This is a genomic window from Ekhidna sp. ABH4_415 (assembly GCF_056161305.1).
The window spans coordinates 1-57,671 of record NZ_JBSWYW010000009.1; the positions used below are offsets into that span (position 1 = coordinate 1).

Annotated in this window: 26 protein-coding genes (1 of these 26 running past the window's edge); 14 read left to right on the forward strand and 12 right to left on the reverse strand. The window is 41.7% G+C overall.

The annotated features are described in order from the left end of the window. Positions 1-14: 14 nt before the first annotated feature. Positions 15-9,752 (forward strand): T9SS type A sorting domain-containing protein, encoded by a 9,738-nt coding sequence (locus ACXAH9_RS15405; RefSeq protein WP_474895749.1) that lies wholly within the window; start codon positions 15-17, stop codon positions 9,750-9,752. A gap of 225 nt (positions 9,753-9,977) precedes the next feature. Here ACXAH9_RS15405 and ACXAH9_RS15410 read toward each other — a convergent pair whose 3' ends face one another. The 3 genes from ACXAH9_RS15410 to leuS form a co-directional block, all read right to left on the reverse strand. Beyond that, positions 9,978-15,815 carry a BspA family leucine-rich repeat surface protein gene (locus ACXAH9_RS15410; RefSeq protein ID WP_474895750.1) on the reverse strand — a complete coding sequence of 1,946 codons (5,838 nt, stop codon included), beginning with the start codon at positions 15,813-15,815 and terminating at the stop codon, positions 9,978-9,980. Positions 15,816-15,838: 23 nt separating this feature from the next. Beyond that, positions 15,839-18,025, reverse strand: a complete 2,187-nt coding sequence (locus tag ACXAH9_RS15415; protein ID WP_474895751.1) for a hypothetical protein — start codon at positions 18,023-18,025, stop codon at positions 15,839-15,841. Positions 18,026-18,281: 256 nt separating this feature from the next. After that, a complete protein-coding gene (gene leuS / locus ACXAH9_RS15420; RefSeq protein WP_474895752.1) occupies positions 18,282-21,047 on the reverse strand; it encodes a leucine--tRNA ligase in 2,766 nt (921 codons plus the stop codon). Between the two features lie 221 nt (positions 21,048-21,268). Between leuS and ACXAH9_RS15425 the strand changes: the two genes are divergently transcribed. Continuing rightward, positions 21,269-22,027: a hypothetical protein gene (locus tag ACXAH9_RS15425; protein ID WP_474895753.1), complete on the forward strand. Its 759-nt coding sequence runs from the start codon at positions 21,269-21,271 to the stop codon at positions 22,025-22,027. Between the two features lie 74 nt (positions 22,028-22,101). On the opposite strand, the gene ACXAH9_RS15430 is transcribed toward ACXAH9_RS15425, so the two are convergent. Next, a complete protein-coding gene (locus ACXAH9_RS15430; protein ID WP_474895754.1) occupies positions 22,102-24,630 on the reverse strand; it encodes a DUF7151 family protein in 2,529 nt (842 codons plus the stop codon). A 226-nt stretch (positions 24,631-24,856) separates the two neighbouring features. On the opposite strand from ACXAH9_RS15430, the gene ACXAH9_RS15435 reads away from it, so the two are divergent. Beyond that, positions 24,857-27,307, forward strand: coding sequence for an ABC transporter permease (locus ACXAH9_RS15435; RefSeq protein WP_474895755.1), 2,451 nt, complete (start codon positions 24,857-24,859; stop codon positions 27,305-27,307). Here ACXAH9_RS15435 and ACXAH9_RS15440 read toward each other — a convergent pair whose 3' ends face one another. Together ACXAH9_RS15440 and ACXAH9_RS15445 are read right to left on the reverse strand one after the other, a co-directional pair. Further along, positions 27,308-27,760 carry a peroxiredoxin gene (locus tag ACXAH9_RS15440; protein ID WP_474895756.1) on the reverse strand — a complete coding sequence of 151 codons (453 nt, stop codon included), beginning with the start codon at positions 27,758-27,760 and terminating at the stop codon, positions 27,308-27,310. Beyond that, entirely contained in the window at positions 27,750-29,945 is a 2,196-nt protein-coding gene (locus ACXAH9_RS15445) for an efflux RND transporter permease subunit (protein ID WP_474895757.1), read from the reverse strand. Before ACXAH9_RS15445 ends, ACXAH9_RS15440 begins: the two co-directional genes overlap by 11 nt. A 106-nt stretch (positions 29,946-30,051) precedes the next feature. Between ACXAH9_RS15445 and ACXAH9_RS15450 the strand changes: the two genes are divergently transcribed. The 5 genes from ACXAH9_RS15450 to ACXAH9_RS15470 all read left to right on the forward strand — a co-directional run bounded on the left by ACXAH9_RS15450 (position 30,052) and on the right by ACXAH9_RS15470 (position 37,351). Further along, positions 30,052-30,846 (forward strand): thymidylate synthase, encoded by a 795-nt coding sequence (locus ACXAH9_RS15450; protein WP_474895758.1) that lies wholly within the window; start codon positions 30,052-30,054, stop codon positions 30,844-30,846. 41 nt (positions 30,847-30,887) lie between these two features. Further along, positions 30,888-31,565 carry an L-serine ammonia-lyase, iron-sulfur-dependent subunit beta gene (sdaAB, locus tag ACXAH9_RS15455; protein WP_474895759.1) on the forward strand — a complete coding sequence of 226 codons (678 nt, stop codon included), beginning with the start codon at positions 30,888-30,890 and terminating at the stop codon, positions 31,563-31,565. Between the two features lies 1 nt (position 31,566). Next, positions 31,567-33,000: a TolC family protein gene (locus tag ACXAH9_RS15460; RefSeq protein ID WP_474895760.1), complete on the forward strand. Its 1,434-nt coding sequence runs from the start codon at positions 31,567-31,569 to the stop codon at positions 32,998-33,000. A 32-nt stretch (positions 33,001-33,032) separates the two neighbouring features. Further along, entirely contained in the window at positions 33,033-34,388 is a 1,356-nt protein-coding gene (locus ACXAH9_RS15465) for an efflux RND transporter periplasmic adaptor subunit (RefSeq protein WP_474895761.1), read from the forward strand. Between the two features lie 137 nt (positions 34,389-34,525). Continuing rightward, positions 34,526-37,351 carry a M16 family metallopeptidase gene (locus ACXAH9_RS15470; RefSeq protein ID WP_474895762.1) on the forward strand — a complete coding sequence of 942 codons (2,826 nt, stop codon included), beginning with the start codon at positions 34,526-34,528 and terminating at the stop codon, positions 37,349-37,351. Positions 37,352-37,391: 40 nt separating this feature from the next. Here the strand turns inward: ACXAH9_RS15470 and ACXAH9_RS15475 are convergent, their stop codons facing one another. Then, positions 37,392-38,072, reverse strand: coding sequence for a hypothetical protein (locus tag ACXAH9_RS15475; RefSeq protein WP_474895763.1), 681 nt, complete (start codon positions 38,070-38,072; stop codon positions 37,392-37,394). 11 nt (positions 38,073-38,083) lie between these two features. Continuing rightward, positions 38,084-38,644, reverse strand: a complete 561-nt coding sequence (locus ACXAH9_RS15480; RefSeq protein ID WP_474895764.1) for a hypothetical protein — start codon at positions 38,642-38,644, stop codon at positions 38,084-38,086. 102 nt (positions 38,645-38,746) lie between these two features. Here ACXAH9_RS15480 and ACXAH9_RS15485 point away from each other — a divergent pair, with 102 nt between their 5' ends. Beyond that, positions 38,747-40,669: an OmpA family protein gene (locus tag ACXAH9_RS15485; RefSeq protein WP_474895765.1), complete on the forward strand. Its 1,923-nt coding sequence runs from the start codon at positions 38,747-38,749 to the stop codon at positions 40,667-40,669. Here the strand turns inward: ACXAH9_RS15485 and ACXAH9_RS15490 are convergent. Further along, a complete protein-coding gene (locus ACXAH9_RS15490; protein WP_474895766.1) occupies positions 40,666-41,028 on the reverse strand; it encodes a DUF5615 family PIN-like protein in 363 nt (120 codons plus the stop codon). The genes ACXAH9_RS15485 and ACXAH9_RS15490 overlap by 4 nt on opposite strands. Before the next feature lie 119 nt (positions 41,029-41,147). Between ACXAH9_RS15490 and ACXAH9_RS15495 the strand changes: the two genes are divergently transcribed. Continuing rightward, complete coding sequence (locus ACXAH9_RS15495) at positions 41,148-42,689, forward strand: Ig-like domain-containing domain (protein ID WP_474895767.1); 1,542 nt, start codon at positions 41,148-41,150, stop codon at positions 42,687-42,689. 47 nt (positions 42,690-42,736) lie between these two features. Here the strand turns inward: ACXAH9_RS15495 and ACXAH9_RS15500 are convergent, their stop codons facing one another. Genes ACXAH9_RS15500 through accC form a run of 3 tightly spaced genes read right to left on the reverse strand, consistent with a single transcriptional unit; the run spans position 42,737 to position 46,087 of the window. Beyond that, complete coding sequence (locus tag ACXAH9_RS15500) at positions 42,737-43,306, reverse strand: Maf family nucleotide pyrophosphatase (protein WP_474895768.1); 570 nt, start codon at positions 43,304-43,306, stop codon at positions 42,737-42,739. Continuing rightward, a complete protein-coding gene (locus ACXAH9_RS15505) occupies positions 43,290-44,594 on the reverse strand; it encodes a DUF1015 domain-containing protein (RefSeq protein ID WP_474895769.1) in 1,305 nt (434 codons plus the stop codon). Before ACXAH9_RS15505 ends, ACXAH9_RS15500 begins: the two co-directional genes overlap by 17 nt. Next, positions 44,594-46,087, reverse strand: a complete 1,494-nt coding sequence (gene accC, locus ACXAH9_RS15510; RefSeq protein WP_474895854.1) for an acetyl-CoA carboxylase biotin carboxylase subunit — start codon at positions 46,085-46,087, stop codon at positions 44,594-44,596. Before accC ends, ACXAH9_RS15505 begins: the two co-directional genes overlap by 1 nt. 94 nt (positions 46,088-46,181) lie before the next feature. Here accC and ACXAH9_RS15515 point away from each other — a divergent pair, with 94 nt between their 5' ends. The 4 genes from ACXAH9_RS15515 to ACXAH9_RS15530 all read left to right on the forward strand — a co-directional run. Continuing rightward, entirely contained in the window at positions 46,182-47,444 is a 1,263-nt protein-coding gene (locus ACXAH9_RS15515; RefSeq protein WP_474895770.1) for an aminotransferase class I/II-fold pyridoxal phosphate-dependent enzyme, read from the forward strand. Between the two features lie 91 nt (positions 47,445-47,535). Beyond that, the gene (locus ACXAH9_RS15520) at positions 47,536-47,712 is read left to right on the forward strand and encodes a histone H1 (protein ID WP_349562265.1); all 177 of its coding nucleotides are present in this window, start codon (positions 47,536-47,538) and stop codon (positions 47,710-47,712) included. A 404-nt stretch (positions 47,713-48,116) separates the two neighbouring features. Further along, positions 48,117-57,395, forward strand: a complete 9,279-nt coding sequence (locus tag ACXAH9_RS15525) for a DUF6443 domain-containing protein (protein WP_474895771.1) — start codon at positions 48,117-48,119, stop codon at positions 57,393-57,395. After that, positions 57,395-57,671: the 5' end (the start) of a hypothetical protein gene (locus ACXAH9_RS15530; RefSeq protein WP_474895772.1), read on the forward strand. Its footprint extends 374 nt past the window's final position; 277 of the gene's 651 nt are visible here — the first part of the coding sequence; it begins with the start codon at positions 57,395-57,397; its stop codon lies beyond the right edge, outside the window. The genes ACXAH9_RS15525 and ACXAH9_RS15530 overlap by 1 nt, the downstream gene beginning before the upstream one ends.

Genomic DNA, 57,671 nt, shown 5'->3' on the forward strand with positions numbered 1-57,671 from the left:
CCTATGATGAGCCGATGAACCCTGGGACCAATCCTACGATTACCTTTGGCAATAGCGGAAACTTCACCACAGCAGGTGATGGTGCCTGGTCAGGAGGAAATACGATCTGGACAGAAACCTTCAATCATAGTGGAGCCTCAGAACAATTCTTTACAGAGACTGCAGTAGTCACTTCTTCCAGTGGTGCAACGGACGTAGTAGGAAACGCCGATATTGGAGGTGGCTCCCCTTCCTTTGTGTTGGATACCCAATCACCTTCAGCAACGGTAACAGTAGATAGTGATCCGATCTTTCTAGGTGATTTGGCTCAAGTAGTTACCGTAACGTATGATGAGGCAATGAATCCGGGAACCAACCCGACCATTACTTTTAGTACAAGCGCCAATTTTACGACGGCAGGTGATGGTGGCTGGTCAGGAGGCAATACGATCTGGACAGAAACGTTTAATCATGATGGCACAGTAGAAGAAATTGGCGCAGAGACGGCCGTAGTGTCTTCTTCGAGCGGAGCTACCGACGTGGTGGGCAATGCAGATATTGGAGACACTTCACCTTCATTTGTGATTGACACTCAAATACCAACTTTCTCAGAAGCACGATCATTTGATACCAATCAAGATGGTTCTATTGATGAGATAGTATTAGTTTTTTCTGAAGATATTGATGAATCATCGGTGAATCCAGCTCATTTTATGATTGATGGATCAGCTGCCTCTTTCACGGTTGATATAACTCTACCGGCGAATAATGGGCAGGACATGAATCTTACAGACAACCTAGTCACATTGGTTCTTACCACTCCGATTGTCGGAACTACGGCAAAAACAGTTTCATATACAGCAGGAACTTTAGCAGATGAAGCTGGAAACCTTGCGGCTAGCAATGCATTCACTCCTGTTGATCTAGCTGGGCCCGCAATTCTTACCGCGGTAACTGGCGATGGAGGAACAGCAGATGCAATAAGTGGAGAGATTGATTTTATAACTGTAACGTTCTCTGAAAATATTAATGGGGGTACGCTTGATGCTAATGGAGGTGACTTTGTTATAACAGATGGTGCCTATACGTACACCGTTCCTGCTGGTCAGGTTATTTTTAATTCTCCGAATGGAGCTACGATTAACTTGAATGAAAGGGGAAGCCCTGACACAGGAGTTACACCTGATATTCAATTATTAGCTGGAGCGATAGCTGATGCAGAGCCAATAACGATAGCTGTTGCCCAAGATTTTACAGGAACTACTGATGGAGCAGCACCCGTGGTTTATGACTTTGAATTGCAAGGGGCAAATGCTTATGTGCAATTGGTATTCTCTGAAGAAGTCTACGCCAGTTCTAATCCTGGTATAGACAACATCACTCTTGGTTTATTCACTGTGATTGACGGGAATGTTGTTACAACTGATATTTCTGTATCAAGCTTAACTGATTTTTCTGGTGATCCCATCACGACTTCTGAGGATACCATTCAATTTTCATTACTTATTGATCCTGCTTTTGGAGATTATGATAATCCAGGTGATTTCGTTAATGTTAGTACTCAGAACGGGACACTAGAAGACCTGGTAGGCCTTGCACATACAACAGTGACCACTGGAAACCTTGTGTTGAATGATGTGACTACTGTGCCGATAGTCTCATCTGCGCAATGGGTAACGACTCAGGCATCACCTCTCCAAGGTTACATAGAATTGACCTTTTTAGATGGATTGTATAGAGATAATGACACGGATAGAAGTCCTCAAATGGCCAATTCCAATAATGGTCGTATCAATACAGGTGAATATACAAATGGGGATTCAGATTGTACATCAGATGAACTGTGTGTGGACTATACAGAAAATGGTTCACCAGTAGTAATTGGAGATGATAATAATACTGATATCGAGTGGCATGATGGTTCCGGGAATCGTTTATCTAATAATGATAATTATGCTGGTGCCATTTACAGGGTTCAGTTTAATGATATTTCTGAAGAATTCAGAGGAGTGGAGACCTATACATTTTCTCCAAGAAATGAGAACCAAATTAAAGGAAGAAGCAATGGTGCTAAAATGCCGGGAACCTACTCATTTGAATTTCCTTTACCTGACTTATATGCGAATGCCTTTAATAATGCAACTGCTACTGCTTATGATACGGATGGAGATGGTAATATTGATGAGGTTGAAGTGGTAATGCCTGATGGGATCGAAGATGCAACAGTAACACTTTCAGACTTTCAATTCAATTCCATCGTTCCTAGCGGATTTGATACTGGTAGTACTCCGAATGATGATACATTCCGATTGCTTTTTGATAGCTACACAGGAACTGCAGTTGTAGGTAATTTGGTCTATTCAGCAGGAACTCTAGAAGATGATGCTGAGGTGCTCGCTCCGTATTTGCCAAGTGGTAATTTATTCAATGGAGGATCAATAACTCCAGGTGATGCCGCAGGCCCAGTCATACTATCTGCGGAAACACAAGATACTGACTTGAATGGTAAGATTGACGAGCTATTAATTACCTATTCAGAGCCATTTAATGATATAGCTATAGCTGCCGGAAGCTTTACATTAGGGTCATCTTACACTACTGACGGATCGATCACTTTTGATGGAAATGCACAAACCATCAATTTAGGAGTTACTGAAATTGCAGGAGCAGGAGTTTATGATACCGATGTGACCTTCGACGTAAGTGTGATTGCAGATATTTTAGAAGATCAAACAGCTGGAGCTGCAAATAATATTGCACAAACATTTACGAATACTAGTGATGGGGCTGCTCCATATTCTACTGTTGATGTACTCAGCACGGCAGTTACAGATCCTCAGATTGATGGGGATATTGATGATATAAACGCAACAGTGTTAGTTTCAGTAGGAGGCAATACCGTAGGAGCAACAAATAACGGAGATGGTACCTGGACACTTGCGGCAGGATCATTGCCTTCAGACCTAACCACAGGAACGTATGACGTGGTGCTTACAACCATTGATGCAAATGCAAATATTGGTACGGATGATACAAATAATGAATTGACAATTACAGGTGGTGTGGTTATTACTCCTGCAGGGTTGGAATCAATGTGTGTGGGAGCTGACTTCCAATTAGTGACAGACCCTATCATCATCGCGGAAGCTCCAGCTACACCTGGCGGGTTTGGTTCTGCTGGAGATATCATTCTAAGCTTGCCTGTTGGCTTTGAGTTCGACATATCCGAAGTTCCTGCTTTAACCGGCAGCACGATTACAACTGACCTTGACAATACTGTCAACGTTACTTACGTAGGTACAACATCGCTTCGTATCGACATACCAACCTATAACTCCTCTAGTTCACAGGATGAAATTCGGATATCCAATCTTTGGGTGCGTGCGACAGGTTCTGCTGTCAGTCCTCCAGAAGATCTATACCGATCCGGCGGTGATTTATCCATTTCAGTAGGCAGCAATGTATATGGTACATTTGAGAGCAATCCGACTGAAGCTACTTTTACTAGCGTTCAGGAAACAGTAGGAAGCACTTTTGTGACTGAATGGGTAGCAAGCTATATTCCTACGGTAGTTATTCCGCACGGAGCTATTACCGTTGTTGGAAATGGATCTTTTGTAGACGATGAAACGGTTACTTTTTCTGGAGGTGCAACCGCACAAGTTTTGCCTGGATCCTCTACAGGAACACAGGTGACCATATATAATTTTAGCGATGTGGTTGCATCCGGAGAAACCATGACTGGAGCAGACGGTGATTTTGCGACTGTGTCTACTCCATTTGCAGGATCTGGATATTTAGCGCCTTTTGGATTTGTAGCTTCTCCAAATGGAATTGAAGCGCAGTGGTGGAATGCAACAACAGATACTTATATAACGAATGCTTCGTCAGTTACAAATACAGATTTAGGTATAACCGGACCCGGACTATATTCTATTGATGTCTACGACTACAATGGCACCTGTTTAAATGCACCGATGCGTCTCAAAGTTTTAGTTTACGAAGACATTGGACCAAGCCCTTTTGATGAAAACTCTTTTGTTGACAGAACGTTCGTTTCGGATAATGATCCTGTGACATTATATCTCTCTCAACCAGGTGGAACTACAGCTACGGTTACTGGAGCAGGAATAGCAGTTACAAATCCTTCAGCCACTGAGCTTGAGGTGATATTCGATCCATCAATTGTAGCTGCAGGAGGGACTACCCATGTAATTACATATTCAATATCGAATGATGTAACAGGTGATTCTTTTGATTTAACCACCAATTTTACTGTAAATGATCCATCACAAACTTATTTGGAACTTAATTTACCAACTGATGTACTTGGAGTTGATGATTTGCCAATTACGTTAACACTTGATGAGTCAAACTGGGAAGTTGGTCAGACATTGAACTTTAATCAATTTCTATATCAAGGTAATACTGCTAACTTTTTTCACTATGAAAATACCTACGTAAATAGTGGAAGACCTCCATACGTTGAAATCTTTGATCCGAGAAGTACACACTTCGACAACCCATTTGATTCGTGGAATAATTTTAAAAACACTGCGTTATATGGAAATAGTAGCGGAGGTCACGTTGAAATTCCTGATGGATCGGGAGTGGGCTTTGTTGCAAGAAGATATCTGAGTAATCCAGTCTTAGAAACCAGGCAGACATTGTTGGTTTATGGAGCTCCGCTTGTCTCAATTACGAACATAGATGCTGCCTATTGTTATAATGATGCTGGATTTAATTTAAACAGGGAGGTCACCTATGCAAGTGGTTTTGATGGGCCTATTGATGATCCGGCATTCAATTCGTCATTTACTCCAATCATAGAGAATGAAGCTGGAACTACTGACAATGGGTATTACATCTATGAGAAAAGCGCCACACCTACTCTTTCTGTTACCGCTGGTTCCTTGCTAAGCAATACCTATCAAACTTTCGTACCTGCTCTTAATGTCAGTGGAATCTATATGATCGATGTTTATGATGATGGCGCTGACGGGATCAACTTTATTGATGCACAGAATAGATACTTCAGACTCAGAGATGCTGGGGGCAATATTGTTGCTCAAATAGGAAATGTTCCTTTCAGAGAGAAAACCTTCTTTTTTGATGCATCAGATTACACTTTACCAATTACCGTAGAAGTTTACACGGATAATAATGGTGCTGAGCTGTCTTTTGATATCTATGAATACACCTTGTATGCAGATTTTTCCGAAGGGGGAGGAAATGAACAAAATGATTTTGACCCTTCAGATGTAAATCAAAATGGAACCGCCACTGATGTTGAAGGAGAAGACGGCACCTATAGAATCCTTTACGAAACAGAACCCCTTACCCCAGCCGATATTGTAGGGTACTCGGTTCATGAGGTAGTGATTTATCCGCCTGCTACAAATCCTGATTTGTTTACCAACCATGATGCGAATTGGAATGGAGCAGTATGGTATGACAATACCGATATGAACAATAGCATGTCCACGATCATGATGGAGTTTTGTAATGTCGCTGACATGAGCTTTATTGTTGGAGATGATATTGCAGGGGATTATAATTATAATTGGTATTGGGCAGATCAGACAAGTCTTTTACAAGGAAACCAGGGATTTATTCCTGTAGCTACTGCTTTTGATGATCCCAATACTGGAGGTACGCAGGTGCCTACTCCCGGAACTGTGACTACCTTCTGGTTTGAACGTATTGAAAATGGGTGTGTTTCCCCACTGCGAAAAATCGAAGTTTTTATTTATGATGATACAGATGTTCCTGTTCCAGTAACTAATGGGAATAATGAGGACGTATCCGGTGATGGAAGTAGATATGTTTATGAGTTTTGTTCTGACGCTGGCTATAGTCCTATTTTATTAAATACATTGGATGCCTCTCTTTCAAATCCAAATGCTTCCCCAGGTCATGATAATGCTTATTTTAATATTTATGATGCCAGTAATGTATTGATAAACACTATTTCATCAAGTACACTAAATGCTGCTGATTTTGGAGGGCTAGCTGCGAATAACATAACCAAGACTATATTTATTTCCCAAGTATGGAATGATGCTTCTGCCATTGGAGGGATTAATTGGCAGGGAAATACCTTTAGTGGCTGTGAAAGTGAACTAGTTCAGTTTGATATTACCGTACTCTCAGTTCCTCCAGCGCCAAACAATAGTGACATTGCTGCTCTGTCAGCACCTGAAATACATATTTGCGAAGGAGAATCTTTTGATAACCTTCAGTTGTCCAATGCAGGTATTGATGAATACGTGCTATATGAAGTGGGAATTGGCGAAGTGCTAAGAATAACAAATGGAGACGTTCTTAATATTGATGATCTTGAAAGTTCTGCATCAACTTTTGATAGAGACATTGTAGATGTATACGACTTTCAATTGACAAGAATAGCTCAAATAGGTGATGAGACTACTTTTCCTGGTTGTGAAAGTAATCCTGTTAATTTCACCATAGAGGTCCATGCTATTGAAACAGAAGTTCTCACAATTACTCCTAGCATTACTATAGTTGATCAAAACGCAGGAGATGATGTGCTTTATAATATTTGTATCTCTGGGCATGATCCTTTGGCTACATTAGATGTATCTTCAAGTTACACTCCTGATGCCTCGAAGGAATATATTTGGTATCAAACTGACTTAAATGGCGATAATGAAACCTTTTTGTTTACAACCGCAGGAGATGCAGCCAGTGGACCTACATTCGATGATTTGGGCATGGGTTTATCCGATGTTTCCGACGGCAGTGTAAGATATTTTGAAGTTACTCAGCGTACAGATATTGATGATGCAATTGATGGATATGTGGGATGTGAAGGTCCCCCAATATTTATTCAAGTTGAGTTTTCAGATCTTGATGAGCTGACCGTGACTATGCCGAGCTCAACTGTAGGTCCTACTACATTTACTAATGAGTATTGTTATGATGATTCGCGTGGAGATTTCCAAATGGTGTTAAATGAAGACGGAACACCAGTGTTGAGTGGTGATATAACGCACTATGAGGTAAGGTTGACAGGAACTACAACGGTGATTGATCTTGATCCTGGGGCTCCTGTCGTTCCAGCAACCGGTACCGGATTCCCGACAGTGGATTTGGATTCTTGGTTTATAGCTGGAGGAGGAGATACGGATTTCCTAGGAGGGCCATCGGTCGTTTTGGATGTTTATTTTGAGTATGATGCTCCGGGGGTTAATTGTATTGGTACTCATATAGAAACATTAACCTTATACCCAGATCCTGATATTTCATTTACATTAAATGGAATAGATGCTGATAATCAAGAATTTTGCTACGATGAGACAGGAATTGAATTGCAAGGAACATTATCTGATGGAACATTGCTACTTTCCGGAGCATTTACGGTTGATGGAGCAGCGGCATCTACCACGCAAGGAAAAGCTGTTATAGATGCAGATACTTATCAGGGAACCGGTCCTGGCGATGAATATAATCCTCAGCAAAGTTATTTGATAGAGTATACTTATACATCAACTGCAGGTTGTGAATATTCTGTAACTAAAAATATGATTATAAACCCTCTTCCTGAAGTGGTAGGCGAAACGATTAACTCAGTGACGGCTTGTGCTGATGAGACAGTGGTGCTGGAGGTTCCATTGGCAGGAGGACTCAATGTGGCGGATTATACGTTTGACTGGTATATCAATGCTGCTTTTGAAGGTACCATCGTAGGTGATAATCAGCTAAGTTCAAATAACATCGCAGGTACTTCGAATGTGAGAGTGGATATTACTCACAATACACGGGGATGTTTTAAGTCAATTTCCACGTCAATCACCGTTGGGGTAGCACCAGTACCGGCCATTTCATGGGTGGGTACAACAGCTAATTGTCCAACTGGCACTGATTTTAGAATTACCGAGGATAACGCCACCCTACCGGATGGTGATGTGAACTACGTTGAGTTTTTTGTAAATGGTGTTTCACAATTTGTTGAAACAAATCCAACCTTCCCACTCAACTACAACTATAATACAGGTTCACCTGGCTATAGCTTTACTGGGGCTGGTAACTACCCATTAAGACTAATTATGAGAACAACTGCCGGATGTGAAGTTGATCTTACAACGCGAAGCATTGATATCATTGATCATATACCGAGTATTACTACATATACTGAAGATTTTGAATCGGGTGCTGGTGGATGGACGATTGAGACGCTTTCACTGGATGGAAAAGAAAATACGTTGACTACATCATGGGAAATCGGAACCAATGTTCCTGATTCAACAGGAGGCACTACTTTTGACGGATCCAATGCAGTTTATACGAATGGTTACCAATCATCGGAAGTTTCATTTGTTTATTCACCATCCTTTGATTTATCAGCGTTTTCGGCTCCAACCATTAGCTTCATGCGATATGAAGACTTTGAAACATTCAGGGATGGCGTTGTTTTTCAGATGTCTGTGGATGATGGCCGAACATGGGTCAATGTTGGTGGTTTTAATGATTCTCAGCCAGCAGGACTGAAGTCCACGCCAAACTGGTATAACAGAGAAGCAATTACAAGTGCACCGGGTACCTCATCCCCAGGACCATTATCGAATGCAAATAACGCGCAGGGAATAGGCTGGGCATTGGATAGTGACTGGAAAGAGGCTATTGCACCTTTAGCCATACCGGCAGGTCAGGAACAATATGTGAGGTTCCGCTTTGCTTTGGCTGCCCAGGCTACACCAAAAACGAAAAATGGTTTTGCTTTTGACCTGGTTCAAATTTACGAACGAGAGCAGGTGGTGCTAATCGAGCAATTCTCCTCTACACTGAGTCAGGCTAGTTATGATATCAATGGAGTAATCGATAATGCAGCCATATTCAATGGTAATGATGTATTAAGAATCAACTATTTCACTGATTTTGCGAATAGTGGGGCAGATAAAGACGTTCTTAACCAACGAAATACTTCGGCACCTGGAGCAAGAAGCTCATACTACGGTATTGAAGATATCCCAAGTATGTCAATTTCCGGTGATGCACAATACATCGGGAATGCCGCGCAGCTGGCAGGCAGTATAGCTGCCCAGTTGACCAATGCCAAATTGGTTAACCCGGGGTTTGATATTAACATCAATGCTTCGATTGATGCTGATAATGTATTGACGGTTGGAGCGGACTTCACGGCTATATCAGAATTGACTAACCCTAATACCAAACTTGGGTTGTTCCTGGCGATTCTGGAACCGGAAATCACAGTCGACAACACCATGGGGCCCATTGGACTGTATCAGGTGAATGATGTCATTACCAATGTAATGCGTAAAATGCTGCCTAGTCCGGCAGGTCAGTTCGAACAAGGAGCCGTAGCAGTGAATGATGTTCTGAGTATTCAAAACATGACCTGGCCAATATCCAATATGTATGTGATGGATACGCTGACCATTGTTGCTTATGTTCAGAATTTAAGAACAAAGCAAGTGTTGCAATCTACCGTGCTGGGTTTATCTAATCCGAATACACAGCTTGCTCTTGGTTTGGATGAATTGACTGATTTCTCTGTGTATCCTAACCCGGCCGATAAGGAAGTAACGGTAGATTTTGCAGACATACTGAGAGAGAAAACGGAATGGGTGATCTTTGATCAGGCGGGTAGAGAGGTGCTGAAAGGTGAGCTGGAAAAAGGAACCAAAACCATGACGGTTCAAACAAGTGAGATGCCTTCGGGCTTGTACTTCATCCATCTGTTTGCGGAAGATCGCAAGAGACAATCCAAGCGAATTATGGTGATTCACTAGGAGAGTACATTAATTAAAAAGAAAGCCCCTGATGACTATTCATCAGGGGCTTTTTACTTTTATGTCTATGCCGGATTTATTCCGGCATCTTCCAGTTATTCCACACCTTTTTAGATCCTTCGCTTCACTCAGAATGATATTAAAGACTTAGTATATCACGTTATCATCGGTGCTGTTCTAAGAGTTTCCAATGTTTGTCGATTAGCTATATTTAATTCTCAGCATTTAGTGTTTTATCACCAGCTTCTGCTCACTTGCAGTACCAAGGGCTGTTTGAATTCTAAGGAGGTAGACACCATCTATGATATTTGAAGTATCAATCGTGATGGAATTTGAGTTTCCATTTTCGAATACTGCAACCTCATTTCCTTTCAGATCGAAGATACTGATTGTGGCATTGTGCACATCTCCAGCAAGCTCAATAAAATCACTGGCTGGGTTAGGGTAGAGGATGTATTCAAATGATGCCTCCGTGTTGAGTACGATTTCTGATGATTCTTCCTCTCCAGTTTGAGCCATAACAGGTGGGGGCGGGCAATTCAGCGCGTCTCCAATGATGGTCCAATTGTAAGTGTTGATTAGAACATTACGGCCTGTGTCGTTACAATATTCGAGTCCACCTGCACCTAGTTCAATGTTCGCTGGAATTTGAGATTCACCAACATTTAAGGTAGACCAGCCTATCAGCAAAGCATCATAATTAGCTTGAGATATTCCTGAATTGTCGAACATGTGATCCATTGGTTGATGCGTTATCAATGGGGTCACAATGATCCGGGCACTACTAATATCCCAATCAGATAGATTTTGATCGAATGCGGTTGCACCGGCAAACATTTCAGAGAAATCCTCTATGGCACCTGTGTTCCATCCACCAATATTTTGATTAAAGGAAGTAGCATTTCTAAACATTCTATAAGTGTTTTTGACATTATCAACGTTCCAAGTACTGATGTCTTGATTGAATGATATTGCGCCTTCAAACAAGCTTGAAATGAAGGTTACATTACTTACATCCCATGCACTGATATCTTGATCAAAGAGGATTGCATCTTTGAACAAGCCGGACATAGAGGTGACATTGCTTACATTCCATGTGCTGATATCCTGATTAAAGGAAGTCGCTCCGCTAAAAAGTTGTGACATGGCGATAACATTGCTAACATCCCAATTGCTAAGGTTTCCATTAAATGAAGTAGCATTAAAGAACATTCTCGACAGGTCGGATAGGTTAGCAAAATTCGGAATGTCATTTGCTACCATCGTCAAATTTGAACAACCATTAAATGCATTGTTCATAGAGATCCATGGTTGGCTTCCCCATTGATCAATACTTAGGATTTTATCCTTATCTCCAGTTCCATTAAAGTAAATCCGTGGAAAATCGCCCCAAATTGTAAGCTGATAAGTACCACCTACAGGAAAGTCAATTACGCCATCTCCATCAAAGACCTGCGAACTTCCACTATTGGACGAATTCCCTACTTCCTCCCAATCTACACGATATTGATATCCACCATCTCTAGTGGGGATAATCACTTGATTACTTGCTGAAGTACCTGAATTATCTGTTTTCCATGTGGTAATAAATGGAGTGAATCCGGGGCATACTCGTAAATCTCCTCTTATGGTCCAACTATTCGAATTTATCAAGGAATTTCTCGCAATATTGCCATTACAAAAGATGAGACCGTCCGCATCGAGATAAACGCCTTGGGGAATTCCAATTTCATCTCCATCCAGAGTATTCCACCCAATCAACGTTGCATCATAATTTTCAACTGATAGATTAGTATTCGTAAGTAAACCAGATAAATCAAATAGAAATGGAGAGAGATTCCAGTCACCTAAATTCTGATCAAATGAAGAAGCTCCATTAAGCATGTTTGCGAAAATTCTGATATTCGAGACATCCCATAAACTAATGTCTTGATTGAAACTGGATGCATTTCTAAACATTTCAGCTAGAGATATTACATTGCCTAAATCCCAAGATGTTATATCGCCATTAAAATTTGTAGCATTAGCGAACATTGAGCTAACGGATGTAAAACTGCTAGTATTCCAATTATTTAAGTTTTGATTAAAAGATAAAGCACCGCTAAACATTCCGGTTGCATTATCCAAACTACTAACATTCCAATTATCAATTGATTGGTTGAATAAGCTTGCATTTAAGAACATGTAGGACATATTCAAAACATTGCTCACATCCCATGTGCTTATGTTTTGGTCAAACGCATGAGCATAGCTGAACATATTTGACATATTTGTTACAGCACTTACATCCCAGTTTGTGATATCTTGATTAAATGCTGAGGCTTGATAAAAAATGTAAGACATGTCATTTACTGTGCTGACGTTCCAGTGCCCAATGGGGTCATTAAGAACAAATGCATCATAGAACATATATGACATGTCATTTACTCTGGATAAATCTGGTGCATCTAACGCAGGTATGGTAAGATTTTTACATCCCATAAATGCATGACTCATAGAATTCCAGTTAGCATCGCCCCATTGTTCTATTGAAAGTATTTTTTCTTTGTCTCCATTATTATTGAAGTAAACTTGATTAAATAGACCGGAGATTTCTACGCGGTAGGTTCCAGAGCTCGGAAAATCGATTGTAGCGTTTCCATCAAATGGTCCTATTCCTCCTTTATTGGATGCATTACCAACTTCCTCCCAATTCACATAATAATTATAGTCTGTTCCATTTGTGGGGATTGAAATTTGTGTGACAGATGAAGTTCCAGGATTGTCAGTTTTCCAAGTTGTTATGAAGGGTTGCCCCGAACAAACAGAGCCATCATCAAAAAAGGTCCAATTGAAACTGTTTTCTAATGTCGCTCTAGAACTCGCGCTGCTACAGTATTGAAGGCCTAAGGCCGTGAGAACTATATTAACTGGGATCTGATTTTCTCCGGCATCCAGTCTAGCCCACCCTATTATGGTTCTGTCATAATTTTTGACGCTAAGTCCTGAGTTCGATAGCATATTTGACATATTGGTAGCACTACTTATATCCCATGAACCAATATCCTGATTAAAAGAAGTAGCGCCAGAAAACATCTCATTAAAATTGGATATGTTTTCTACATTCCAATTTGTGACGTCAGGAATGGTCAAGGCATTTTTAAACATTTCTGACATATCCAGGATGCTGGAAGTGTTCCAGGCTTGGAGATCACCTTGTATAGCAGCTCCTTCAAACATGCTTTTCAGAGTCGTAACCTTGGTTAAATCTGGAGTTTCAGAAGTGGTTAAATCTATATTCCATACACCCTTAAACATTTCTTCCATTGAAAGCCATTGATTGTCGCCCCATTGATCCACTGAGATCAACTTACCTGCATCCGATCCTGCTTTAAATGCAGGGAACACTCCAGAAATTGAAATTTGATAGGTTCCGGAAACAGGGAAAGTGATTGTAGCTGTATTGTTGAAAGGACCTTCCGATCCAGTGGAAGTTGGATCGTTGACATTAACCCAATCAACATAGAAGCTGTAAATATTCTTGTTGTCAGGAAAAAGAAAATTAGCTTCATATAGAATATCATCGTTGATATTTATTGTTATCTGATTATCAGCTGACCCTCCTATGTTATCAGATTTCCAGGTTGTTATGAAAGGTGTACTCATTGCACAGCCATAACCAGCATCATTGATATTCCAGTCGAATGATTGCAAAAGGATATCTCTGAATTCATCAGATTCACAATAAACTAAGTTGATTGCATCTAAAGTAACGTTACTTTGCAAAGAGCCTAAATTGGACCATCCTTCCAGCAATAAATCATAGTTTCCAGTACGCAAGCCACTGTTCGATAGCATGTCCACCATGCTGGTAACATTCTGAACATCCCAGCTTCCTAAATTCTGATCAAATGAACTAGCATTTTGAAAGGTAGCAGCCATAGTAGATACATTGCCTACATTCCAGCTTCCAATATTCTGGTTGAACGAGGTTGCATTCCTGAACATAATAGACATGTCAGTAACATTATCAACTTGCCATGACCCTATATTTTGATTAAATGAAGCCGCATTTTCGAACATGTATGACATATCTACCACACTACTTACATTCCAGGTACTTAAGTCTTGATTAAAGTTTGTGGCATCTTTAAATAAGCTAGACATGTCGGTTACCGTACTGGTATTCCAGGTTTGTAAACTCTGATTTAATTGAGAAGCACCTTCAAACATGGCATGCATGTCTGACACCATTGATAAATCTGGATCGTCAGATGCATTAATGACTAAATTGCTACATCCTTCAAAAGCAGAATTCATGCTTGTCCATTCTATGTCTCCCCATTGTTCGACCGAGAGCAATTTTTCTTTATCACCTCCATCATTAAAGTATATCCTTGGGAATTCACCGGAGATCATTATTTCATACTCACCGGGTGCTGGAAATGCTCTAAATGTCATGCTTCCAGTATAAATATTATTGAATGTCACAAACTCCGGTTCACCAATCTTTCTATAACCAACCTTATAGCGATAGCCTGATCCCACCGTTGGTATCGTTATTTCATCATTGGCACTGGTGCCAGGGTTATCCGTCTTCCACCTTGTAATGAATGGGCGCGTACTTGGACAAAACCTTCCATCATCATTCAAAGTCCAGTATAAGTTATTAACTAAATACTGATGAGCTGCATCACCTTCACAATAATGTTGTTCAAAATCACCAATATTTAATCCAGTTGGTGTTGTTGGATTGGCAGCCCAACCAATCAATATTTGATCATAAGTTGGAATCGATATGGCACTTCGAAAGAATATATTGCCCAGATTGACAACATTAGAGATATCCCAAGTGCCTATGTTCCCGTTAAATGAGCTGGCATAGCTGAACATACTGCTCAGGTTGGTAACATTATTTGTTATCCAGCTGCTAAGGTCCTGGTTGAAAGCACTGGCTCCCATAAACATGGAAGACATATCTGTGACATTGGATACATTCCACGAGCTTATATCTCCATTGAACGCGGTTGCATTTTGAAACATATTTCTCATGTTCGAGACAGCACTTACGTTCCACAATTGTAAATCCTGATTAAATGAGCTGGCATCCTTAAACATAAAGGACATATTGGTCACACTACTAACACTCCAACCCCCTATGTCTTGGTTGAAGGATGATGCATTATTAAACATGTACGACATGTTTACAACATTACCCACATCCCAATTTCCGATATTCTGATTGAAGGAAGGAGTGTTGTTAAACATGTATGACATGTTTAGGACACTACTTACATTCCATGAGCTAATTATGCCATTAAAGGCCGTGGCATGACTAAACATACTTGCCATATTACTCACATTGCCAGTATTCCATGTGTTTAAATTTTGATTAAAAGAAGATGCATTAGAGAATAAGAAGGACATGTCTGTTACGTTGCTTACATCCCAATGATCTATCGCATCATTAAAACTGGCCGCTCCTGCTAAAGCATATGACATGTCCGAAACCTGGCTCAGGTCAGGGCCGTCTTCGGCATTTATAGATAAATTGCTACATCCGTAAAAAGCTTTGTTCATGGAAGTCCATGATATATTGCCCCATTGTTCTATTGAAAGAATTTTGTATCGGTCTCCACGATTGTCAAAATAAATCCTTGGAAAATCCCCTTTTATGAAAACGATATATTCTCCAGCCACTGGAAGGTTAATGGTGGTGCTTCCATGAAATGGTCCATCAACTCCGCTTAACGACGGGTCACTTTTATTTACCCACTTCACCGTGTAATTATAGCCACTTCCGGATGTTGGAATGTTTATTTGGGTGTTGGCTGATTGACCCTGATTATCTGTTTTCCATCTGGTTATGAAAGCATCTCTAAATACCTCCTCCGTCATTCTTGAAAAGAACTCACCATCCGATGCTTTGGCCTGAAATCCCTGAGTCAACTTCAACTGATCCAAAACAAGGTAGGAGACTCCTTCATTTTGGTTCTTGCTGGCATTGCCTACTATCTCAACAGTTTGTCCAAATAGTGAAGTAACCCAGCATAATATGGCTAACGAAATAAGTAGCTTTTTCATCTGTTCTAGTTTATGGTCACTACTTATTTACCTGAAGATGGACGTTCTTCTAATTGCTCCAGCTTTTTTTTCAGCAATTCAATCTCTTCCGATTGCCTGATCATGTAAAGTGTCAACTCTTCAATTTTTTCCAGGAGAATTTTGTTCATTTCTCCAACCTCAATGCCTTCCTCTTTTACTTCTTCGGCCGATGGTACATTAGGTAAATGATGATTTTCTTGAATGAATGCCTTCAGGTCAAGAATGGAAAGCAGTTTGTATTTTTCATCAAAGACATAATCCGGCCAGTCTCCTTCAAATTGAATAAGCACCTCTTCAGCCACAATTTCACCACCAACTGAAAGTTCATAATCCGTCTTTGTGGAAACGGTACCTATACTGACCTGACCGGTGGAGAAGGAGATATTACCTGATGTTTCAGTCCAGATTCCTCCTTCGCTATTATTGATTCGTGTGTTTATTTCATCTAAGGCTGCACTCACGTCGCTAGCAGTCAGTCCCGAAATTGAGGTAAATGGAACCTCACCTGCTGACTGATTATCGGTATTATCTAAAAAGCTGGATAAGTCAACAGTGGTTGCATCATTTGTGAGAGATAGGATATTTCCAGACAAGGTTAGGTCTTGATTGTCCGTATTTATGGATGCAAGATTCACTGTCTTGGTCGCCTGACCATCTGACTCCAGGGATAGACTTAAAGTAGTGCCGGATAAGGAGAATACATCAATCACCTGGTCATCGGTATTCACTCCCGTAACGTTCAATTTACCCCCCGACCAGTTCAGCCCTGTCCCTGCAATCTGGGATCCCCTTTGAGTGTATGCTGTGTTCCAATTGTTGGAATTTCCGCCGCTAGCCTTGATCGCACCATTCACATCGAGCTTATATCCTGAAGCAGGAGCGGTAGTTCCAATGCCTACATTTCCAGAGGCATTTATTATTCCGCCACCTCCAGAAGTCCATGAAAAAGTATTTCCTCTTAGATGAATATTATCTCCACTACCTGCACCTAGGTATGTATTTGTGGAGTATAAGTAGGTAGCAGGACTCGAACTTTGTACATAAAACTGATCAGGTGTTGCAATCCTGTTTGCTTGATCACGGTAGAAATATGAGTCTGAACTGCCAATAAATACTTTGCCTTCCGTAGTAAAGTCTCCTTTTATTTGCATATGGCCCTGGGTATTAATCGCCGCAACAGGCGTTGCTCCTGACACACCCCATGTCCAACCTCTGTTTGCGTTATTATTCATGTTCATTTTGATTGAATAATCTTGCACTGGCCCATAATGGTTTTCAGATACATTTCCCATATGAATTTTATAGTCATTGCTATTCCAGAATCTCAACCCTCTACCATGGCCTGCTTTTACATCAAAGTAATTGGCATCTACGTTACCTAGATTAGCATTTGATCCAGATTTATAGTAACCAGCGGAGGCATGATCCCCCCAGGTGTACGCAGTGTTCCAGTTATTTGAATTTCCACCTTGAGCCGTGATTATTCCGCCCGCAGAGAAATTGCCCGACAAGGCAGAATTTCCAGACGTATTGACATAAAACCGATCACCACCAGGACCTACCTGGAAAGTCCCATCTGTTCGCATGGTTCCTGTATTATGATAAAAACTTTTATTGCCATAGGTTCTGATCCAGGTACCATCTTGCATATAAATACCTCCTCCATGAGTACCATTGTACCAACCGGTGCTTCCATAAGATCTGTGCCATCCTGCATTGTTGTCAATGACTGTGTTACCATCTACTTGTATTTTATCAGAAGTAAGCAGTGATCCGGAGATTCGTGTTGTACCACTTACATCTAATTTATATGCAGGATTCGTATTGCCAATACCCACATTGCCAGTGTAATAAACTTCATTATTTACTTCAGTCCATGGGGAAGAGGAGCCACCGCCGGAACCTTGGGTAACAGAAACTTGGTGCGTATCCAAGAGATTGCCATTTTCAAAATAACTAATAGTGTATGATCCTGCAGAATTCCAGTGAACTGTTATACTATGAGTACCCTGTCCACTAAAAATATTGCCACCAGGTGAAATTGACCAAGAGGAATTTTGAGCAAGCGTGTTAACTGAGTATGTAGATTGTTGGCCAGTAGTTGCAGTTGTAGGTCCACTTATAGTTGTTTGAGCAAAAGCAACCAGCCAGCCCATGGCAAGGCCAATAAATAAGAGATTTTTTTTCATGTGATTAGGTATTAGTGAGTGTTAATTATGAATATCTGTCACAGACAGTCTATTCAAATGTAACTTAAAGTACGCTAGAAAGTCTTCAAACGAAGAACCAATGTATAAGCAGTCCTATTTAGAGGATAAGCTGTAGTGTTCATTGAACGAACAGTATTTTAATGGTGGCGTTCATACCCCAAAAAGCCCCTGATGATATTTCATCAGGGGCTTTTTAGATTCTATTCATGTCGTCTTCGACAAGCTCAGACTGACATTACACCACGATATTTACAATCTTCTTAGGTACCACGATCACCTTGCGTGGATCTTTGCCATCCATCCATTTCTGAATGGTTTCATTCGCTAGTGCTCCTGCTTCGATTTCCTCTTTGGAGGCCTCCGCAGAGAAGCTAATTTTCGCTCGCATTTTGCCATTCACAGATACAGGATATTCAATGGAATCCTCTACGAGGTATTTCTCTTCAAAAGCAGGGTAGGAGGCATCTACCACAGAGGTTTCATGACCTAGTAGGTGCCACAACTCTTCAGCAATGTGTGGAGCAAAAGGAGAGAGAATGATGGTCATCGGCTCAAGGATCGCTCGCTTATTGCACTTTAATGATGAAAGCTCATTCACTGCTATCATGAAGGTACTTACCGAGGTATTCAGGGATAGTCGCTCTGCATCTTCTGCGACTTTTTTGATCGTGCCATGAAGGACCTTGAGTTCATCTTTCGTTGGATCCTCATCGGATATGCTAAAGTTATCTCCATCATGAAAAAGTGACCAGAATTTCCTGAGGAACTTGTAGACACCTTCAATGCCGTTGGTATTCCAGGGCTTGCTCTGCTCGATCGGGCCCAGGAACATTTCGTACATACGTAGGGTGTCCGCACCATATTTCTCTACCAGCTCATCCGGGTTCACCACATTGAACTTGGACTTGGACATTTTCTCTACTTCCCAGCCGCAGATGTATTTACCATCTTCAAGGATAAATTCAGCGTCTTTTGCATCCGGTCGTGATTTCTTGAACGCTTCAATATCAAGCACATCATCCTTGACAATGTTAACATCTACATGGATGGCCGTGGTTTGATATTGATTTTTTAGTCCCTTTGAAACGTATTTATTTTCACCATTTATGCGATAAGCAAAATTAGATCTCCCCTGGATCATTCCCTGATTGACCAGCTTCTTTGAGTACTCGTCCACCTCGATGATGCCCATGTCGTAAAGGAACTTGGTCCAGAAACGAGAATACAAAAGGTGACCAGTAGCATGCTCACTACCTCCCAGGTAGAAGTCTACATCCTGCCAGTATTTCATCGCTTCCTTACTGCAAAACACTTCGTCATTGTCTGGATCCATGTATCGGAAAAAATACCAGCTACTGCCGGCCCATCCTGGCATGGTTGATAGCTCGTACGGATGACCCTTATAGTTCCAGTCATTGGCTCGTCCAAGAGGCGGATCTCCGTCTTCAGTCGGTAGATACTCATCTACCTGCGGCAGATCCAAAGGCAAGTCCTCATCCGGAATGAGTTTAGGAATGCCGTCTTCATAGTAGACCGGGATGGGCTCACCCCAGTAGCGCTGGCGACCAAAAATCGCATCTCTCAGCTTGTAGTTTACTTTTCTTACTCCTATGCCTAATTTTTCTACTTCCTGAATGCCTCGCTCCATGGCTTCCTCGGGAGAGAGACCATTCAGAAAGTCAGAGTTGATGATCTTTCCCTCTTTAGTAGGGTCAGCCTCTGTTTCGGTCAGCTTCTGTGCATCATTGATTATGGGAATAGGCAGGTCAAATTTCTTCGCAAAATCAAAGTCCCGCTGATCTCCGCTTGGTACGGCCATCACCGCACCGGTACCATATCCTGCAAGTACATAATCAGCAATGTAGACCGGGATCTTTTCCCCAGAGAACGGATGGGTTGCATAGCTACCTGTAAACACGCCCGATACATGTTTGGTATCACTCATTCGTTCTCTTTCTGAACGATTTTTTGCTGCTTCTACGTATTCTTGAACTTCTTTCTTTTGATCACTAGTGGTCAATTTAAGAGCCAATTCAATCTCTGGTGCAAGCACCATAAACGACACACCAAAAATCGTGTCGATCCGGGTGGTAAATACCCTGATCTTCTCATCCGATCCGTCTACACCAAAGTCAATCTCAGCACCATAGGATTTACCGATCCAGTTTCGTTGCATTTCCTTGATGGGTTCCGGCCAATCGATTTTATCCAGCCCGGAAAGCAGACGATCCGCATATGCGGTGATTCGCATGCTCCACTGCGGCATTTTCTTTTTTACTACGGGATGTCCACCACGCTCAGAAAATCCATCCTTAACCTCATCGTTGGAGAGTACGGTACCTAAGGCCGGGCACCAATTTACGGTCGTTTCTGCCTGGTAGGTCAGTCGATATTTTAAAAGGAATAGCTGTTGTTCTTTCTCTGAAAAGCCATTCCAATCTTCAGCTGATATGATAGGTGTGTCCGCATCGCAGGCGGCATCAATGTTTTGATTTCCTTCTTTTTCAAGTATAGCTATCAAGTCATCAATGTGTTTCGCTTTATCTGCTTTGTTGTCGTACCAGCTATTGTAAATCAGCTTGAAGATCCATTGCGTCCATTTATAAAACTTCGGATCGCTGGTGCGCACTTCCCGGGACCAATCATAGGAAAAGCCCAAGGCCTTTAGCTGTTCTTTATAGCGGTTGATGTTTTGCTCTGTAGTTAATGCAGGGTGCTGACCTGTTTGAATGGCATATTGTTCAGCAGGCAAACCAAAACTATCAAAACCCATTGGGTGAAGTACGTTGAAGCCATTTAAACGCTTGAATCTCCCTACAATATCAGATGCAATGTAACCAAGCGGATGACCTACATGGAGTCCAGCTCCGGACGGGTAGGGGAACATGTCCAGGATATAGTACTTTGGCTTATCGGATTGATTGGAAACCTCGTATACTTTCTGGTCACGCCAGTATGCTTGCCATTTCTTTTCTATCTCTTGAAAGTTGTACTCCGCCATTCGAATCAATTTTTTAAAGCTGGCAAAGGTAAAAGATGCAAATAAGAAATGAGCATAAATATTCCAGGACGAATATATACCTTGTGGCGCTGGGACAATATTTATGCGAATTCCATGTGTTCTTTAGAAAATTAGCTACACGCATGAATTAGGTTTACAAAACGCGGAAACCATTCAATCTTTTCCCTGTCTTTACACCAAACACACTCAACTAAGAAGGAATGAAGCAAATTTTGATTTTAGCACTTGTTTTTGTGACATCTACAGTTACACTGGCTCAAGAAAGTGACACCACCAAAACGGAACCAAAACCACAGCCTACAGATACGATTCCGAAACCGCCGAAACCGCCGGAGGTGGAAGAAGATAATACACCCAAAATTATTTATTATCAAAGCACTGAGCGGGACAAAAAACGGGAGCGCAGGCAGGATATTAAAACGCTAAGTGGGTCGATGAGTCACAGTGGAGGATTTGGGGCGCTCTCTTTTCGTAGCACAAAATTCAGAGATGAGTCCATGGTGCTGGGAGGACTGAGAGGGGGATGGATTATCAACCGTACACTTGGGATAGGAATTGAAGGTCATGGAATCATTCCTACGGCAAAGTTTGACGACATTGAAGCAGGGCAGGAGGTGAACATCCTTGGGGGATATGGAGGGATGTTTCTGGAACTCATTTTCTTTTCTAATGAGGTGGTTCATGTGACCTTTCCCGTTTCAGGTGGAGCGGGATGGCTGGGATACCAGCGAACCAATGAAGATAATACCATGCCGCAACCATTGGATGATGAAGTAGATTCTGATGTCTTCTGGTACATCGAGCCGGGAGCAGACCTTGAGTTTAATATCAGCCGAAACTTCCGACTAGCCATGGGAGTGAGCAAACGATTCACACAGGATCTGGAATTGATTAATACGGAATCGAGTGCCTTCGAACAACTAAATTATTTCATTACGCTCAAGATTGGAGGATTTTAGAAAAAGGATCTGCTATAAAATGAAAAAGCCCCTTCCTTGCCGGAGGGGCTTTTTGCTTGCGATTGGGTTAGGTTTTAATCGCGATTTCTTAGTGGGGCAAGTTTTTCTTCATAAGTCAAAGACGCCCAATACTCATAATGTGCATTCTCTGACGAAAGCCTACCACCTGCATTCGTAGTTACTTTTATGTACAGAGTAGGTCGGGAATAAACATCCCCGTCATAAGTGGAACTTGACAAGTCGATTCGATATGGAATGCGGTCATCGACCATGGTAACGACCATGCCTTTGTTGGTATTAGGGTCAGCTAACCACTGAGTTACTTCAGACCTGCTGATCAGAAATGGAATGGTACCTTCAAACCAAAAATCTGCTGGTAATCTATACATATCTGAGTATGCATTGGCTCCACCTAGCTCGGTTACTGCTGCTCCAGGAGAGGACCAAGGACTTGATCCGTCCGAAGTATCCCATGTAGCCGTGCCATCTGCAACCAATGGAGCATCTTTCGTCAGGGTTTTAATGCCAATCCAATTTTCATTGAGTGGAGGATTAGCTTTATCATCCAAAACAACCGGTTTTAAATAAAGAATGGCTTCCACCACCTGATATGGATCTTTGACTGTTGCCTCAATATTATCTTTCAATTTTGGGAAGTAGAGGATGGAGTTGGAGGTCATGTTAGCTTCAGATCCTCTATCCACACTCATGGTTGTACCGAATTCGTTTGCATCCTGACCATTGATGGTTACATCTACCATACCGCCATAGTTAGACAAGCCTTCGGTAAAGTAGAATTCAAAAACACCGTCCGAATTACCATCTGCACCATCGGTTCCATTGGTTCCATTGCAGACATACTGCGTATCATCTACTTCAGCTGGAATATTTAAAACTCCGTTTCCATTATCGTCTATCCCTGTTCTGATAATCAGCCCTCCGTTGGTACACCCATTGGCGAATCCACTGAATGATGAGATGGCCACTAAACTATTTAGTCCATTGGAACCATCCGCACCGTCAGCTCCATTACATACATAATAGGTTCCTACCTCTTCACCGGCATCAATACTATTGTTTCGATTCATATCGAGCCCTACCTGAATAGCTAAACCGCCACTTGGGCAGTTCGTCCCCGGGTTTTCAGTGGAAGTTGAAATTATGGTATTATAACCATCTGCACCGTCACTGCCGTCAGCACCATTACTACCATTTAATCCATTACACACTGTATATGTCGTTAGCACTTCATCTCCTAAATCAGCCAGGTCTCCATCATTATTATTATCGTAACCAAAAGTAAGAGTAGTTCCACCGTTCGTGCACGAAGCTCCAGCTGGAGCAGAAGTAACGATTACACTTTTTCCATCCATACCGTCAGCTCCATCGCTTCCATTTACACCATCATTCCCGTTGCAGACGTATATGGGACTACCAAACTCCTCACCGGAATCAAAAACCTGATTTCCGTTTGCATCGAGACCGAGCTCAATTTTCACACCTCCATTGGCACAATTAGCACCACTTGGCTCACTGGTCGTTCGAACAAAGGTGCTCACTCCGTCACTTCCATCTGCACCATCACTTCCGTTTGCACCGTCATCTCCGTTACAGACATAGTAGGTGTAGTCAATTTCTTCATTTTGTAGTATTCCGTCGGTGGTTACATCATCCATACCAATGTCAATTCTTAACCCACCATTGTTACAGTTACTGCCAGATGGTTCAGTAGTAGCTTTGGTGATGCTGGAAATTCCATCTGAGCCATCGCCACCGTCCGACCCATTACTTCCGTTTTGACCATTGCAGATGTAGTTATCCGAAACAACTTCTCCTGCATCCAGAGTACCATTATTGTTAGAATCCAGTCCGAGCTGCACTCTAATTCCTCCATTCGCACAATTTGCTCCCGGAGATTCTGTAATTACGTTGGACAAGGTGTTAAGACCGTTTGAACCATTAGTTCCATCCGAACCGTCTGAACCATTACAGATATCATACATTGCATCTACTTCACCTGCATCAAGAGATCCACTATCATCATCATCCAAACCAATCTCAATAGTGATACCCCCATTTGTGCATGATATGCTTGGTGTTGCCCTGATCAGGCTGGTCAGCCCGTTTGATCCTCCAGAGCCGCCATCTACTCCGTCAGTTCCATTGCAAACGAAAAAGGAAGTCTGTACTTCCGAATCATCCAATGTGGCATTGCCGTTGGTGTCTGCTCCAATTTCCACCAGTGTGCCTCCTGCTTCACAATTGGCTCCAGGATTTTCCGGGGAGGTACGAGCAAAAAGCGTTGGACCAGCGCTTCCATCCGTTCCTGCTGAGCCATTACAAACGAAACTTACAGAAGCGATCTCATCAGCGTCTAATGCGCCGTTTTCATTCGCATCCTGACCAACGGAGATTTTAACACCCCCGGTCGAGCAATTTTCTCCGGGAGCCTCATCGTCAACCATGACTAACGCATTGAATCCGTTTGTTCCGTCCACTCCGTCCGTGCCCTCTACGGGTTCTTCAGAGCAGCTGAGAATTAAAAGAATGAATAAAAAGTGAATTAGGTGGTTTTTAAGTGTTTTAAGGGTGATGTTCGACATTGTGATAGTGATTAATTAATTGATCGAGCAATTTAATCAATATGATATTACTTATAATAAATTGAACTATTCAAGCATATAATATTCATCGAGTTTTGGACACTATTCGTCCATTAGTGAACAGGCTAAATGATTCAGCCATAATGTAAGTTATTGATATACAGGTGATTGAAATTTCTGGCATTCTTTATGACAATTAGGAAGGCGATAACCTAATATTGTATTCATGCTAACACCTTTCAAACTCTTTTTCCGGTCAATCAAAAGAAACAAGCTATTTAGCTTCATAAATATCCTTGGACTAACGGTAGGTTTCTTCTCAGCCATCCTCATCTACATGTATGTTCAAAATGAAATGAGCTACGATGACTTTCATGAAAAAGGCGACCGCATTTATCGCGTCAATCAAACCTTTATCTGGGGTGAGGATAACCCAAATTTATTTGCTAGTACCGGACCGGGTGTGGGTTTTGCCATTCATGAAGAAATTCCGGAAGTAAAGCAGGTGGTTCGTGTGCATACACCTGATTTGATGCCTTTACGCTTTATGATAGGTAGTCATGAACGGTTTTTTAATGATGACTATATCCTGGCGGCAGATTCCAACTTCTTTGATGTGTTCAGTTTTCCGCTAGTAGCAGGTGATACACATACCGTGCTAAAGGAACCCAATTCTATTGTGCTAACTGAAGCACTTGCAAAGAAATACTTTGGAGATGCTAATCCTGTGGGAAGGCTGATAGATCTAGGTGGTGGACCCATGCGCAAGAGCTATGTGGTAACAGGCGTTGTGGCTGATCTGGGTAAAAACTCCTACATAGATTTTGATGCAATGATCTCGATGAACAGCATTGATCGGGTGAAAGATAGTAATTGGAGTTGGATGTGGACCATGTTCGAAACCTTCATTTTGGTTGACGAGGGAGTGGACGTTGATAAACTTCAAGCAAAAGTAAATCTACTTCCAGAAAAGCACACCTTCGAGACGCTCAAGGTAATGGGCTATGACTGGGAAGGATACTTGGCGGCAGGTAAGGAGTGGAAGTTGTATCTGCAGCCTATGCAGGACATATACCTGCATTCAGAGAATATTTACAATAGACTGTCAGATGTAGGTAGCAACATGATTGTCGTTGCACTGATTTCCTCTGTGGTGTTTTTGGTCATTTTAAGTTGTATCAACTTCATCAATCTTAGTACAGCACAGTTTGTGACCAGAGCGAAAAATGTAGCCTTGCGAAAAGTGTTAGGAGGCCGTAAGTGGGACTTTGTTTTACGATTTTTTGGTGAGGCGCTGACTTATTGTGCAATAGCCTTGGTTTTGTCTTTAGTAGTGCTGTTATACCTTTTGCCGTTCATCAATCAATCGGTGGGTACCAACCTTTCTTTTGATGTGGTAGATCCGATCGTTTTAATTGGTTTTTTACTGCTCCTGATTCTCACAGTAAGTGCTATTTCAGGCTTTTATCCTTTTGTGTTTTTCAACTCGTTTAAGCCTACGGCAGCCATGAAGGGGGAATTGAAAACAGGAACCAAAGGTGTACGACTAAGAAATGGGATGCTGGTAACGCAGTATATACTTTCATTCCTCTTGATCATTTGTACCACAACGATCTACAAGCAACTTAACTACTTTCTGAATGCTGATATAGGTTTTACTAAGGAGAATTTAATTGCCATACAAAACATCCATTGGTCACCAAAAGAGGCGCTCTTAAATAAAGTGGAGCAGCTAGACGGAGTAATGGACGCGTCCATATGTGATGCAAACCCAATCAGAATTTACAACGGCGATCAGTTCATTCCCGATGAACCGGAAGCTGGAGGAATCCCGTTGAACTTCACCTTAGGAGATGAAGACTATCTAGGCCTGGTACAAATGGAGCTGTTGGTAGGACGTTCTTTTGATCTTACGCATGCGAGCGATACGGCTGCAGTCATTTTGAATGAATCCGCCATTCGGGCCATTGGGTGGTCAGTTGACGAGACCTCTTTGAATAAAAAGATTGGCAACCACAGTGGCATGTATCACATCATCGGAATCATAAAAGACTTCAACTATTGGAGCTTGCATGCTCCGATTGAGCCTTTCGGATTGTTCCATGAGAAATCAACCGCAAGCTGGGGTAGACCACTCACTACGCTGATGGTTCGGGTGTCCGGAACAGATGAAAATATGTCACAAGTAGCTACTGAGCTGGCGGCTATATGGAATGAACTCGTGCCTGGCAGACCGTACGAGCAAGAGGTGATCAGCGAAACCTATGCATCTCGATATCAAATAGAGCAGCGTTTTGGAAAAGTATTGTCATTTTTCACGCTATTGACAATCGTTATAGCTTCATTGGGACTCTTTGGAATTGTGGTGTTTACCATAGAACAAAAGCTCAAAGAAATAGGAGTTCGTAAAGTATTAGGCGCATCGCTTTCACAGATCATTTTACTCTTCACAAAGAAGTATGTCAAGCTATTGATGATCGGCTTTTTACTAGCCGTTCCAGTAGGGTATTATCTCATGCAACTGTGGCTGTCTGATTTTGAATACCGTATATCGATGAGTGCAGATATCTTTCTGATTTCTTTTGGATTGTTACTCTTCATTTCTTTGGTGATTTCGGTATTCCAAACGACAAAAGCGTCGCTGATGAATCCTGCAGAAGTTTTGAAAGATGAATAACTAATCGAGCTTTTTCAATACTTTCAGTGCTTCCTTGATATGGATATCTGCATTGAAGTCAGCTCTGAAGGTATGTGCAACCTTGCCTTCTTTGTCAATTACGAAAGTGACCCTTCCAGGTAGCAATCCAAATAGAGCTGAAGGCACCTTAAATGCCTTATGTGCTTCTTTTTTGGGGTCGCTAAGCAGAAGGAAAGGTAGATTCCTCTTGTTCGTCACCCTCTTATGCGATTCGGTGCTGTCTCTGCTGATCCCTATTACTTCTGCACCCACCTCCTGAAACTGCTCATAATTATCCCTGAATCCGCAGGCCTGTGCAGTGCACACAGAGGTATTGTCTTTGGGGTAAAAGTAGATCACCAAAGGATTGCCAATCAGGTCGGAAAAGGAAACCATTTTGCCATCCTGATCCTCCAGGCTCAATTGTGGAATTTGATCTCCTTTAGTTAGCATTTTTTCTGAATGTTATAAGTAAAATGGGTAATAAACTTAAATCAATAATTAGTGCGATGAGCAGAGAAAGACTGACAAATAGACCTAAATAATAGGTCGCGCCAAAATTGGAAAATAAGTAAAGCGAAAACCCGACACTCATGATAATTGAAGTGATTAACATAGCACTGCCTGCGTGCTTGAACGTGTCGCCCATCCGTTTCACCGGATCTGCATTTTTGTTTTTTAAGTAGTAGCTCATCATGTGTATCGTATCATCTACTGCAATTCCAAAAGCAATGGTAAAAATGATGGATGTTGTCATCTTCAGCGAAATACCAAACCATCCCAAAATACTAGCAACCATGATGAGTGGGATAATGTTTGGAAGCAAACTTATTAGGAGCAATTTCCAGGATTTAAAATAGATCCCCAGGATCACCCCAATGACAATAATTGCAGTGATCAAACCCTTTATGAGATTGACAGAGAGCAACTCATGGCTTTTATCAATAAGGTAGGTGGTGCCTGTAATACGATAATTAATGATGTTATGATCAATGTTATCTTCGAAATGTTTCAACATTTTTTGATTTCGAATGTCCGTTTCTCGTGAGCCTAGTTCCGGAAAAAATCCAATCAATCTACCAACATATCCGTCTTCATTTACCAGCTTATCCAGACGCTTTGGATCAATACGGTTTTTGAGGCTGATGGTACGATGGTATGATCTTTCTGATTCCGGGTATTTATAATGTTCATTCAATCCTCCATTGTCCACCATGTTCAGGTATTTGATGATTGTAGCTGGAGATTGAACTTTAGCAATTGGATACTCATTGAGCAGGTATTCTTCAATTTTCACGATCTCATCCATGACCTGCTTGTCCCAAACGGACATTGAAGTATCAGCTACTTCTACTCTCACTTCATAGGGCTTAGACCCTCCCAACTCGGCATCCGCATACTCAAAATCTTTTCGTACCTGTGAGTCTTCAGGCAGATCATCCAACAAGTAGGAGTTGATTTTAAGTTGAGTGATGCCAGGTATCAAAGCCAACACAATTAGACCACAGACGACTATTACAGGTTTTTTCCGTGTGACAAGAATACTAAGCCATTTATCCGGTACTTCAAGTATTCTTTTATCAGCAGAAAAGTTGGTGATGGAAGCAATCAGTAAACCAAAAGTAAATGTGATCACAAAAGCAAAAATGATCCCGATAGCAGCAAATACACCGAGGAGCTGAACTGGCTCAGTGTTTATCCAAATGAGACTTAGAAAACCAATTGCAGTGGTGATGGATGTCAGAAGTGTAGGAGTCCAGACAATACTAAGAGCATTCTTCAGCTTAGCAACTCCGGCAAATTGGTGTGATTTTTTTAATGCATTCATCAAGTGCACCGCATCTGACATGGACACAAAAAACAGGATAGGGGGAAGGAGCGAGCTAAGTAGGTTGATCTTCAACCCAATCAACCCCATGAGACCAAACAACCAAACGATAGAAAGCAGGCTGATCAAAAATGGAAGCAGAGCTGATTTAAAGTTTCTGAAAATCAGTAGGAGTAGCAGAAAACTAAGCATCAGAGATCCAATCAAGAACTTACCGAAATCATTTTGGATATAGGAAATAAAGACACCAGAAGCACTGAGCTTACCTACTAATCGAATATTGCTGATACCAAAATTTCTGGCTTTACTTCGGATGGCCTCCAACAGTTTTTCGCTACGAGCCTGATCGGAAAAATGTGCATGGTGCATATATATGCTAAGTGCATCTCCACTGTTGCTAAAAGCTGACCGATAGAAAGGGTTTCCAAAAACTCTGGAGCTGTCTTGTTTGATTTGATAACTTGTAGGGCTATCGGTGTGGATCAACGGAAAAATGATCAGACCTGTCGGACTTTTAACTACGTGTTGAAGAGAAAGCGGTGAGTAGACGTTTACAACATCATCAATACCTGCTAAGGATTTTTCGAATGCGGCAGCTAGCGGCAAAAAATCCTTATCAAATATTCCCTCCTCACGCTCCACAATGATATGTAAATAATCATTGTCATAGCCAAACTGATCCACATGTTCTTCGTAGGCTCTGCTGTCTGGATGGTTATTAGGGAAAAACCGCTCAAATTCGAAATCAAACGCCAGGTATTGAAGATTCCAGCCTAAAACCAAGGTAATCGCTACCAGTAAGCTGGTCATTATCACCTTTCCCTTTGGGGTTATCAACCGCTCGACATATTTATCTAATCGTGGGTTCAGTGTTTCTTCGTTTAAAAGTTAATTTTGTTACCAAACTACGAACAGAATGCAACAATACCTGAACCTAATGCAACATATCCTGGACAATGGTGCCGAGAAAGGTGATCGGACCGGAACAGGGACAAAAAGTGTGTTTGGTTATCAGATGCGATTCGATCTGAGTAAAGGATTCCCATGCGTAACAACTAAAAAACTTCACTTGAGGTCGATTATACACGAATTGTTGTGGTTTCTGCAAGGAGATCAGAATATTAAGTATTTAAAAGACAATGGAGTGTCTATCTGGGATGAATGGGCCGATGAAGATGGAAACCTGGGTCCTGTTTATGGTGTGCAGTGGAGAAGTTGGGAAACACCGGACGGAAGGAAAATTGATCAGATAAAAAAGCTGATAGATGGGATTAAAAATAATCCAGATAGTAGAAGGCATATTGTGAGTGCATGGAACGTAGCTGATGTGGATGAAATGGCTTTACCGCCGTGTCACACCTTGTTTCAGTTTTATGTGGCAGATGGAAAGCTAAGCTGCCAGCTGTACCAGCGTAGTGCAGATGTATTTTTAGGAGTGCCTTTTAACATTGCCTCTTATGCATTGTTTACTATGATGGTAGCCCAGGTGTGTGATCTTGAGCCAGGCGATTTTGTTCACACATTTGGAGACGCTCATTTATACAGCAATCACATTGAGCAGGCTCACCTTCAGTTAAGTAGAGAACCACGAAATCTTCCGACTATGAAGATTAACCCTGAGGTTAAGGATATTTTCAGCTTCAAGTTCGAAGATTTTGAATTGATAAACTATGATCCACATCCGCACATAAAAGGTGCGGTGGCTGTGTAACATTTTAAATGAATAGATAGTCAACTAACTAGCGGTTGCTCATGGCAGAAAGTAGTGGAATATTCGACATGATTGGTCCGGTAATGATCGGCCCATCCAGCTCTCATACAGCAGGAGTGGTGCGTATCGGAAGGGTCACCAATAAGATACTAGGAGGAGTGCCGGAGCACGCTGATATCATATTTTATAATTCGTTTGCTCGAACGTATGAGGGGCATGGTAGCAATCGGGCGATTCTGGCTGGCTTAATGGATTTCCGGACGGACGATAAACGAATTAAAAATGCCTTGGATTTGACAGAAGAGGCAGGGCTGAAATATAAGTTTAGGTCAATAGGAAGTGCAAGTACATTTCATCCTAATTCTGTTCGTATAAATGCAGTGAGAGGCGAAAAGAAGGTGGAAGTTTTAGGTGAAAGTCGTGGCGGAGGAGTTATTCGCATCAAAGAAGTAAATGGATTTGATTCGAATTTCACTGCAAGCATGCACACGCTCATTATAGAAGCGGATGATGTAAAAGGTAGTATTGCGTTTTTTACCGAGGTGCTATCTCAGGATGAGTGCAACATCGCTACCATGACTGTGTCACGAAAAGGCAAAAATGATTTGGCATGTTTGATCCTGGAAATGGATTCAGGCATTGACGATATAACACTACAGTATTTAAAGAAGAGGAAGTGGGTGCATAAGGTCATCTACATACCGGATATAGACAAATAATATGAGAAAAACAGGACTAATCACCACACTGATTTTACTATGTTTTGTAGCAGTCAGTCAGGAGAAGCGTGTGCTATCCTTGCAGGAATGCATTGACATTGCCGTTGAAAATAACCTGACGGTGCAACGGAGTGAATTAAACTTGCAATCGGCTCAGGTAAACCTGATGCAGGCTCAGGCTCAGCGATACCCAACGCTTAATGCCAACGGAAATTTTGGCTACAACTGGGGTAGAGGAATTGACCCTACCACCAACCAGTTCATTGATCAACGGATCAATTTTAATGGTGTGAGTGCAAGCACATCTTTACCGTTAATTAATGGTTTACAGGTTCATAATTCCATTAGACAAAGTAAGCTGAATGCTGAAGCTTCTGAATTTGACAGACAGAAGGCGATCAATGACATCTCATTAAACACAGCCTTGAACTATGTCAATGTAATTTTCAATAAAGAGCTAGCTGAAAATGCCCGATTTCAGTTGGAGTCTAGTCAGCAACAGATGGAAAGAACAACACTCTTGGTTGAGTCAGGTGCCTTGCCTCTGGCAAACAAGTTGCAACTTGAAAGTCAGGTAGCTACAAATGAGGTAAACCTGATCAATGCACAAAACAATCTTGACTTGGCAGTACTGACCCTAAAGCAGGGAATGCTACTCACACCGGGAGAGGAGATTGATATAGTTATACCAGACGTTACCGTAGATCAGGCAGAAATTGGTGAGACATCTATCTTGGAGCTTTACAATGTCGCATTAGCCAATCAGCCAGAGATAAAGAGTGCTGAACTTAGGGTAGAGAGTGCAGATGTAGGTTTGGATGTCTCTAAAGGTGCAATGTACCCAACACTTTCTCTTGGCGGATCGATCAGCACCAATTATTCGGATGCATTTCAGGATGTCGATATAATGAATACGCCTACCGGAAATTTCGTACCGACCGGTCTAATTGACAGCAATGGTGGAGATGTCCTACAGCCTGAAGTTGTTACCGATGTTGAGATAAACGATATACCACTTTCCACGCAATATGATAACAACCTGAATACCCGGTTATCACTTAATTTGAATATCCCCATTTTCAATGGATTCAGAACAAGATCAGATATACAACGATCTAAAATCTCCTTGCAGCAGGCCGAAATAAACCGAACGGAGCAAGAGAATATTTTGTATCAAACCATCGAAACTGCTTACAGAAACGCGGCGGCTGCTGCCAAGACCTATCAGGCGTCATTAAAGCAGGTGGCTTCTTTGGAAGAAACATTCAGGGCAGTAGAAAATCAATACAATAACGGAGCAGCAAATTTTGTTGATTATCAACTCGCTTCAAATAACCTATTCCAGGCTAGAACAGATTTATCCAGAGCGAAGTTTGACTATATCTTCCGAAAGAAGATTCTGGAATTCTACCAGGGAATACCATTAACATTTTAAAACCAATCGCCAACGTAACTAGATAAAAAATCATGGCTAAGAAGAAAAAATCAAATAATAAAATTTTATACATCCTCGGGGGAGTGGTCGTATTCCTGATCCTATTTGCTGTTATTGGCAAATCTCAAGGATGGGTTGGGCAGAAAAAGAAAATTCAGGTAGAGGTTTCGAAGGCTGAAAAAAGCACCATTATTGAGAAGGTGAGTGCGTCCGGTCAGGTTCAGCCTGTGGTTGAAGTTTCATTGAGTCCTGAAGTTTCAGGTGAGATCATTGAAATGGAAATTGAAGAGGGGGATAGCGTTAGTAAAGGAGACTTCCTTTTGAGAATTCGTCCTGATAACTTCCAATCTGCTTATGATCAAGCAGTTGCGGGTCTGAATCAGCAAAAAGCAGCACTAGCTCAGGCGAAAGCAGCAAGGGCCAGAGCAGCTGCAGGCTTCAAACGTGCTGAGCAGGATTATAATCGACAGACAAAACTTTATAAAGAAAAGGTAATTTCTGAGGCAGACTATCAGTTAGCAGTGGCCAATTATGAAATTGCCGAACAGGATTACGAGTCGGCAAAGGAAAGTGTAAATGCTGCTGAATATATCTTAAGTAGTGCTCAGGCAAGAGTAGCAGATGCACGTGAGAATCTCCGGCTGACAAGCATGACATCTCCAATGAGCGGAATTGTATCCAAGTTACCTGTAGAGCTTGGTGAAACCGTGCTTGGTACTTCCCAATTTCAGGGAACAGAGGTAATGCGGATAGCTGATTTGTCTAAAATGGAAGTACAGGTAGATGTAAATGAAAACGACATCATTCGTATTTCTGTGGGAGATACAGCCATTATCGATGTGGATTCCTATTCTTACATGGATAAGACCTTCAAAGGGATTGTCACTCACATTGCTAATACTGCGAATGATAAGGTATCGGCGGATGCGGTTACGGAATTTGAAGTTCGTATATTGATACTGAACAGCTCATATCAGGATCTTATTAAAGAGGAAGGTTTGAAATACCCTTTCCGTCCGGGAATGACTGCCAGTGTTGATATAATCACTGAAGTTAAAAAAGATATCTTAACAGTGCCATTAGCTTCTGTTACGACTCGATCCGAAGACGACAAGGACAGTGAAGAGGACTCTTCAGTAGCAGACAAGCTTGCTGATGAGGAGGTAAAAGAAGTGGTCTTTGTTGTTTCGGAAGGAAAGGCTGTGAAAACTGAGGTTGAAACGGGTATTAGTGATTTTGACCGAATAGAGATTATTTCAGGTGTAGAGGAAGGAACAGAAGTGGTATCAGGCCCATTCTTAGCCGTTTCTAAACGACTAAAGGATGGTGATGATGTAGAAGCAAAATCCACAAACAAAGAAAAGAAATCGGAGGACTCAGAAGAGTAATTTCAAACTTATTGGATTAATAAAAAACCCGCATTCTGCGGGTTTTTTTGTGAAGAAGGAATTGACCAATCATCACATCTTGCTTTTCATTTTCACTCGAATGTCTCAAATTGTGGGCCTAATAAATTTAAACACTTATGAGACTCACTTTCATCTTATCAATTATTACGATAGTGTCATTAATGGGATGTAGCACGAAGGAAAGCAGGGATAGCAAAGAATTTAAAATTGAATACGAAAAATTCACCCTTGATAATGGGTTGGAGGTTGTTCTGCATGAAGATCACTCTGATCCTATCGTTGCAGTAGCGACCCTGATGCATGTTGGATCAAATCGAGAGAAACCTGGACGAACGGGATTTGCTCACTTCTTTGAGCACATGTCATTCAATGATTCAGAAAATGTACCAAGAGGTGCGAACAGAAAGCTGATCCCTGAATGGGGAGGAAGCAGAAATGGAGGAACATGGTCAGATGGCACCATCTACTACGAAGTAGTACCTAAGGATGCATTTGATAAAATTCTGTGGATCGACTCTGATCGGTTTGGTTACATGATCAATACGGTAACAGAAGATGCATTGGAAGCTGAAAAACAAGTGGTTAAAAATGAAAAACGTCAGCGGGTAGATAATGCACCATACGGTTACACGGATGAAATCATTCGCAAAAACCTGTATCCTGAGGGACACCCTTATAGCTGGACTGTGATCGGGTCACTACCAGATTTACAAGCAGCTACGCTCGAGGATGTAAAAGAATTTTATGAGCAATATTACGGTGCTGGAAATGCGACGTTGGTAATTGCCGGAGATATTGATCCGACTGCTACAAAAGAAAAGGTTCAGCGCTGGTTTGGTGAGATTCGAAAAGGACCTGAGGTAGAGAATCCAAAGCCACAGCTTGTCAATCTGGAAGAGACCAAGTCTCTTTATTTTGAAGATAACTTCGCAAAGCTACCTGAGCTTAGAATGGTCTATCCGACGGTGGAAGATTACCATGAGGACATGTATGCATTGAATGTGTTGGGACAACTTCTAAGTGGTAGTAAGAAAGCACCCCTTTATCAAATCATCGTTGAAGAGGAAAAACTTGCCCCGAATGTTTCTACCTATCAAAGTTCAAATGAAGTAGCAGGCGAATTTATCTTTAGAATAAGAGCTAATGCAGATACGGATCTTAATAGTGTCAAAGCGGCAGTAGAAGCAGGCCTGATTCGATTTGAAGAAAATGGAATTGATGAAAAGGATCTGCAACGAATTAAGGCAGAATTGGAAACGAACCTTTACCAGGGTGTGAGTACGGTTTTAAACAAAGCATTCCAGTTGGTGATAGATAATGAATTTGGCGGAGACCCCAGCTACATCACAAAAACTGCGAAGCTGACCCAGGCAGTCACTACGGAGGATGTGATGCGCGTTTATAACAAGTATATCAAAGGGCGGAATTATGTGATGACGAGTTTCGTCCCAGCTGGTCAGTTGGATTTGATTGTGGACGGGGCAAAGAAAGCAGAAGTATGGGAAGAAGAAATTGTGGCTGATGTAGCTGCTGAGAACGTGTCCAGAGGAGAAGTAGCAGAGTATGAAAAAACGCCATCAAAGTATGATCGATCTGAGCCTGATTTTGGTGAGTTGCCCCTATTGAAGTCGCCTGAGGTGTGGAGTGACAATCTGGACAATGGCATGATGGTGTTTGGTATTGAAAACACGGAATTGCCGCTTGTATACTTTGATGTTACGTTGAAAGGTGGTCATTATCACGACCCCATTGAAAAATCCGGAGCTGCCTCATTGCTTGCTGATTTGCTAACTGAAGGAACTAAAACAAAGACTCCAGCGGAGCTTGAAGAATCTATTGGACTTTTAGGTGCCTCAATTGACGTACGAGCAGGAGCTGAGGAGATAACGATTTCTGCTTCTTGCCTTTCAAGAAATTTTGAAGAGACGTTTGATCTGGTGAAGGAAGTGATTCTTGAGCCTCGATGGGACGAGAAGGAGTTTGATCGCCTGAAGCAATCCAGGATCACTCGATTGAAAGGAAGGGAGGCCAGTCCTACTGCGATAGCATCTACTGTCTTTAATAAATTATTATATGGTGATGATCATATTCTTGGTTACTCTACTTTGGGGACACTTGAAACCGTTGAGGGTATCACCCTAGATGACCTGAAAAATTATTATTCTTCAAACTTTTCACCAGCTGTTGCAAGTTTTCATGTGGCAGGAAGTGTTGAGAAAAGCCGTGTAAGGGATCAATTAATGGATATGAAATGGGAATCTAAGAATGTACAATTAGCCTATTATCCTGATCCGGAAAATGAAATAGCAGGTAATCTTTATTTTATTGATTTTCCAGGGGCTAAACAATCAGTAATTTATATCGGCAAACAGGCCATTTCCGGCATGCATTCTAAATACAATGAGCTTACATATGCCAATGAAAAGTTAGGAGGAGGGTCTAGTGGTCAGTTGTTCCAGACACTGAGAATCGATAAAGGGTATACCTATGGAGCTTATTCATATATCCCTCAGCGCACATCAATCTCTCCATTTACAGCCACTACTAGTGTTAGAGCAAATGCCACACTTCCATCTTTGGAGATCATGAAGGATATGCTTGCAAACTACAGTGATAACTTTTCAGAGGAAGATGTAGAAATAACAAAAACCAAAGTGTTGAAAGCCAACACTCGGTCATTTGAAAGTCTTGTAGCGAAGCTTACTATGCTGCATGAGATCAGCACATTCGGGAAGACACCAAACTTCATGGAAAAAGAGCAGGCGGAACTGACTGCAATGAAACTGGAGGATTATAAGCAGTTGATTGAACAGCATATGGATGAAAGTGAAATGATTTATCTGGTTGTTGGAGACGGTGCTACTCAGCTGGATGAGGTAAGAAAGTTAGGAATGGGAGATCCTATCATTCTGGATATTAAAGGGAATCCCATTAGCCAATAGTTAATAAAATAGCTCCAGTTCAAAGCATGAACTGGGGCCATTAAAACTGGCTGAGAATGTTTTTGAGGTTGCTGTGATCCTTGAAATTCTCCTTTTTGAATTGTTTTAGAAAGAGGGCTAGCTCTGGAAATACATCATCATTTTTCAATGATGCTCCCTTTTTCTTCACTTTTAGCTCACTTACTCTGGTTACATCTGTTTTACTTCTTACTATATATTGTTCATAGCGAACATACTCGTCATTAGTCGCATCTATTATTCCCTGACTGGGTTTGCCTTTTTTAATGTGGCATTCATATGTTTTAAATACCTGAATTCTGTCGGAATCAACCAGCAATTCCGCAAAAATGGTTTTGTCAGGTTTAAGGCTTAGGTTGATAAACTTTCTTTCCTCAACCACGAAGTATTCAATTTGTCTGCTGTCATGTAATCGGTGAAATTTGTTATCAAGCTGTATAATCAGTTCATTTAAATAAGTATGGTAGTTGCCTGCTTGTGCCTCAAATTGAACTCCATTACTTCGCTTGATAACAACAGGCTTCCACTCTTCGAACAGATAAGTGGACCCCTCAATTTTTTTATCCTCACCCTCGATATTGTATTCCAGCATGATAGGCACGCCATCCACAGTTTGTCCCATGGTTACAAAATTTCTTTGCGCAAAGGCAGATTGGATAAAAATCACAGAAAAGGCAGTTATGATTATTTTGATATGTTTCATTGAGCAGAAATTTATTCCATCTCCATTGCACTCTCAACTGCATCTGTTATTTCCTGCATCTTTCGTTGGCTATACCGTCCTGAGGTAGCATAAACGATCTTTCCATTAGGGTCTAGTACATAGAAGTACGGTAAATCTTTGCCGTCAAAATTTAGTGCATCTTTATATGCCTTAAGTGTTCCTTTATAAAACAGCACATTTGGCTGCATTCTGTCGTCAATGGTTTTCTTAAGTTTATTCATCACTTTCTTATAGGCTGGTCTCTTTGCTCCTGTAAACATGGGCACGAAATAGGTGTGGATATCGAAACTGAAATCGAAAGGTCCGGGATTTGGATTTTTATAAATGAATTGGTTGTAAACAGGCTCAAACCATCCCTTTAGGTAGTCTTCTGCTTTCTTCGAATATGCCAGACCGATTAGGCTATATTTTCCATTTATGTCTTTAGGAAGATCCACAAATTCATTGGTCAAAGTTTCTGCTTCCATTTCAGGAAACTGCGTCCCAATTTGAGCCATCGATTGTGAAATTGACAAACTTAAGACCAGAGTGATTATTAATATTTTTTTCATCGGGTTACTTTTTCTGGTGTTTAAACTACTTATGGTTAACGAAAGAATCTTATTTCTATCATTATTTTTCTAAATTTCGTCCAATAATCAATCAACACAACCATGCAATACCGAAGAATCAGCTATTCGATCATTTTATTACTTATCGGCTTCTTCGCATTCTCTCAGGCTCATCGTGATGCATACAATCAGGGAATGCAAGCTATAAAGTTTCAAAAGTATGAAACGGCTATAGAAAAATTTAAGGAAGCCATCAAGATTAATCCGCAGTATGCTGATGCCTGGTTTTACCTGGGTAAGACCTACGATTTTTTAAACAGGACTGAGGAGACGATAAATGCGTACCGAAATCTTGAAAAGGTAAAGCCAGACTACAATTCCAGTATTTACTATGATATAGCGAAATCCTATATCGAGTTAGATAATCTTAGAGGAGCGCGGATTTATATAAAAAGATACCTTGATAGAGCCCCCAAGGGTCCGAAGGCGGCAAAACTTATTCACTTGGCGATGAATCGTCTTAATTACATTGATATTAGTCAGGAATTGAGGGAGATGCCACCAAATACCTCGGAACCAGAGCCAATTGCTTCGGTTAACAGTATCTCAGGAGATTATATGCCCTCAGTAAACCCCACGGGAACAAGACTCTATTTTACAAGCGTACGCCAAGGAGGCTTTGATTTCAAAGATGAAAACAGTGCAGAACTAGATTTTGGAGAAGATATCTACTACTCTAAGCTTGTAAATGGACAGTGGAGTGATCCCGAGTTACTACCTAAACCCATAAACTCAATGGCCAATGATTTTGGTTCAGCTTTTACCGGTGATGGTCAGAATATGGTTTTTGTTCGTTGTGATGAGAAAGGAGCAATTGGAAGTTGTGATCTATACATTACACAGTTGAATGGAAATACATGGAGTGTGCCTGAAAACATGGGCAATGTGGTAAATGATGAGGAATGGGATAGTCAGCCAACGATCAATGCTGATGGTAATCGAATCATATTTACTTCTCGTCGGCCTGGGGGGTACGGAAACTCAGACCTGTATATGGTTGAAAAGAATCACCTCGGACTCTGGGGTATTCCACAGAACCTGGGAAGTATTGTCAATACGCCTTTAACCGAGAATAGCCCATTTTTAGCAGCTGATGGTAAAACACTTTACTTTTCATCAACGGGGCACCCAGGAATGGGAGGGGCTGATGTTTTTTATACAGTCTTTGAAAACGGAAAGTGGTCTACACCTAAGAATTTAGGTAAACCGATTAACTCAAGCGGGAATGATACTAATTTCAGTATTTCAGCATCAGGAAATGCATATTTAGCGTCATCAAGACTGGATGAAAACAACTTTGATATTTTCAGAGCTGAATTGCCGGATGAATTGAAGCCAAAACCTACGATTGTTGTACAAGGTATTGTTTCTAACTCTGAAGACAAGCAGCCGCTCAGTGCATTAGTTCTCATTGAAGACCTTAATTCAGGTGAGCTGATAGCTACTAATAAAAGTAATGAGGCAACAGGTGAATACCTGGTTGTGCTTCCTGCCGGACGTGATTATAGTGTGTCTGCCAACGCAGAAGGATTCTTTTTCTACTCTCAAAGCTTTGAGTTACCAAAAGATACGGCATATGCGGAAATCACCAATGATATTGCTTTGGAGCCAATCAAAAAAGGAACAAAAGTGGTACTTAACAACATCTTTTTTGAGGTAGGTAAGGCAGAATTGAAACCCATTAGTTACGTTGAACTGAATAAAGCTGTTACATTGATGAAGAACAACAAAACCATGAAAATAGAAGTAGGAGGTCATACAGACAATGTTGGAGCTGAATCAACCAATCAAAGTCTTTCACAGCGAAGAGCCCAATCAGTAGTAGAGTACATGGTGTTGGCCGGAATTGATCGAAGTAGATTAATAGCGAAGGGATATGGAGAAAGTGTTCCCATCGCAGATAATAGTACAAAAGAAGGCAGGGCTAAAAACAGACGGACTGAGTTTGTGATTGTAGAGTTCTAGCCCGAAAAAGGAAAGCGAATTTCATGTTCTTTGATTTCAATGAAATCGTGAGTTTCTAGCAAAGTACTTAATTGAGGAGCCACTTCTTTCATTCTAGTGAGGAGTGGCTCTTTTTCATTTAGTCCATAAATAAAAACCAACTTGTCCGGCACTTTCCTGCTTACATAGCTCTTTACAAAATCATCGTCCTTTGTGATGATCACATATCCTTTTTGTATGGATAGTCTCCTTAATTGATCATCCACAACTCGTTGCTTTTGATGGGACTTCATCTCATTTACATGTACAGCATCCAGCGAATGAGCTCTCAATATTACAGCAACAATTGGTGATATGTTTTCATCAACTACGAATTTCATGGTACTTATCTTGATTCAAATTTGATAGTCTTTGATTCAAATCTCACAGTAAAGCCAGTCTGAATCAACGATTCTTGTGAAGGGGATTTAATCTCTAAAAATCGCTTAAAACAAATATTATGAAAAGAAAATTTAGATTGGTACTCTTTGTATCAATTGCTTTTGCAATGGCAATGTTAATCAGCTGTGGTGAGGATGGGGAAGGAGACGGAGATAATGTAAGTGTGACTGTATTCACAAGTACACCGACCAATGTGACAAGTTCTACAGCAACCCTCGGTGGGAGCGTGGATGGAGAAAATGTTTTATCTACTGGCGTAGTTGTAAGCAATGTTGGTAATCCTGATTTAGAAAACGGGCTTGCTTATCCGTCCACGAGCACTTCCGGATCATTTTCAGTCTCCGTAACGGGTTTTGCGGACAACACCAATTACTTCGTAAAAGCTTTTGCTATTACTGAGAGCGATATTGTATATGGTGATACGAAGAGTTTTACTACTGAGGAAAATGACACTACTGCGCCAACTCTGGTATCGATGACACCTGATGGAACGAGCACACCAGTTTCAGTGAATACTGAAATAGTACTTACTTTTAGTGAACCAATGGATATAAATTCATTTGTCACTCCAAGTCAGGGTTCAAGTAATAATATTTACTTAAGTGGAGGTCTTTATGGAAACGATGTGCCGTTCACTGTTTCTGCAAGTGGAAATAATATTATTATCACTCCAAACGTAGATTTGGATGGTGGAGAGTTGATGTATAATTATGGCATTTTTGAAGAAGGAATAACAGATTTATCTGGTAATGAAGTGGAATTAGAATTCGGTTCTGCATCAGGTTCTTTTACAACCGTTAATTCTCCATTAACAATTACGAGCATTACCCCTAATGATGATGAGACTGGGGTGTATTTAGGTGAAAATATCGTAATTACTTTTTCCGAGACACTGGATCCTAATTTCGTAGATGCGGACGCATTCACACTTTACTCCTATAGATCGGGTCAATTGAGTGGTAATGTTACTATCTCTGGAAATACGGTGACGTTTGAGCCGACAGGGGAACTGGATGATTTAATGACCGGCCACAATTTTTATGTAGCGGGTTATGGCTCTTTCCAAATAAGAGATACAAATGGCAATTTCTTGCCAGACGAGCAATCCGTTTCTTTTGCTACGGAAGCCTTTTCTGAGAATTACTACTATGAATTTGATGGAAACTACGGGTACTCTGCTGATAATTTGGATATTACTCATAATGGAGGAACCACATATACCATTAATGTGTCCTCAGGTTCAAATTATACATCCATGTCCTGGAGATTTGTGAGAACGACCTATCAGGGGAAAGATGTATATGCTATCACAAACAAAGTAGTAGACAATAATGGTCACAGCCTATTTATTGAAGGAGCAGCGCCGGATGATAATGAGAAGATATTAATGGCACAGAGACCTTCATCAACCAACTGGTATACCGGACAGATGTGGTCAGTAGAATGGGCAGGTAACAACAGTAATGGTTTTCTGCTTAAATCTGAACTTCATGATGCATACCTGAGTAGTGTTGACTTAGATATCAATGCTACCATTGCTACATCTCCATATGAACATGAATGGTTGGTGACAAGGCGAGGAGCTTATACTGGTAATTAATCAATTGTTGAATACGAAATTTAAGCCCCTTAATCGGGGCTTTTTTTTTAGAATTCTGTGATCAATGTTTTGTAAACCTGATCCACAGGTAATCCCACGACATTGAAATAGGAACCCTTGATCCATTCTACACCAATCAGGCCTATCCATTCCTGGATACCATAGCTACCAGCTTTGTCCATGGGGGAGGCAGTTGAAACGTAATGCTCGATCTCCTCATCTGTCAGCTCATGAAATTTAACCTCTGTCACATTAGAAAAGGATACTTGTTTTTCTTCATTACTTACACATACACCGGACATTACCTGGTGGATCTTTCCTGATAGAATCTTTAGTGTCCGTTTTGCTTCTGCTTTGTCTTTGGGTTTGCCCAGGATAGTATCAGAGAAGATTACAACTGTATCAGCCGTAATGATCGTTCCTTTCTGAAAAGCTTTTCGGTGAGCTTTGTTTTTCTCAACTGCCAGGTATTCGGCAACCTTGACAACATCCATATGATCCGGAAATATCTCTTCAAACTCCACCGTTTTAACATCAAATTCAAATCCAGCCTGTTCCAAAAGCTGTTTTCTTCGTGGTGATTTTGATGCGAGGATGAGGTTATTGAAATGCTTCATCAAAGAAAGAATTGAATTCGTCTTCTTTTATGGACCCGAACAGGAAACCGCAAATCACTTTTGGATAAAAATAGGTGCTTTTCTGAGGAAGCGTATACCCACTATAGCACACTTCTTTTACGGTTTCAATGGAAATTTCTTTCGTAATAATTGAACACTGTGCTTCTTTATTTAGAACTGATTGCAGGCATTTGGTAAAGTTCCTTTCGAAAATTAGATTCTTGCTTCCTCGTTGATCTTTTCCTTTAATTCCCAGACACTTTTCAAAGACGAAATAATGCATCACAGTCAGGTCGAGTTCTTTTATCGTTCTCGGAAAATCCCATGATATCGTATCGATCATTTCCGGTTTCAAGCGAATCTTGAAGGCTTCATCACCAATCAATAATCCAAAGGCCCATTTCTTACCTAAGATCACCTCATTGACATCATAGGCTTCTTCTATGGGTTTAATGAAGAAATATTGATCCAGTTTTCTGAACAATTCTTCCTTGGAGAAATCAGGCAGGTCTTTGACCACCCGGTGCGTTGGAAGGATTCTTAAATCATCCGATTCTGTATTTGTGAAATACATGAGATGGTAATTGTATCCTTCCTTACCTGTATGTTTAAGATTATTTTTAGCTCGCTCTTTTTGATAGAGCAGAGACCCCTCGTAGCGGTGATGACCATCAGCAAGAATGATTTGTTTGTCTTCCAGAATTTCCATGATACGGCGGATTATTTTCACATCATGGATCACTCCAAATACATCGCGCACGCCCTGATAGTCTTCCGTTTCATAAAGCGGATCCATCATGGCTTCATCCAGGTAACCCTCTATTTCGTGCGTGGGGTCTGTATATAACCCATGTGTCGGACTCACATTCAGCTGTGTTTTATCCAGTATGTCCATCCGGTCATTGACGGAGAAAGGCATAGTGTTTTCGTGGCGGAGTAGTACTTTTTCCGGCCAATCGTAAACCTTGAGGTTTGCAATAAATCCTTTCCTGATGCGCTCTCTGTCACTTCCAGGTAATGTAAAATATTGATAGTAAACGTAGATGGCTGGAAGCTCATCCTGTCTGATGATGCCTTCTCGTTTCCAGTTGATTAGACGTCTTGCTGCTCCATTGATAGAATCCTCTCCTCTAGGCACTGAAAGGTGAATACTGTTGTACTCCTCCTGATATAGTGCCTCTCGCTGGCTTTCGGATACCACATCAAAAAGGGGAGACACCAGTTTGTCTATGTCCTTTATCAGGTCATCGGTATATCTCCATGCACGAAGGGGCTTGATCTCTGCCATTAATTACGTGCTCTTTCTTTCCACTTACTTCCGGCACTCTTTTGATCCGCTTTTGAGACTTTTTTAGCAGTTTGATTCATCAGTTCGTTAGCAACCAGAGCTGCCACCTCAGCGGACTCTCTGGAAGTCTCTTTTTTTAATACCTCCGGGTCATAATGTGATTCCACAAACTTGGTCGTGAATGATCCGTCAACAAACTCCTTGTGGCCTAATACAAAATCACAAAACGAAAGGGTCGTTTTCACGCCAGTGATCTGGTATTCTTCGATTGCCCTTCTCATTCTGTCAATGGCCTCTTTTCGATCCTTTCCATATGTGATGAGTTTAGCAATCATCGGGTCATAGTAAATAGAGACCTCATGTCCTTGCTCATATCCATCGTCCACACGAACGCCAGCACCTTGTGGTCTTATATACGTTTTAAGTTTTCCTGTATCCGGCAGAAAGTTGTTTTCCGGATCTTCAGCATAAACCCTCACTTCCAGGCTATGTCCGTTGATGGAAAGGTCATCCTGTTTGAGGTTTAACTTTTTACCGTTGGCAATTGCAATTTGCTCCTTTACTAAATCAATGCCGGTAATAAGCTCTGTAACCGGGTGCTCCACCTGCAGGCGGGTATTCATTTCCAGAAAGTAGAAGTCGAAGTTTTCATCAGCAATAAATTCTACCGTTCCAGCACCATAGTAGCTACAAGATTTTGCAACATTGACAGCTGCTTCACCAATTTGCTTTCTTCGTATAGGTGTAAGTAGAGCAGAAGGTGCCTCTTCAATGACCTTTTGATGTCTTCGCTGAATACTGCATTCACGTTCGAAAAGGTGGATGATGTTTCCGTGCTGATCCCCAAGTATTTGTACTTCGATATGCTTAGGAGAGGAGATGAATTTTTCAATAAACACTTCATCATTGCCGAATGAATTGCGTGCCTCACTCATTGCCCGATCCATCTGCTCTTCAAAATCTTTAGGATCATGCACGATACGCATGCCTTTTCCGCCTCCGCCGGCACTGGCTTTGATCATTACGGGATAGCCGATTTCGTCAGCGACCTCTTTGGCTTTTGGCACATCGCTGATGGGCTCATCCATACCCGGGACAAGGGGCACATTAAACTTTTGCACCGTCTGTTTTGAGGTGAGTTTATCACCCATGATGCGTATTGCTTCCGGTGATGGACCAATAAAAATCAGGCCTTCTTTCTCCACCCGCTCTGCAAATGACGCATTTTCCGAAAGGAAACCATAGCCAGGATGGATGGCATCCGCGCCCGTTTGCTTACATGCATCAATAATTTTATCCTGAACCAAATAAGATTCGGAAGCTGCAGCCGGACCAATATTTACTGCCTCATCAGCATATGACGCATGTGGAAGCAATTTATCTGCATCACTGTATACGGCTACTGTTTTGATTCCCAGTTCTTTAGCAGATCGCATCACCCGAATCGCGATCTCACCTCGATTAGCTACTAATATTTTCTTTATAGACATAATTCTATCGTTAGCGCAAGTTTATTGAAAAGCCAACATTCATTATATGTACATTCCTGCTAAATTTGCAACTTGTTTGAAAAAGAGACACAAGTAAATGGATTTATTTGAGAAATTACTCAGTGATAAAGGTGCGTTAGGTCAGTATTCATATCTGGATCAGGATTTAAATTATTACTTCTTTCCAAAGCTGGAAGGAGAGATTCAACCTCGGATGAAGTTTAAAGGTCAGGAGGTATTGGCGTGGAGTTTAAATAACTACCTGGGGCTGGCCAATCATCCGGAAATTAGAAAAGCTGACACGGAGGCCACTGAGAAATGGGGACTAGGATATCCGATGGGTGCCCGTATGATGACGGGTAATTCAGACTATCACGACCAGCTGGAGCAAGAACTAGCGGATTTTGTAAGCAAACCTACCGGAATGCTGTTGAACTATGGCTATCAGGGAATTATGTCCGTGATTGATGCATTGGTAGACCGAAAAGATGTAGTTGTTTACGATGCTGAATGCCACGCGTGTATCATTGATGCACTGCGGATGCATATCGGTAAACGATTTGTGTTCCCTCATAATGATATTGAAAATTGTGAAAAACAACTGAAGCGAGCGACTAAGCTTGCTGATGAGCAAGGAGGTGGAGTACTTGTGATCACAGAAGGTGTTTTCGGGATGACCGGAAATACCGGAAAGCTTGATGATATTGTGAAGCTGAAAGAAAAATTCAATTTCAAACTTTTGGTGGATGATGCTCATGGCTTTGGTACCATGGGAGATACAGGAGCAGGTACCGGTGAGTATTACAACTGCCAGGATGGAATAGACATTTACTTCTCTACGTTTGCCAAGTCAATGGCAAGCATAGGAGCCTTTATTGCGGGACCTACGGATGTAATCAATCATCTGAGATATAAAGTGCGTTCGCAAATATTTGCCAAGTCCCTTCCAATGCCATTAGTAATAGGTGGTCTAAAGCGACTAGAAATGCTGCGAACCATGCCAGAGCTGCGTGAAAAGCTTTGGACGATTGTTAATGCCATTCAAAACGGCTTTAAAGAGCGTGGATTTAATATTGGATCAACTAACTCTCCGGTAACTCCGGTAGTTATGAACGGTGACGTTCTTGAGGCATGTAACATGGTTGTGGACCTTCGTGAAAACTACAAAATCTTCTGCTCAATGGTGGTGTATCCGGTGATACCGAAAGGCATGGTGATACTACGAATTATACCTACTGCGATGCATACACTGGAAGATGTAGAAGAAACGCTCAATGCTTTTGAAGCTGTCAAGCAGAAGTTGAATAGTGGAGTTTATAAAGAAGCAGGAGTAGAAGGTGCGATGGTCGCAAAATCTTAATATTTCTATCATTTAAACTGTTTATTATTGATTTTAGGCCTATATTGCCAGAACTTTAAATTTTATCGATAACCTTAATTACCTTATAACAATGAAAAGATTTGAACAACTTAAGTCAATGGTTGAATCACTAGAAGCTGATTTCGAAAAGTTTTATGACAAAGGGAACAATGCCGCCGGTACTCGTGTAAGAAAAGGTATGCAGGAAATGAAAAACCTAGCGCAAGAGATCAGACTAGAAGTTCAAGACATCAAAAACAAAGGATAATCGATTAACAACCGAAACCGATAAAGAAATTAGGGAGTCGAGAGACTCCCTTTTTTTGTGCCTTTTAATTGAACCAATTGTAGCGTATGGAATTAATTAACGCTTCAAGTCTGACCATTCGTTCAATGGAAGTAACCATTCGTCCTTAGAATCCTACACTTTATTCATTTAGGTAAGTTTTCCTTCAATCCATTACTTGTTTTATTTTCTTTTGTCATTGATTAATATCAAAATGAGTGTTGCATCAACTTTAAATTATTGAGGTTACTACGACATAGTTTTGGTCTGTTTTGTTTTTCTAAATAGGGACTGTTAAAATATTAATTAACGGCTTCATATTTGTTTAGAAAATAAAAATATATTTGCAGCAGGTAGTCTGACTACCTACACTAACCTAATCGTACATGAAGATACTCACCAAAAAGGCAGTAGTGCTTATAGCACTACTTGTGTCCGCATTTGCCTATGGCCAGATTCGACAAATTCAACCCATTGATGATTGCTTAAATTGTGGTTCGCCCACAGTTAGCCTAAGTGGACCTGGTTCTGCCGGTCTAAATTCAATAAAAAGTTATACAGTCAGTGTTTCAGGTGGTCTTCATAGTTCTTCCAGCTACACAGTTTCAGGAGGACAAATCACCTCGCAAAGTAGAACTTCGGTTTCTATTAAATGGACATCTGCAGGTTCAAGGTGGGTAAGAGTAACCGCCTCGGTGAGCGGAAGTTTATATACATCAACTAAATCTGTTAGTGTTACATCCCCGCTAAATGGAGGGTCTATTGTTGCATCAACAAGTACCTCAATCTGCAATGGATCTGATCCAGGCACTATCACTAATTCTCAGTCACCCTCTGGTGGGAGTGGATCTTATAGTTATCAATGGCAAATTATGAGTGATGGACCCGTTCTTCAAGAACCTACTTTAGAGGGTGGATCTACTAGCTCATCTTGGAGTAATATTTCTGGTGCCACTTCATCAACCTATAATCCACCAAAACTATATGTTAACACTTCCTATCGAAGAAGAGTAGTCTCTGGGTCTCAAACGGCATATAGTAATACTGTTTCCTATTCAGTTTCATCTGCGTTAAATAAAGGCTCTATCAGCTACTCAGGTGGTGCGGTAAATCCCGGCGTTACACCTGCTAAGATTAGCGGAACAACAGCCACCGGAGGTAACGGAATTTCATACAGATGGCAGTGGAAACGTGGAACAGAAACTTCATTTTCAAATATACCAACCGGATTAGGGTCTAGTGTTACGTCTAGAGACTATCAGCCACAAGGTCTTGATAAAACAACGGTCTTCCGTAGAAGGGTTACTTCATGTGGACAAAATCAATACACCAATCAGGTTACCATTACCGTTAATCTCAAACCTGGTTCAATATCCGGTAACCAAACCGTATGTTCAGGAGGTGATCCATCAAACATATCGAGCAGTTCTTTGGCAACAGGTGGCAAGGGTGGATACAGCTATACCTGGCAAAAGCGTGAATACAGACCTTCAACACTGACGCCAACGGGTCTGGAAGGAGGCGGCTCTACCAGCTCATCTACGGTATATAGCTGGACAGGCTGGACCCATGTAGCATCAGGTACCTCTTACAATCCTGGCCCTATCACTTTTAAGACACAATACAGAAGGAAAGTAGTATCAGGAGGAGTGACAAAGTATAGCAATGTCATCACCAAGAACATTTATTCAGATGCTTCTCCGGGAACCATTTCATATTCTGGAGGAGCGATTAATCCAGGCACTACTCCCGGAAGAATTGACGGGACTGCTGCATCAGGCGGAAGTTCAGTGAGTTATCAATGGCAGAAGAAGACGAGTGGAGGATACTCTACCATCTCCGGGGCAACAGGCCAAAATTACCAGTCTGGATCACTTACACGCACAACATCCTTCAAGCGGATCGCGACCACCAATTGTGGTAGTTCAGCAACATCGAATGAAGTGACGATATCTGTGAATTTAAAGCCTGGTTCAATTGCATCAGCAAGTGAAACGATCTGTCGTGGATCCAACCCGGGAGTGATTAGTAGTACAGCGGGAGCCAGTGGAGGTGTAGGTAATTATCAATATCAGTGGCAGTTTTTCTCTGAATTACAGCAGCCTGGTCTCGAAGGAGGCGGTTCAGCGCTGGAGGATAACTGGCATGACCTTCCGGGTGAAACAGGACTATCATTTGATCCTCCAGTTTTGAATATGAATATGACCTATCGCAGAAAGGTCACTTCAGGGAGTCAGGTTGCTTATACATCAGCTAAAAGTTACACGGTATCAGCTCCTTTGACAGCAGGTTCAATTAGTTATTCAGGTGGCTCTGTTAATGCGGATGGAAACCCACCGGTGATTAGCGGAACCACGGTAACCGGAGGAATATCTCCCGTCTATCAATGGCAGAGTAAAGTAGGAACAGCTACTTCTTTTTCCAACATATCTGGAGCAACAGGGAAAAACTATGATCCTCCTGCCGGAATGGATTATACGACTACTTACAGAAGAAGGGTAAAATCTTGTAGAGAAACGAAATATTCGAATCAAATCACGATCAATGTAAACTTTCATCCTGGTAGCATTAGCGGCAATCAAACCGTATGTTCAGGAGGTGATCCATCAAACATATCGAGCAGTTCTTTGGCAACAGGTGGCAAGGGTGGATACAGCTATACCTGGCAAAAGCGTGAATACAGACCTTCAACACTGACGCCAACGGGGCTGGAAGGAGGCGGCTCTACCAGTTCGTCAACAGTATATAGTTGGACAGGCTGGACTCATGTAGCATCAGGTACCTCTTACAATCCTGGCCCTATCACTTTTAAGACACAATACAGAAGGAAAGTAGTATCAGGAGGAGTTACAAAGTATAGCAATGTCATCACCAAGAACATTTATTCAGATGCTTCTCCCGGATCAATTTCATATTCCGGGGGTGCGATAAATCCGGGCACTACACCCGGAAGAATTGACGGGACAGTTGCATCAGGCGGAAGCTCAGTGAGTTATCAATGGCAGAAGAAGACGAGTGGAGGATACTCCACCATCTCCGGGGCAACAGGCCAAAATTACCAGTCTGGATCACTTACACGCACAACAACCTTCAAGCGGATCGCGACCACCAATTGTGGTAGTTCAGCAACATCGAATGAAGTGACGATATCTGTGAATTTACAGCCTGGTTCAATTGCATCAGGAAGTGAAACGATCTGTCGTGGATCCAACCCAGGAGTGATTAGTAGTACAGCGGGTGCCAGTGGAGGTGTAGGTAATTATCAATATCAGTGGCAGTTTTTCTCTGAATTACAGCAGCCTGGTCTCGAGGGAGGAGGTTCTACTTTGCAAAGCAATTGGCATGACCTGCCGGGGGAAACAGGACTAACATTTGATCCTCCAGTTTTGAATATGAATATGACCTATCGCAGAAAGGTCACTTCAGGGAGTCAGGTTGCTTATACATCAGCTAAAAGTTACACGGTATCAGCTCCTTTGACTGCCGGATCAATTACTTATTCAGGAGGGGCCGTCAACCCCGATGGAGATCCTCAAGCGATTACCGGTACAACAGCTACCGGTGGAATAACCCATAATTATCAATGGCAAAAGAAAGTGGGGACAGCCTCTTCTTTTACCAATATATCAGGTGCGACCAATCAGAACTATAATCCCCCTGCAGGAATAGACTACACAACCACTTATAGGCGAAGAGTAAAATCTTGTGGAGAGACCAAATTTTCTGGTCAGGTGACGATAGATGTGAACTTTTCTCCTGGTTCGATATCTGGTTATCAAGTCATTTGCACCAATGGTGATCCTGGAATTATTTCAAGTACTGCACCTTCTAAAGGAGGCAAAGGCAACTATCAGTACCAGTGGCAGAAGAATGAATACAGGCCGGTTGAAATTATATCAACAGAGGAGCCTCTTCCAATTGAAGGTGGTGAGCCAACTCCGTCACCATCAGAAGCAATTTATCAATGGACTGGATGGACGGATATATCAGGAGCGATTAATGAAAGTTATGATCCTGACAATCAATTGTTTAAGACGCGTTACAGAAGGGTGGTTGTTTCGGGAGGAGTAACCAAGATTTCAAATGCGATTACGGTGAATCTGGTCGAGATACCGGAGGCAGGTAGCATCTCTTATTTAGGCCCTATAGTTGATCCAGGTACATCTGCCCAAACGATCAATGGAACTACCGTTACTTCCAGTTCAAACTTTGATTACCAATGGTTTAAAAAGGTACTGGGATCGTATGCTCCTATTGCAAATTCCAATACTGAGTCACTGAACCCTGGTGTCCTGGATTACACGACGTTCTTCAAACGACGGGTGACTAATGATTGTGGAGAGTTTACAGAGACCAGTCCGGAGAAGGTGCAGGTAAAACTAAAACCAGGAGAACCTATCACGCAATCATTTACAGTCTGCTACGATTGTACATTACCAACGCTGACGTTGACAAATCCGATCGGCGGGAATGGTAGTTATTCGTACCAATGGCGAAGGCTACTCCCTAACCTGTTAATAGAAGACGGCTTAGATCCAATTGAAGGAGGTGGATCAGATCCTGTTATTACTAACGAAACTCTAAACAATTTTAAGAACGTCGAGGGCGGGAATACAGCAAGTTATACGCCTGATCTTCGGCTGTTAGGGACGACCACCTATCATCGTGTGGTGGAATCGGATGATCAGACGGCAATTTCTGCGACTATTAGTGTCACAGTGCTTCCGGCCTTGAATCCGGGCTCTATTGCTTACAATAAGGCAGACCCTTGTCATGGAAGCAATGTAGCAGAAATAACCGGAACTGCTGCAACAGGCGGAGATGGTACCTATGAGTATCAATGGCAGTATTTTGATGGCTCCAGCTGGATTCAGCTGGTAAGGGGAACTCAATACCAGAGTTACAATCCAGACTTCACGTTGACCGCCGATACGCGTTTCCGCAGAAGGGTTCGATCGGCAGGTAGTACCTGGAAATTGTCAGGTGAGGTTACCATTAAAGTGTATGAGGTCATTGATAGCAGTGAACTGGGATCGATCAGTGCCTCAACGGATAAAAGATGTCCGGGCGATTTAGTGGAGTTTGTTTACTCACCTGGTCCGAAAGTAAACACCAACAGAACACACCTCTTTGGTTCTAAGAGTGGAGAAGAAGATGAAATCGATTTTGGAAAAATTAAAAACAAGCTTTCCATTCCTGTTCAAAAGGGATACACCTATTATGTGAAATACCTACAGCGGTGTACGCCCATCGATTATGAGACCAATAGCATCTCATTTAGCTTCTACGAAAACTGTAACCTACCGCCTTCATTGGATCAAAACTTTGTAAGAGTAGAAGTACCAAAAGTTCCGGTAAAGTCTCAATATGAACTTTCTGTGATGGATGCCACAGAAAGGTCCATGTCATATTCGTACACAGATGGGGTTGGCAGACCGACCATGAAGGTAGCTGTAGAGGCGGGGCAGGATTTTGAAGATGTCATTCAATTCAATAAATATAATTCCGAGGGGCGTCAAGAGAAATCATATCTGACTTACTATGAAGCTTCCTTGGTACCGGGGCAATTTGTTGACCCTGATGAAGCAATCTTACAACAAGCTGATTTTTATGACGCTAGCAAATCTGACTACTCGGATATTGCGCATGATAGCAAACCCTTCTCACAAACAGAATGGGACGCCCGTGGCAGGGTAAAATCTGTAATCGCCCCGGGGCAAGCCTGGCACGATGGTGATAAGAAGACGCTCTATAATCACACGGTTTATGATCCTTCCAAAGCGGTAGACAAACCCTGGAGTATATATACTCCGGTTATTGAATGGACCATCGAAAATGGATTGCCAAAACAAAAAGGCACCTATGCTTATAATGAGTTGTTCATTTCATCTGTCACCGACGTAGAAGGAAGAAAATCTCGAAAAGTAACAGATACAAGAGGACGTACAATCACATCACAAATCTATGACAAGGACCTAAAGAAATGGGTCGGATCATACAATGTGTATGACGATTTTGGAAGAGTAAGATTTGTTATCCCTCCGTTGCTGGCAGCAATAGCTACACCAACACAAGATCAGGTAAATGAACTTGCTTTCCAATATGTCTATGATTCGAAAGGACGAATGACTGATGAACGTGCGCCTGGTGCCGGTTGGGTGAGATACGTATATGACCACTGGAACAGGATAGCCTTGACCAGACATGCTTCCCAATTTGTCGATGGCAATAAATCATGGACTTTCTTCAAGTACGATGCATTGAATCGCCAGATCATGTCTGGAGAGATTGAGGATTCCAGAGACAGGGATCAGCTACAGGTATCACTTGATGCCATTACAGCTGAAAACAACAGGTTTGAAGTGGTGAATTCGAACAGTGCCAGGGGATATACCAAGTATCGAACATTCCCTGACCTTAACTCAGATTACAGTGCTGATCAATATGAATTCCATACGATCAACTACTTTGATAATTATGATTTTATGACGTACCCTAACTGGGACGCAGAAGGACATAATTATGCATTTTCAAATTCTACAGGATTCTCCAATACACCTAATTTGAATGCACTGGATCGTTCCACCGGAAGTAAAGTGAAAGTACTAGGTACAGATACCTGGCTAAACACGGTGGTGTATTATGATGAGAGAGGGAGAGGAATTCAGACCATTTCAGAAAATCACAAAGGAGGCACGGACCGACTGACCAATGACCTGGATTGGAAAGGGGAGCTTCAGAAGATGCTGGTCGAACATACCAGTTCATTTGATGCTGTAACAATCCTGAGTGAATACGAATATGCTCACAACGGACAACTTCTTAAAACCTGGCAAACACTGGACGGTGGTGATCGTATCCTGATCGGAGATTACCATTACAATGTCTTAGGTGAATTAGTTGAGAAGAACCTGCATTCAGAGGATGAAGGAATCTCATACCTGCAGTCGGTTGATTATCGTTACAACTTGCAAGGTTCCATGACACGTATCAACGATGCAGACCTGAGTGATGGAGAGCATGATCTGTTTGGTATGGAGTACTTCTTTGAAACCACCGCAACCATTGATGGCACACCTACCACTCCTCGTTTTGATGGCATGGTGAATTCGATGGTCTTTAATGCTACCAATATCACACCAACATCTGTCCCCTCGGGGGGACCACAGGGGGGAATTAAAACCGCCATCGCTTTTAATTACGATAACCAAAGCCGCTTAAAATCCACTCAGTTTGCTGCTGGCCCTGCACTCAATGACCAGGTTGGAGCTTATAGCATGAGTGTGAGCTCTTATGATGATAATGGCAATATTCAGTCATTATCCAGAAACAGTGATGGCGTTGAAATAGATGACATCCATTACTTCTACCACCTTCACTCCAATAAACTGAAAGCGGTAGATGATAGCAGTAACAAAGCTTTAGGAATGGATGATAAGGTGTTTACCGACAATGGAAAAATCACTGAGTACTCATACAATGCGATGGGCAACATGACCTCAGATTTAACCAAAGAGATTGTCAGTATCAGCTATAACCACATGCAACTAGTGGAAGAGATTGCTTTTGACGATGGCACTCGGGTTACTTATACCTACGATGCAACGAGAAATCGATTAGCCAAAGAGGTTATGGATGCGGATAATAACTCCATCGCACGGGTGGATTATGTAGGACTGGTGGAGTACCTGGATGATGAAATCAATCAGGTGGCCACCGAAGTAGGGCGTGCATACAAGCAAAATGACCAATATCACTACGAGTACTTCATCACCGATCACCAGGGGAACAATCGGGTGGCTTTTGGAAATCTACCGGAACGAAATGTTTACGTGGCAACCATGGAGGTGGAAAGAAAAGCGAGCGAGGAAAGTCACTTTAAATTCCCCAATGATGCCATTCGAAGTACAGCAGAAAATCACACCCCATTGGGTGGTGGAAGCATCGCTTTGAATGGAGCCATACCCGGACGCGAAGTGGGCCCTGCCAAGGTGTTGACCATCGCAGCGAATGACGAAGTGGATATTGAAGTATGGGCTAAATACAAAGATGAGTTCGTAAATAATACTCCGATTGATGGCGTGGTAAACTCGATATTGAATGCCTTCAATGTAGCAGGAACAGGAACCGGAATGGAAGGTCAAGGAAGTTCACTGGCAGACGCGCTGAACCTGGGAAGTGCCAACATATTCAGTGGAGCAGAGGAAAATGAACCCCGAGCATATCTTCAGTATTTATTCTTTGATGCTAATTACAATTTTGTAGAATCTGGTTCTAACTTCAAGGAGGTGACCCAGCAAAGCCTGGGCAAGTTTGCCAGGTATGAGAGCGGCACGCTCAAATTTGATCAGCCGGGATACTTGTTTGTGTATTTAGTGAATGAAACGGATGTTGATCAGGATGTGTTCTTCGACGACCTGAAGATCACGCATAGCAGCGCAACCAGTAGCTTCAAGGTATCCCAGATCAACGACTATTACCCATTTGGATTACGTACCGCTAATTCCTGGCGTGCACCCGGGTACATCGATCCGGGCATGCTGTATCAATCTTCGTATTCTTCCTATGATAGCTTGACGGGATATTACGATTTCTTAAGTCGAAGTTACGATCCGGTGTTAGGTCGATTCTTTGCGGTGGATCCTGCAGGGCAGTTTAGTTCACCCTACACAGGAATGGGAAATATGCCGCATTTTGGTACGGATCCAAATGGAGAGTTCTTCTGGGCAGCATTACCTCTTATTGCAAAAATAGCCGTGGGAGTAAGCGCAGGTGTAGGAGCATATCAGGGAGCTAAGATGGCTCAACAGAATGGGACGAGCATGTTTTGGGGAGCATTGGGAGGATTTGCTATTGGAGGGGCCGCAGGCTTGGCCACAGCTGGAGTTGGTAGCGCGCTCTCAGGAGGTACGGGCTTCTTTGCTGGGGCAACTGCCGGAGCAGCCTCAGGTGCAACGGGAGGTTTTATTAGTGGCGCTGGCTTTACAGCGTTGGGTGGGGGAGATTTAAATGACGTTTTTGGGTCTGGGTTAAAAAGTGCACTTATAGGAGGAGTCTCCGCTGGAATTGTTGGCGGTTTATCTAGTGGAATACAAGCAGCAAAACATGGCGGAAACTTTTGGTCTGGTAAGGGCGCAACATTTGATTATGTATATGTAGATGGTGGCGATACACAAGCAGGTGACGCAGTTGAATACAGCAATGAGTCAGCTAAGAAATTTTCAAGTGATTACGCAATGGAACCTGAGGGACTCAACGAACTCTATGCAGATGGTTCTTTGCCAGAAGGATATACTGCAAAAGGAGATATTGTATATAACTCAGATGGTACTAGAGTACGTGGGTCTACCCAATATATTGGGAATAAGCAAAGTGACGTTTACCTATTTAAAGATGCTTTTACAAGTAAAGAGCAATTATATTTCACTATGAATCATGAATATATGCATGTTGCTCATAACTATAGACATGGAGGAGTAACCATGAGTAAAAATAGAATGGCAGCTCATGCTGAAATAGCTAGATGGGAATTAAAACAAGCTAAATTATGGAAGTTTAATGTTGCTGCATATCAAGCAAGGTGGAATGCACTTAAAGGATTTGCAAATTCAGCGTTTGATGTAAATGATTATGGATTTTTCGCAATAAGTATAAAACCATGGTAATGACTAAAGTATTACTACTTATGACTCTTTTTAGCTTGAATGAAGAGGATACTGTTTATTCCTATAACAGCAAGATGATTGAGTTAGAATCTCAGATTTCGTTAAATGATGATGTAGTACAAAATTTTTTTTACTTTCTGAAAAAGGAAAATTTAAATGAGTATTCGATTGATTACTTAACTAATGCAAAAGAGTTATTTCAGTTAGGTAAAATTATTAAGTTATCATTTCAAAACTTTTTAATTGAAAACTTCGATAGTATTAACGGATTAGATG

Coding starts and splice junctions, on each gene's coding strand:
- ACXAH9_RS15515 (WP_474895770.1), top strand. CDS start 46,182: ATGGATTTATTTGAGAAATTACTCAGTGATAAAGGTGCGTTAGGTCAG.
- ACXAH9_RS15450 (WP_474895758.1), top strand. CDS start 30,052: ATGCAACAATACCTGAACCTAATGCAACATATCCTGGACAATGGTGCC.
- ACXAH9_RS15435 (WP_474895755.1), top strand. CDS start 24,857: ATGCTAACACCTTTCAAACTCTTTTTCCGGTCAATCAAAAGAAACAAG.
- ACXAH9_RS15475 (WP_474895763.1), bottom strand. CDS start 38,072: ATGAAACATATCAAAATAATCATAACTGCCTTTTCTGTGATTTTTATC.
- ACXAH9_RS15490 (WP_474895766.1), bottom strand. CDS start 41,028: ATGAAATTCGTAGTTGATGAAAACATATCACCAATTGTTGCTGTAATA.
- sdaAB (WP_474895759.1), top strand. CDS start 30,888: ATGGCAGAAAGTAGTGGAATATTCGACATGATTGGTCCGGTAATGATC.
- ACXAH9_RS15425 (WP_474895753.1), top strand. CDS start 21,269: ATGAAGCAAATTTTGATTTTAGCACTTGTTTTTGTGACATCTACAGTT.
- ACXAH9_RS15415 (WP_474895751.1), bottom strand. CDS start 18,025: ATGAAAAAAAATCTCTTATTTATTGGCCTTGCCATGGGCTGGCTGGTT.
- ACXAH9_RS15495 (WP_474895767.1), top strand. CDS start 41,148: ATGAAAAGAAAATTTAGATTGGTACTCTTTGTATCAATTGCTTTTGCA.
- ACXAH9_RS15445 (WP_474895757.1), bottom strand. CDS start 29,945: ATGACCAGCTTACTGGTAGCGATTACCTTGGTTTTAGGCTGGAATCTT.
- ACXAH9_RS15470 (WP_474895762.1), top strand. CDS start 34,526: ATGAGACTCACTTTCATCTTATCAATTATTACGATAGTGTCATTAATG.
- ACXAH9_RS15405 (WP_474895749.1), top strand. CDS start 15: ATGAACCCTGGGACCAATCCTACGATTACCTTTGGCAATAGCGGAAAC.
- ACXAH9_RS15505 (WP_474895769.1), bottom strand. CDS start 44,594: ATGGCAGAGATCAAGCCCCTTCGTGCATGGAGATATACCGATGACCTG.
- ACXAH9_RS15410 (WP_474895750.1), bottom strand. CDS start 15,815: ATGAAAAAGCTACTTATTTCGTTAGCCATATTATGCTGGGTTACTTCA.
- ACXAH9_RS15485 (WP_474895765.1), top strand. CDS start 38,747: ATGCAATACCGAAGAATCAGCTATTCGATCATTTTATTACTTATCGGC.
- ACXAH9_RS15520 (WP_349562265.1), top strand. CDS start 47,536: ATGAAAAGATTTGAACAACTTAAGTCAATGGTTGAATCACTAGAAGCT.
- ACXAH9_RS15465 (WP_474895761.1), top strand. CDS start 33,033: ATGGCTAAGAAGAAAAAATCAAATAATAAAATTTTATACATCCTCGGG.
- ACXAH9_RS15500 (WP_474895768.1), bottom strand. CDS start 43,306: ATGAAGCATTTCAATAACCTCATCCTCGCATCAAAATCACCACGAAGA.
- ACXAH9_RS15480 (WP_474895764.1), bottom strand. CDS start 38,644: ATGAAAAAAATATTAATAATCACTCTGGTCTTAAGTTTGTCAATTTCA.
- leuS (WP_474895752.1), bottom strand. CDS start 21,047: ATGGCGGAGTACAACTTTCAAGAGATAGAAAAGAAATGGCAAGCATAC.
- ACXAH9_RS15430 (WP_474895754.1), bottom strand. CDS start 24,630: ATGTCGAACATCACCCTTAAAACACTTAAAAACCACCTAATTCACTTT.
- ACXAH9_RS15525 (WP_474895771.1), top strand. CDS start 48,117: ATGAAGATACTCACCAAAAAGGCAGTAGTGCTTATAGCACTACTTGTG.
- ACXAH9_RS15460 (WP_474895760.1), top strand. CDS start 31,567: ATGAGAAAAACAGGACTAATCACCACACTGATTTTACTATGTTTTGTA.
- ACXAH9_RS15440 (WP_474895756.1), bottom strand. CDS start 27,760: ATGCTAACTAAAGGAGATCAAATTCCACAATTGAGCCTGGAGGATCAG.